The organism is Streptomyces sp. NPDC059852 (genome assembly GCF_042731455.1).
Classification (GTDB): Bacteria; Actinomycetota; Actinomycetes; order Streptomycetales; family Streptomycetaceae; genus Streptomyces.
In genome coordinates this window covers 1-55,966 of record NZ_JBHWJK010000037.1, presented here as the reverse complement: position 1 = coordinate 55,966, position 55,966 = coordinate 1, and the positions used below count along the sequence as shown (strand labels likewise).

Here is a 55,966-nt window from a genome sequence, read left to right as displayed (position 1 = left end):
ACCGGCCCCCAGCCGAGCGACTGCGCCGCGTCCACCAGCAACGGCACCCCGGCCTCCCGGCACACGGCGGCCACCTCCGCCACCGGCTGCTCGGTGCCCACCTCGTGGTTGGCCGACTGAAGGCACGCCAGCGCGGTGTCGGCACGCAGCGCCTCCCGATAGCCGTCCGCGGTCACCGACCCGCCGCGGTCCACCGCCACCTGACTGACCGAACCCCCCGCCGCTTCGTGCGCGTCAGCCGCATGGAGCACACAGGAGTGTTCGACGGCCGACACGATCAGGTGACGTCCGACCCGCCGCCGACCGCCCAACACCCCGGCGACACCGGTGTGGACCGCCAGCGTCCCGGACGGCGTGAACGACAGCTCGTCGGGCCGGCAGCCCACCGCATCGGCGGCCGCCTCCCGGGCGGCGTCGAGCAGCAACCGCGCCCGCCTGCCCTCCCGGTGGAGCCGTGCGGGGTCGGCCCACCCCTCGTCGAGCGAGGCCTGCAGGGCCTGCCGCGCGACGGGGTGGAGAGGAGCACTGGAAGCAGCGTCGAAGTAACCCACACGGCAACGCTAGACGCCCGGTCGGCGGCATGCCCAAAAGGGGCGCGGGGCCGTGACATCAGCGGCTCCGCCGCGGGGCGCGACAAGCCACGACGGACCTTCAGCCGCCAATCCAGCGAACCCCCCACCCCACTAGGCACCCCTCCCCGCGAACCCCCGGAGGGCGTCGGCTAGGGTTTGGTCCGCATAAACATCCAAACCCCTGCCCGACGCAGGGCGGCGACCGACCAGCGAGAAGGCCAGGCCGCAGCCGAACCGCGCGGGCGAGACTCTCGGGAAGGCGCTACGTGAGTCCCAACGGCTCCGACCGCTCGCCGCGGCGCCCGATGCGGCGGAAGCTGCTGCAGGCAATGACCGCGGGCCTGGTCCTGGCGACAGCCACCGGTTGCTCGTACAACTGGGAAGACTTCCCCCGCCTTGGTATGCCCACCCCGACCACGGAAGAGGCTCCGCGGATCCTCTCCCTGTGGCAGGGTTCCTGGGCGGCTGCGCTCGCCGTCGGCGTGCTGGTGTGGGGTCTGATCATCTGGAGCGCGATCTTCCACCGGCGCAGCCGGACGAAGGTCGAGGTTCCCCCGCAGACCCGGTACAACATGCCCATCGAGGCGCTGTACACCGTGGTCCCGCTCATCATCGTCTCCGTGCTGTTCTACTTCACGGCACGCGACGAGTCGAAGCTCCTCGAGCTCAAGGACAAGCCCGACGTCACGGTGAACGTGGTCGGCTTCCAGTGGAGCTGGTGCTTCAACATGGTCGCCGACGTCGAGGGCTCCACCGGTGACGCGAAGACGTCCAAGGAACTGGCCGCCATCCCGAACCGGTACAAGGACGACTTCCCGGCGAACGCCGGCGGCGTCTACGACTGCGGCACCCCCGGCACCCGGAACCCGCAGACGGGCAACCCGGGTCCGACCCTGTGGCTGCCGAAGGGCAAGACCGTCCGCTTCGTGCTCACCTCGCGTGACGTCATCCACTCCTTCTGGGTGGTGCCGTTCCTCATGAAGCAGGACGTCATCCCGGGCCACACCAACGCCTTCGAGGTGACCCCCAACCGTGAGGGCACCTTCCTGGGCAAGTGCGCCGAGCTGTGCGGCGTCGACCACTCCCGGATGCTGTTCAACGTGAAGGTCGTCTCCCCCGAGCGGTACGAGCAGCACCTCAAGGACCTCGCGAAGAAGGGGCAGACCGGTTACGTTCCCGCCGGCATCGCGCAGACGAGCCACGAGAAGAACCGGGAGACGACAAACCTGTGAGCATCGTCAACGAACCCTTGGGTGCCGCCGAGGCGGGCACCTATGAGAACGAACTGCCGGTCCGTCGCCGACAGCCCGGCAACGTCGTGGTCAAGTGGCTCACCACCACCGACCACAAGACGATCGGCACGCTGTACCTGGTCACGTCGTTCGTGTTCTTCGTGATCGGTGGCGTGATGGCGCTGCTCATGCGCGCCGAGCTGGCCCGGCCCGGTCTGCAGATCATGTCGAACGAGCAGTTCAACCAGGCGTTCACGATGCACGGCACGATCATGCTGCTGATGTTCGCGACGCCGCTGTTCGCGGGCTTCGCGAACTGGATCATGCCGTTGCAGATCGGCGCGCCGGACGTGGCGTTCCCGCGGCTGAACATGTTCGCCTACTGGCTGTACCTGTTCGGCTCGCTCATCGCGGTGGGCGGCTTCCTGACCCCGCAGGGCGCGGCCGACTTCGGCTGGTTCGCCTACAGCCCGCTGTCGGACGCGGTGCGCTCGCCCGGTGTCGGCGCCGACATGTGGATCATGGGTCTGGCCTTCTCCGGCTTCGGCACGATCCTCGGCTCGGTCAACTTCATCACCACGATCATCTGCATGCGCGCGCCGGGCATGACCATGTTCCGCATGCCGATCTTCGTGTGGAACGTGCTGCTGACCGCGGTGCTGGTCCTGCTGGCCTTCCCGGTGCTGGCGGCGGCGCTGTTCGCGCTGGAGGCGGACCGCAAGTTCGGCGCCCACGTGTTCGACTCGGCCAACGGCGGGGCGTTGCTGTGGCAACACCTGTTCTGGTTCTTCGGGCATCCAGAGGTGTACATCATCGCGCTGCCGTTCTTCGGCATCATCAGTGAGGTCATCCCGGTCTTCTCCCGCAAGCCGATGTTCGGCTACATGGGTCTGATCGCGGCGACCATCGCCATCGCGGGCCTGTCCGTCACCGTGTGGGCGCACCACATGTACGTCACCGGCGGTGTACTGCTTCCGTTCTTCTCCTTCATGACGTTCCTCATCGCCGTCCCCACCGGTGTGAAGTTCTTCAACTGGATCGGAACGATGTGGAAGGGCTCGTTGTCCTTCGAGACACCGATGCTCTGGGCGGTCGGCTTCCTGATCACCTTCACCTTCGGTGGTCTGACCGGTGTCATCCTGGCCTCGCCGCCGATGGACTTCCACGTCTCCGACTCGTACTTCGTGGTGGCGCACTTCCACTACGTCGTGTTCGGCACCGTCGTCTTCGCCATGTTCTCCGGCTTCCACTTCTGGTGGCCGAAGATGACCGGCAAGATGCTCGACGAGCGCCTGGGCAAGATCACCTTCTGGACGCTGTTCATCGGCTTCCACGGCACCTTCCTGGTCCAGCACTGGCTGGGTGCCGAGGGCATGCCCCGTCGTTACGCGGACTACCTGGCGGCCGACGGCTTCACCGCCCTGAACACGTTCTCGACGATCAGCTCGTTCGTGCTCGGCCTGTCGCTCCTGCCGTTCTTCTACAACGTCTGGAAGACGGCCAAGTACGGCAAGCCGGTCGGCGTCGACGACCCGTGGGGCTACGGCCGTTCGCTCGAATGGGCGACGTCCTGCCCGCCGCCGCGGCACAACTTCATCACCCTGCCGCGGATCCGTTCCGAATCCCCGGCGTTCGACCTGCATCACCCTGAGATCGCCGCACTCGACCAGCTCGAGAACGCGCCTCACGGTGACAAGGCTCTGGCTGGTGGCAAGGAGGCCGGCAAGTGAAGATCCAGGGCAGGATGTTCATGTGGCTGAGCGTCTTCATCCTCGCCATGGCGATCGTCTATGGCGTGTGGTCGAAGGAGCCGGCCGGTACCACGGCCCTCTTCCTGGCCTTCGGTCTTGCGATCATGATCGGCTTCTACCTGGGCTTCACGGCCCGGCGGGTGGACGCCGGCGCGCAGGACGACAAGGAGGCGGACGTCGCGGACGACGCCGGCGAGGTGGGCTTCTTCAGCCCGCACAGCTGGCAGCCCCTCTCCCTCGCGATCGGTGGCGCTCTCGCGTTCCTGTCGATCGCGGTCGGCTGGTGGCTGATGTACTTCTCGCTGCCGATGATCCTCATCGGCATCTGGGGCTGGGTCTTCGAGTACTACCGCGGTGAGAACCGCACCCAGTGACCTGAGCGCGTAGCACCGGGAGCCCGGACCCTCCGTCAGGAGGGTCCGGGCTCCCGCCGTTCGCGCCGTTCCCCGTCACCCGAACGCATGACTCGGCGCGCCGCTCCCGACGCCGCTTCCTAGCGTGAGTCCATGAGCCAAACACCGCGCACGAGCACTGTCATAGGCTGCGCGCTGCTGCTGATCGCGCTCGGCGCGAGTGCCGCAGGCTGCAGCAGCGACGGCAACCCGCTCTCCGCCGAGCCGTACGACGCGGCGGAGCAGATCGCCTTCAACGGCCCCATAGGCGACGGCCGGAAGGTCGACCCCGACAAGCCCCTGGAGATCACCTCCGAGGACTCCGACGGCCGTATCACCGACGTCGTCGCCCAGGACGCCACAGGACGTCGTGTGGCGGGCGAACTCTCCGCCGACGGCACCCGGTGGCACAGCACGTCCCCGCTGGCCGCCGACGCCCGCTACACGGTCCGCGTGAGCACGGAGGACGAGGACGGCGCCCCCGGCCGCCGGGTCGTCACCTTCGACACCAGCAGGCCGGCCAGCAAGAAGCAGCTGACGGTCACCTTCGGCCCCCGGGCCGGCACGTACGGCGTGGGCCAGCCCGTCACCGCGAAGCTGAGCGCGCCCGTCACGACCAAGGAGCAGCGGGCCACGGTCGAGCGGGCCCTGCGGGTGGAGTCCATACCCGCCGTCGACGGCGCCTGGCACTGGGTCGACGACACCGAACTCCACTACCGGCCCAAGGACTACTGGCCGGCCGGCGCCACCGTCCGGGCGCGCAGCAATCTGGAGGGCATCCGGGTGGGCGACCGGCTGCGGGGCGGCAGGTCCAAGCCCCTCACCCTCGACATCGGCGACCGGGTCATCGCCGTCACGGACGCCGCGGCGCACGTGATGACCGTCCACCGCAACGGCGAGGTCATCCGCGAGATACCGGTCACCACGGGCAAGCCCGGCTACGACACGCGCAACGGCGTCAAGGTCGTCCTCGCCAAGGAGGGCACCGTTCGGATGACCAGCGCGAGCATCGGCTCGTCGGACTTCTACGACCTCATCGTGCATCACTCGGTACGCCTCACCAACAGCGGTGAGTACGTCCACGCCGCCCCCTGGTCGACCGGCTCCCAGGGCTACGCCAACGTCAGCCACGGCTGCACGGGCATGAGCAACGACAACGCCGCCTGGTTCTACGACACCATCAAGGAAGGCGACGTCGTCGAGGTGGTGAACTCGGGCGGCGAGATGATGGCGCCCTTCGGCAACGGCTACGGCGACTGGAACCTCAGCTGGCGCAAGTGGCGCGTCGGCAGCGCCCTCGTGGGCGGTACGCCGGACGGCCCCAGCCCGGCCGAGCGGGCCAGGCTGAGACCGCAGAACGTCTGACCGCGGGCGGCAGGGGCCCCGCGCAAGCCCTCTAGGCGCTCTGGAGGCGCCTGGTGCGCAGCAGGGAGGCCAGGGCCTCGGCGAACTCCACGGGCTCCACGGGGAGCGTCACAGCCGCCTCGGCGCGGCTCCAGGTGGCGAGCCACGCGTCCTGCGGGCGTCCCATGAGGAGCAGCACGGGCGGGGCCTGGAACACTTCGTCCTTGATCTGCTTGCACAGCCCCATGCCGCCCATCGGCACGGCCTCGCCGTCCAGGACGCAGACGTCGATCCCGCCCTTGTCCAGCTCCTTCACGACGGCGGCCGGCGTCGCGCACTCCACGAACTCCACCACCGGCACGTCCGGTGCGGGCCGGCGCCCGGTGGCGAGCCGCACCTGCTCGCGGGTGTTGGAGTCGTCGCTGTAGACCAGCACCGTGGCGGTCTGCTGCATGGGTTCCTCCGTGACGTCGGCGTCGTAAGGACAGGGCCCGTTGGGCCGGATGCTACTCCCTTGAACACCACGTCAACACCGGTATGGACGGGGAAGACACTCCGAACGGCACCCCCCGGAGTGAGGGCGGGATAAGCGACCGACATAATGTCGGTCGTGGCGACAGCAACGACAGTAGAAACCGGGCACGCGCACCCGTCGGTCAACAGGCCGAACCTCACCAGCGTCGGAACCATCATCTGGCTGAGTTCCGAGCTGATGTTCTTCGCGGCCCTCTTCGCGATGTACTTCACCCTGCGATCGGTGACGGGACCCGAGTTCTGGGCAGAGAAGGCCGAGGCCTTGAACTTCCCGTTCTCGGCGACGAACACCACGATCCTGGTGCTCTCCTCACTCACCTGCCAGCTCGGCGTCTTCGCCGCCGAGCGCGGTGACGTGAAGAAGCTCCGGGGCTGGTTCATCGTCACCTTCATCATGGGTGCGATCTTCATCGGCGGTCAGGTGTACGAGTACACCGAGCTGGTCAAGCACGAGGGCCTCTCGCTCTCGTCGGACCCGTACGGCTCGGTGTTCTACCTGACCACCGGCTTCCACGGACTGCACGTGACAGGCGGCCTCATCGCCTTCCTGCTGGTCCTCGGCCGCACCTACGCGGCCCGGAGGTTCACGCACGAACAGGCGACCGCTGCGATCGTCGTGTCCTACTACTGGCACTTCGTCGATGTCGTCTGGATCGGCCTCTTCGCCACGATCTACATGATCAAGTAGCCGGGCCCGATCCCGCGCGCGTTCCACCAACGCACCTACCAGAAGCATCGACGCAGAAGATCCTGACACCGGGGTAATCCGTGAAAAAGCTCTCCGCACGACGACGCCATCCGCTGGCGGCAGTCGTCGTCCTACTCCTCGCGCTGGCGTGCACGGGGGGGCTGTACGCCGTGTTCGCGCCCGCGGACAAGGCGCAGGCCGAGGAATCCGCCCAGTCCCTCACCATCGAGGAGGGCAAGAAGCTCTACACCGTCGGCTGCGCCAGCTGCCACGGAACCGATGGTCAGGGCACCTCCGACGGTCCGAGCCTGGTGGGCGTCGGCGCGGCCGCCGTGGACTTCCAGGTCTCGACGGGCCGCATGCCGGCCGCCACCTCCCAGGGCGCCCAGGTCCCCGCGAAGAAGAACATCTACTCGCAGGCCGAGATCGACCAGCTCGCGGCGTACGTCGCCTCTCTGGGCGCCGGTCCCTCCGTCCCGACGAAGGACCAGTACGACCCCGAGGGCGCGGACATCGCCAAGGGCGGTGAGCTCTTCCGCAACAACTGCGCCCAGTGCCACAACTTCACCGGCAAGGGCGGCGCCCTGACGAAGGGCAAGTACGCCCCGAGCCTGGAGGGCGTCGAGCCCAAGCACATCTACGAGGCCATGCAGACGGGCCCGCAGAACATGCCGTCCTTCCCCGACACCACCATGCCGGAGCAGAACAAGAAGGACATCATCGCGTACCTGCACGCGGTCAACAGCGACGAGACGGAGAACCCCGGCGGTCTGGAGCTGGGCGGCCTCGGGCCGGTCAGTGAGGGCCTCTTCGCCTGGATCTTCGGCCTCGGTGCCCTGATCGCGGTCGCCATCTGGGTCGCAGCTCGGACCGCAAAGGCCAGGAAGTCATGAGTAGCCAAGACATCCCAGAAGAGAAGTCGCCCGCGGAGCAGGGCGCCCACGTCGCGGTGGCGGACGAGAAGCAGCCGTTCGCCGACCCCGGGCTGCCTCCTCACGAGCACCGGATCCAGGACGTCGACGAGCGGGCCGCCAAGCGGTCCGAGCGCACGGTCGCCCTGCTGTTCACGGTGTCCATGCTGGCCACCGTCGGCTTCATCGCCTCGTACGTGGCGATCCCGCACGACAAGTCGATCTTCGTCTTCCCGATCGGTCACCTCAACGCGCTGAACTTCGCGCTGGGTCTGACCCTGGGGCTGGCGCTGTTCAGCATCGGCGCGGGCGCGGTCCACTGGGCCCGCACGCTGATGTCGGACGTCGAGGTCGCCGACGAGCGGCACCCGATCGCCGCGGAGCCCGACGTCAAGGCCAAGGTCATGGCCGACTTCAAGCAGGGCGCCAAGGAGTCGGCCCTCGGCCGGCGCAAGCTGATCCGCAACACGATGTTCGGCGCGCTGGCCCTGTTCCCGCTCTCCGGCGTCGTGCTGCTGCGCGACCTCGGCCCGCTGCCCGGCACCAAGCTGCGCCACACGCTGTGGTCCAAGGGCAAGCTGCTCGTCAACATGAACACGAACGAGCCGCTGCGTCCCGAGGACGTCGCGGTCGGTTCGCTGACCTTCGCCAAGCCCGAGGGCCTGGAGGAGGACGACCACGAGTTCCAGAACGAGATCGCCAAGGCGGCCCTGATGATCATCCGGCTCGAGCCGGACGACATCAAGGACAAGCGGGAACTCGACTGGTCCCACCAGGGCATCGTGGCGTACTCGAAGATCTGCACCCACGTCGGTTGCCCGATCTCCCTGTACGAGCAGCAGACGCACCACGCGCTCTGCCCCTGCCACCAGTCCACCTTCGACCTCTCCGACGGCGCCAAGGTCATCTTCGGCCCGGCCGGTCACCCCCTGCCGCAGCTGCGCATCGGTGTGAACGACGAGGGCTACCTCGAGGCGCTCGGCGACTTCACGGAGCCCGTCGGTCCTGCATTCTGGGAGCGCGGATGAGCACTTCAGAGACCACCGAGTCCCGCTCTCGCGGGAAGGCGCCGGCCGGCGAACGCGTCGCCGACTGGGCCGACGGCCGCCTGGGGATCTACTCCCTGGCCAAGGCCAACATGCGCAAGATCTTCCCCGACCACTGGTCGTTCATGCTGGGTGAGGTCTGCCTCTACAGCTTCATCATCATCATCCTCACGGGTGTGTACCTGACGCTGTTCTTCCACCCGTCGATGAACGAGGTGGAGTACCACGGCAGCTACGTCCCGCTGCAGGGCCAGCTGATGAGTGAGGCGTTCAGCTCCACGCTGCACATCTCCTTCGACGTGCGCGGCGGTCTGCTCATCCGGCAGATCCACCACTGGGCGGCGCTGATCTTCCTCGCCGGCATGTTCGTGCACATGATGCGCGTGTTCTTCACGGGCGCGTTCCGCAAGCCGCGTGAGATCAACTGGCTGTTCGGCTTCCTGCTGTTCGTCCTGGGCATGTTCACCGGTTTCACCGGCTACTCGCTCCCGGACGACCTGCTCTCCGGCACCGGTGTCCGCTTCACCGAGGGCGCGATCCTGTCCATGCCGATCGTCGGCACGTACATCTCGTTCTTCCTCTTCGGCGGCGAGTTCCCGGGTGTCGACTTCGTGGCCCGGTTCTACTCGATCCACATCCTGCTGCTGCCGGGCATCATGCTCGGCCTGGTCGTCGGCCACCTGATCCTGGTCTTCTACCACAAGCACACGCAGTTCGCGGGTCCCGGAAAGACCAACAAGAACGTCGTCGGCATGCCGCTGCTGCCGGTCTACATGGCCAAGGCCGGAGGCTTCTTCTTCCTGGTCTTCGGTGTCATCGCGATCATCGCGGCCATCGCGCAGATCAACCCGGTCTGGGCCATCGGCCCCTACCGACCGGACATGGTCTCCACCGGCGCCCAGCCCGACTGGTACATGGGCTTCGCCGAGGGTCTGGTCCGGTACATGCCGGGCTGGGAGATCAACCTGTGGGGTCACACGCTGGTCCTCGGCGTGTTCATCCCGCTGGTCCTGTTCGGCGTGGTCCTCGCGGCCATCGCGGTCTACCCGTTCATCGAGTCCTGGGTCACCGGCGACAAGCGCGAGCACCACATCCTGGACCGCCCGCGCAACGCCCCGACGCGCACCGCGTTCGGCGTCGCCTGGATCACGGTGTACATGATCGGTCTGGTCGGCGGTGGCAACGACCTGTGGGCCACCCACTTCCACCTGTCGATCAACGCGGTCACCTGGTTCGTCCGGATCAGCTTCTTCGTCGGACCGGTCCTCGCGTTCATCATCACCAAGCGCATCTGCCTCGGCCTCCAGCGCCGGGACAAGGACAAGGTGCTGCACGGCCGCGAGTCGGGCATCATCAAGCGCCTGCCGCACGGTGAGTTCATCGAGATCCACGAGCCGCTCAGCCAGGACGCGATGTACACGCTCACCGCGCACGAGCAGTACAAGCCGGCCGAGATCGGCCCGACGGTCGACGAGAACGGCGTCGAGCGCAAGGTGAAGGCGTCCGAGAAGCTGCGCGCCAAGCTCAGCAAGTCGTACTACGGCCCGGACGGCCAGATCCCCAAGCCGACCGTCGAGGAGTACAAGGAGATCACGAGCGGCCACGGCCACCACTGATCGCTGCATCGCCACACACGCAGAGGGGCCCCGTCCGGTTGCCGGACGGGGCCCCTCTCGGTGTCCCGCGCCTGGATAGGGTGGACCCCGTTGAGACCGATGTCCCGGAGTGCGGGACACCTGACCCTGGAGCGGCTGATGAGCGCTGTGACCCCCGCTGGAGGCGACACCGCGGCGGGCCGTTCCTGGCCCGAGGTATTGAGCGCCCTGCTGGCCGGCCGGGATCTGAGCGCCGCCGACACCGCCTGGGCGATGGACCGCTTCATGAGCGGCGAGGCGTCCGACGCGCAGATCGCCGGGTTCATGGTCGCCCTGCGCGCCAAGGGCGAGACGGTCGAGGAGATCAACGGCCTGGTCGAGGCGATGTACGCGCACGCGCAGCCCCTGGACATCCCGGGGCCGGCCGTCGACATCGTGGGCACGGGAGGCGACCGGGCCAGGACGGTCAACATCTCCACCATGTCCGCCGTCGTGATCGCCGGGGCCGGGGCCAAGGTCGTCAAGCACGGCAACCGCGCCTCGTCCTCCGCGAGCGGCTCCTCCGACGTGCTGGAGAAGCTGGGGATCAACCTGGACCTGTCCCCCGAAGGGGTGGCCCGGGTGGTCGACGAGGCCGGGATCACCTTCTGCTTCGCGGCCAGGTTCCACCCCTCGATGCGGTTCGTCGGCGGGGTCCGCCGGGACCTCGGCATCCCGACGTCGTTCAACCTGCTCGGCCCGCTCACCAACCCGGCGCGGGTCGGCGCCTCGGCCGTCGGCTGCTTCGACACACGGATGGCGGGGCTGATCGCCGGTGTCCTCGCCGAGCGGGGCTCCTCCGCGCTCGTGTTCCGCGGCGACGACGGCCTCGACGAGCTGACGACGACGGCGACCTCCCGGGTGTGGGTGGTGCGCGACGGCGCGGTCCGTGAGGAGGGCTTCGACCCGCGGGACGTCGGCATCGAGCTGGTGCCGGTGGAGGCCCTGCGCGGCGCCGACGCCTCCTACAACGCGGAGGTGGCCCGGCGACTGCTGGAGGGGGAGGCCGGGCCGGTGCGGGACGCCGTCCTGCTCAATTCGGCCGCCGCGCTGGTCGCCCTGGAGCCCACGGACGCTCCGCTGACCGAGCAGATCCGGCTCGGCATGGCGAAGGCCGCCGAGTCCATCGACTCCGGCGCGGCCAAGCGGACGCTGGAGCGCTGGGTGGCCGCCAGCAACGCCTGACGCACGAGACGCCGTCCCGCGATCCGGACATGGGTTGCGGGACGGCGATCATCTCGCGTACGTTCCCGTACCAGGTCATGAGTGACAGTCATGAGGCCCCGGCCGACTGTCCGGCAACCCTCCGTCCGTGGCGGGGTGCCCCGGGTGAAGACCAGGCCGCAGGCAGCGAGGTCTGCGGCAAGCGCGGATCCCTCACGATTCCAGGGATCCTGGTCGTCGAGGAGTCTCCCGTGAGCAAGCGAATGCGATAGGGCCGCCGAGCCCCGCCTCCGCACACCCTTCTTCACTTTCACTTCTTCTCTCACGGGAGTTCCGTCATGTCCGTCTCCAGTGCTGCCTCCGTCCAGGACGTCTGTTCCCCGCTGCCCGTTCTGGGCGGCGATGTCACCGTCCCGCTCGTCACCGGCGGCGAGGTCACCTACGCCGCCCTCGACTACGCCGCCAGCGCCCCCGCCCTCCAGCGCGTCTGGGACGACGTGGCCGCCTACGCGCCGTACTACGGCAGCGTCCACCGGGGCGCCGGGTACCTCTCGCAGCTCTCCACCGATCTGTTCGAGAACGCCCGCCGGACCGTCGCCGAGTTCCTCGGCTGCCGCGACGACGACCAGGTCGTCTTCACGCGCTCCACCACCGACTCGCTCAACCTGCTCGCCGCCGCGCTCCCGGCCGGCTGCCGGGTCTTCGTCTTCGAGACCGAGCACCACGCCTCCCTGCTGCCGTGGCGCGACGCCCAGGTCACCTACCTCGACGCGCCCCGCACCCCCGGCGAGGCCGTACGGACCCTGGAGCGGGCCCTGGCCGACCGCGACCCCTACGGTCCCGCCCTCGTCTGTGTCACCGGCGCCTCCAACGTCACCGGCGAGCTGTGGCCCGTACAGGAGCTGGCGGCGGCCGCGCACGCGCACGGCGCCCGGATCGTGCTCGACGCCGCGCAGCTCGCCCCGCACCACCCGGTGAGCGTCCGCGACCTGGACGTCGACTGGGTCGCCTTCTCCGGGCACAAGCTGTACGCCCCGTTCGGCTCCGGCGTGCTCGCGGGCCGCTCCGACTGGCTGCGGGAGGCGGAGCCGTACCTCGCGGGCGGCGGCGCCAGCCGCTCGGTGACCCGGCGCGAGGACGGGGGCGTGGACGTCGAGTGGCACGACGGCGCCGCCCGGCACGAGGCAGGCTCCCCGAACGTCATCGGCGCCTACGCCGTCGCCTCCGCCTGCAAGGCGCTCACCGAGGCCGGCTTCGACAGCCTGGTCGCCCGGGAGCGGTACCTGATCGAGAAGGTGCGGGCAGGCCTCGCCGAGGTGCCCGAGGTGCGCGTGCTGTCGCTGTTCGGCGACGACGCCCCGCGCGTCGGCGTGATCTCCTTCGTCGTGGAGGGCTGGAACAGCTCCCACTTCGCCGCCGCCCTGTCCGCCGAGTACGGCATCGGCGTCCGCGACGGCCTGTTCTGCGCCCACCCGCTGGTGCGGACCCTGCTGGGCGGCGACCCGCAGAGCCAGGGGGAGTGCGGCGCCCCGGAGGCGGCGCCGGGCGAGAAGTCCCTCAACGCGATCCGGGTCAGCTTCGGCGCCGGAACGCCGGACGAGCACGTCGAGCGGTTCGTCACGGCCGTGCGGGAGCTGGTGACGGACGGCGCCCGGTGGAAGTACCGGACCGAGAACGGCCGTTGTGTGCCGGACACCTCGGCCTGAGCGGTCTGCGCCCGGCGGCGCGCCGACGCCGCCGGGGACGCTTCCCGGACTCAGCTGTCGAGGCCGATGGCGAACGCGGCCTCCAGGTCGTGCTGGGAGTAGGTGCGGAAGGCGACGTGCGTGTCGGTGCCCTCGACCCCGGGGATCTTGCTGATCCGGCCCGGGATGACCTCCGCCAGGTCCTCGTGCCGCTTCACCCGCACCATGGCGATCAGGTCGTAGGTGCCGGTGACCGAGAAGACCTCGCTGACGCTGTCCAGCGACGCGATCCGCTCGGCGATCTCGGGGATCCGGTCCACGCTGGTCTTGATGAGGACGATCGCGGTGATCACGGCTTGTTCTCTCCCTCGGGGGCCGGAGCTCGGGTGCTCCTCACTCTAGTGCGCCGCCCGAAGCGCGCCCACGCGTAGCCGAAGCCCAGGCCGAAGCCCACCAGGTGCGCCAGATACGCCACCCCCGGCCCCGCTTCCGCCCGGCTCGCCGCGACCCACTGGACGGCCACCCAGAAGGGCAGCACGACCCAGGCGGGGAAGCGCAGCGGCAGGAGGAGCAGGAACGGCAGCAGGCTTGTCACCCGTGCCGTGGGGAACAGGAAGAGGAACGCGCCGAGGACCGCCGAGATCGCCCCGGACGCGCCGACCAGGGGCTGGGTGGAGTCCTCGTTCGCGGCGGCGTAGCCCAGCAGGGCCAGATAGCCGCAGCCCAGGCAGAACAGCGTGAACTGCACCCGGCCCATCCGCTCCTCGGTCATCGCGCCGAACACGTAGAGGAAGAGCATGTTGCCGAGCAGGTGCACCCAGCTGCCGTGCACGAACAGGGCCGTGAGCGGGGTCAGCGCCGCCCGGGGCGCACCCGTGAAGAGGTCCGCGGGCACCACGCCCCAGCGGTGGAAGTAGGACCGCTGCGCGGCGAGCAGCTCCTCACCGGAGCCGAACGCCGGGTTGAGTCCGGCCGCCGGGCCCGCCAGGAACAGCGCGGCGCACAGGACGATCAGGGTGTGGGTGACCGGTGCCGACGGTCTGCGGCCCGCGGTGCCGGACCGGGCCGGGGAGCGCGCCGGGCGCCAGGTGCGGATCATGAATACAGAGCATGACGTAACGGGACGCACTCCCGCAGACCGCCTCGCCGCCGTGGACGGACGGGCGGCGAGTACCCGCCAGGCCGTAGGGTTACGAGCCACACGTCCCGGCGGCCCGGGGCGTCGCGGACAATAGAAGGCCTAGAAGGAAAGAGCGCGGTCACGATGACGGTTCCCCTGCCCACCGAGACGACGCGGTGGCGCTGCACGCTCTGCGGCAACCTCACCCGCTTCGACGTGACGCGTTCGTCCAGGGTCGTGGAGTACGTCCACCTCGATCTGGCCGGCGAGCCCAAGGTCGAGGAGCGCGAGGTGCTCAGTGAGACGATCGAGTCGGTGCGCTGCCGCTGGTGCAACGCCGTGGACAAGGTGGAGCTCGTGGACAGGCCGGGCGCCGATTCCTGACGGGGACGGCACCGTACACGTATTGGGGTGACGGATGGTGGAGACACAAGGCGGGGGGCCGGACGACGGCGCCGCCGAGGTGCTCGACCGTCCGCTGCCCGACGGCGTGCGCCGCAGGGTCGTGCAGATCGTGTCCGACGGGTTCGGCGGGCTGACCGTGGGCGAACTGCCCGCGCAGCTGCGGCAGTACGCCAGATTCGCGCCGAACCGCCGGGCGAAGTTCGCCGGGAACGCGATGGCGGCCGCGCTGGAGACCGATCCGCTGTTCCGTCAGCGCATCGGGGAGAAGCTCAGAGAGGCCCAGCCGGAACTCACCGGCGCCCTCGACTCCGGTTCGGCACCCGCGGCCGCGGACCCGCTCGACGTGGCGGCCGCGGCCTATGTGCTGCGGCCCGTGGGCTGGGTCAAGCTGGTCACCGCGGCCGGCGAGGAGGCCCAGCGGGCCGACGCCGAGCGGGCCGGCGAGGAGAGCCGCGCCGAGCTGGAGCGGCTGCGCGAGGAGCTGGCGCAGGCCCGCGAGCACACCCGGCACGAGACCGAGCGGCTGCGCGCGGAGCTGGACGCGGCGAAGAAGGAGGCCGAGTCCCTGCACCGCAAGCTGCGCTCGGCCCTCAGCGACGTCAAGCGCGGCGAGGCGGCCCTGCGCAAGGCCCAGGCCGAGACCGAGGGCGTACGGGCCGAGGGGAGCACCCGGGTGTCGGCGGCCGAGAGCGAGACCCGGCGCCTCAAGGCGCGGCTCGCGGAGGCCGAGGCGGCCCTGGAGGCCACGCGCCGCGCCGCCCGCGAGGGGCGCAGCGTGGAGGACATGCGCGTACGGCTGCTCCTGGACACCCTGCTGGACGCCACGCAGGGGCTGCGCCGCGAACTGGCGCTGCCGCCGGTGTCGGTGCGTCCGGCCGAGACCGTGGACGCCGTCGAGCCGGGCCGGATGACCCCCAAGGACATCGCCGCGCGGGCGCTGTCCGAGCACGATCCGGCCATCCTCGACCAGCTTCTCGCCCTGCCCCAGGCTCACTTGGTGGTCGACGGCTACAACGTCACGAAGACCGGCTATCCGCAGATGCCGCTGGAGAAGCAGCGGCTGCGGCTCCTCGGCCAGCTCTCGCAGCTCGCCGCGCAGACCGGCGCCGAGGTGACGTGTGTCTTCGACGGGGCCGAGCTGGCCGCGCCGGTGCTGCTGGCGCCGCCGCGCGGTGTGCGGGTGCTCTTCTCCAAGCCGGGGGTCACCGCCGACGAGCTGATCCGTCAGCTCGTGCGCGCCGAGCCGCCCGGCCGGCCGGTCATCGTCGCCTCGACGGACCGCGAGGTGGCGGACGGGGTCGCGCGCGCCGGCGCACGCCCGGTGGCATCTGCGGTACTTCTCAAGCGCCTGTCCTGAAGCGCCAACGTACAGGCGCAATGCCCGAATTGACGGGTCGGTCGCGCCACCCAGCGTCAATCCGACGTGACGACCTGTGAGTTGTGTGTAAAGAATGACGGCTGGGGTGAGATTTTTCCGGTGAGGATTTGATCTGATCACAAGAGGGTCACTAGGGTCTGGCCTCGAACCTCCGAGCGGGTGATCACTCAGAAGAAGGAGTTCACCTCCGTGGCGTCCCACCGTCGACCCAAGCAGCCGAGCCGTGCACGTGTGACCGTGCTCACCACCGCGGCAGCCGCCGCCGTGGCCATCAGTTCCCAGGCGGCCAACGCGGCACCCAGCGAGAAGCCGAGCAAGGACGAGGTCAAGGCGAAGGTCGACGCCCTCTACGAGCAGGCCGAGCAGGCCACCGAGAAGTACAACGGGGCCAAGGAGAAGCAGGAGAAGCTCCAGAAGGAGATCTCCACGATCCAGGACAACGTCGCCCGGGGCCAGGAGGACCTGAACGAGCTCCGCGACGCCATGGGTCTCGCCGCCGCCGCGCAGTACCGCACCGGCAGCATCGACTCCTCCGTCCAGCTGTTCCTGTCGGCCGACCCGGACGACTACCTGGACAAGGCGTCCACGATGGACCAGCTGAGCGCTCAGCAGGTCGAGTCGCTGAAGAAGATCCAGGACAAGCAGCGCGAGCTCGCGCAGCAGCGCGCCGAGGCCGCGGACAAGCTCAAGGACCTCTCCGCCACCCGCACCGAGCTGGGCAAGAAGAAGAAGGAAGTCCAGGGCAAGCTGGGCGAGGCGCAGAAGCTGCTCAACAGCCTCACCGCCGCCGAGAAGGCCGCCCTCGCCGCCGAGGACGCCCGCGCCAGCCGCTCCGCCTCGGACCGCGTGGACCTCGGCAACACCGCCCCCGGCTCGGGCCGCGCCATGGCCGCCTTCCAGGCCGCCCAGAGCAAGATCGGCTCGCCCTACGTCTACGGCGCCTCCGGCCCGTCCTCCTTCGACTGCTCGGGCCTGACCTCCTGGGCCTTCGCCCAGGCCGGTGTCGGCATCCCGCGCACCTCGCAGGCGCAGGCCAACTACGGCACCAGGATCTACAGCCAGTCCCAGCTCAAGGTCGGCGACCTGGTCATCTTCTACGGCGACCTGCACCACGTCGGCTTCTACGCCGGCAACGGCCAGGTCCTGCACGCCCCGCGCTCCGGCACGGTCGTGCGCTACGAGTCGATCAACAACATGCCGTTCCAGTTCGGCGTCCGGATCTGACCCGGAGCACCCCGCAAGATCAACACCGGGTGCCGCCCGATCGGGCGAATTACGGTACCGCCGCCTGACCCCGCGCCCCGCCGATGACCTGCGTCAGAGGCGGGGCGTCACGGTGTGTGCCCACGACGGCCGTTGGCCGCCGCCCTGCGCACGGAGCTACTGTCTGCCGCGTTTCCCCCGACGCCGGGGGAGCAGTCGTTGTCCGCCAGCGGAAGGAGCGCGGCTTCCCGTGGGGTCCCATCGTCGCCTTGCATCACCCGGGTTCGACCGGGGCACCGGCACAGCGCTGTGCGTCCTGTCCGCGGCGGCCGCCGCCCTCGGCGCCGTACCGGCGGTCGCCGCGCCGCACGACGACACCCGGGCCGAGGTGGACCGCCTCTACACGGAGGCCGAGAAGGCCACCGAGGCGTACAACCGGGCCGAGGAACGCGCCGAGAAGCTGCGCACCGAGGTCAGGACCGCCCAGGACCGCATCGCCCGCCAGCAGCAGGACATCAACTCCAAGCGGGACGCGCTCGGTTCGCTGGCCGGCGCCCAGTACCGCTCGGGCGGCATCGACCCGTCCCTCGCCCTGCTGCTCTCCGACGACCCGGCCGACTACCTCGACCGCGCCGCCACGCTCGCCCGGATCAGCGCCCACCACGCGGGCGAGCTCAAGGACCTCCAGGACGCCATGCGCGAACTCGCCCAGGAGCGCTCCGAAGCGGCCGGGAAACTCGCCGAGCTCGACAAGAGCCGCCGGTCGGTCGTCGCGCACAAGCGCACCGTCGAGCAGAAGCTCACCCAGGCCCGCCGGCTCCTCAACTCCCTGACGGCAGCCGACCGCGCCGCCTACGACCGGGTCTCCCGCTCCGGCCGGACCGAACTGCCCGGCCTCGGCGACGCCCTGCCCGCCTCGGGCCGCGCCGCCGCGGCCGTCGCCGCCGCCCAGTCCGCGCTCGGCAGGCCGTACGTGTGGGGCGCCAACGGGCCGTCCGGCTTCGACTGTTCGGGCCTGATCCAGTGGTCGTACGCCCAGGCCGGCGTCGCCCTGCCGCGCACCTCGCAGGGCCAGCGGTACGCCGGCCGGCAGGTCCCGCTCTCCGAGGCCCGGCCCGGCGACATCGTCACCTACCGCTCCGACGCCAGCCACGTCGGGATGTACATGGGCAACGGCCAGGTGATCCACGCGCCCTACCCGGGAGCGCCCGTGCGCTACGACCCGGTCGGCATGATCCCCGGGGCGACCGTCACCAGGGTCTGACCTCCGCGCCCGCCCCGCCGTACGATCGGGAAATGGCTGGTCGCAGGCGGGTGCCGGGAACACGGGTCGTCGTCGCCCTCTGCCTGCTGCTCGCCGGGCTCGTCGGCTGCGGCGGGCGGCCCGGCGCCGACGGCACCCGCGCCGAGGTGCAGCATCTCCTGGACCGGCGGGCCGCCGCGCTGCTCCACCACGACCGGACGGCGTATCTGCGCACCGGCGCGAGCGACTGGTCCGCGCATCTGCGCGAGGTGCCGCTCGCCGACTGGTCCTACCGCGTCACCGGGCTGCGCCGGGACGGCGACGAGGCGGTGGCCGAGGCCGAGCTGCGCTACCGCGTCGAGGGCTACGACCGGGCGCCTGTCACCGCCGGCCGCACCCTCGCCCTCGGCCGGGACGCCGACGGCGACTGGTACGTGAAGACGGACCGGCCCGCCGAGGGCTCCGCCGCGCAGCTGTGGGACCAGGGCCGGGTCGAGGCCGTCCGCGGCGACCACAGTCTCGTCCTGGGCGTCGGCAGGTCCGAGGAGGACCTGCGCGCGTTCGCGCGGCTCGCGGACCACGCGGTGCCCGCCGTGTCACGGGCCTGGGGCGGCGACTGGTCCCGGCACGTCGTCGTCCTCGTCCCGAAGTCCCTGACCGGCATGGCCGCGCTGCTCGGCTCGCCCGAGTCCTCGTACCGCGGGATCGCCGCGGTCACCACCGGTGAGACCGGCGGCCCGGCGAAGGCCCCCGCGGACCGGATCATCGTCAACCCGGACGCGTACGGCGTCCTCGGCGACCTCGGCCGGCAGGTCGTCCTCACCCACGAGACGACCCATGTGGCCACCCGCGCCCACACCACCCGCGCCACCCCGCTCTGGCTCTCCGAGGGCTACGCCGACTGGATCGGCTACCTGGGCGGCGCCCGCACCCCGGCCCAGGCGGCGCCCGAGCTGGCCCGCGCGGTCCGCGAAGGGCGGGTGCCCGCCGCGCTCCCCGCCGACGCGGACTTCGGCTTCACCGGCGAGGCCGGGCGGCTCGCCCAGGCGTACGAGAGCGGCTGGATGGCCTGCCGGATGATCGCCGGGCGCTGGGGCGAGGACCGGCTCGCCGCGTTCTACCGGGCCGTCGGCGCGCACGACGGCCGCGCGGGCGCGGTGGCGGACGCCCTTCAGGACGTCCTCGGCACCTCGACGGAGCAATTCACCGAGGAGTGGCGGGAGTATCTGCGCGCCGAGTTCGGCTGAGCCCGGCGCTTCAGGAGGGCAGGGACGTCTCGCGGGCGCGTTCCGTGCGCCGCGGCACGGGCAGCGAGGCGGGCCGCCCGGTCGTGGAGCGCCACAGCGCGCGGGCCGCCAGCACGGTGGCGGCGACCAGCAGACCGTTGCGGACGAACAGCAGGGTGACCCCGAGGGCGTCGCTCGCGACGACGTGCGCGAACCACAGCGGGAACTCCAGGACCGTCGCCAGGCACGCGGCGAGCACCAGGGAGACGGGCAGGCGCATCGGGCTGCCGCGGAAGCACAGGCAGACGGCGGCGAGGCCGACCAGCCACACCAGGTACTGCGGGCTGATCACCCGGCTGGTCGTGGTGAACATCAGCACCGCCACGAACGCGGCGTCGGCGAGCGTGTGCGGGGCGAACCGGCGCGCCCGCAGCCGCCACAGCAGCAGCCAGCCGAACGCGAGCGCGCTCAGGGCAAGGGCGGCCGTGCTGACGGCGTCGACGTACGGGCCGAGGAACTCCACCGAGCCGTAGTTCAGCAGCACCTGGCCGTCCCAGCCGTGCTGCCGGGCGACGTGCAGGACCAGCCCGCCCAGCGACTCGACCTCCGTGCCCCGGTCGCGCTGGAACGTCAGGAACGCGAACGCTCCGGGCATGGCGACGGCGAACGCCGTCGCGAGGACGCCCGCCGTCAGCGCCGCCCACAGCCACGCCCCGCGCCTGCGGGCCGCCACGAGCAGCAGCACCGGCCACACCTTGAGCATCGCCCCGAACGCCGTGAGCGCGCCCATCAGCGCGGGCCGCCGCGCGCCGGCCAGCAGCGCCGCCACGGCGACCGCCGTCACCATCACGTCGTAGCGCGCGTACACGGTCGGCCCGAGCAGCGGCACGCCCACCACCCAGACCCAGGCCCCGCGGACGAGGCGGCCCGGGCGCAGCCCGGCGTACAGCAGGAGCAGCAGGACCACCAGGTCCGCGCAGAAGGCGAGGACGAAGAACGCCGAGGTGTAGTCCAGCCAGAAGACCACCGCCGGCGCCAGGACCGCGAGGGCGGCGGCGGGCGGGTACTGCCAGGTGACGTCGTCCAGCGGGAAGGTGCCGGTGCGCAGCACCTCGTACCAGCCGTGGTAGATCACCGACACGTCACTGGTGACGTCCGGGCCGGGGAAGACGTACACCTTGAACACGAACAGCAGCAGGGCCGTCCTGGTCAGGCCCCAGACGCCCACCAGCCACGCCAGGGACCGCCGCGTGCCCGTCGTCTCCACCAGAACCCCGTCCCGTTCGATATCCGGCTCGAATGGACATGATGTCCTGTCCGGCGGGGCACGGGCCACATACGCGGCCGGGCCGGACCGCGTATGGCGGCTTCGATAGGGTCGGCGGCGATGCACAAGACCCTGATCGTCACCAACGACTTCCCGCCCCGCCCCGGCGGCATCCAGGCGTTCCTGCACAACATGGCGCTGCGGCTCGACCCCGAGCGCCTCGTCGTCTACGCCTCCACCTGGAAGCGCGGGCGGGAGGGCGCCGAGGCGACCGGCGCCTTCGACGCCGAGCAGCCCTTCACGGTCGTACGGGACCGGACGACGATGCTGCTGCCGACGCCCGGGGCGACCCGGCGGGCGGCCGGTCTGCTGCGGGAGCACGGCTGTACGTCGGTGTGGTTCGGGGCGGCGGCGCCGCTCGGCCTGATGGCGCCGGCGCTGCGCAGGGCGGGCGCCGAGCGGCTGGTGGCGACGACCCACGGGCACGAGGCGGGCTGGGCGCAGCTGCCCGCCGCCCGCCGGGTGCTCGGCCGGATCGGGGAGAGCACCGACACGATCACCTACCTCGGCGAGTACACCCGGTCGCGGATCGCCCGGGCCCTGACACCCGAGGCGGCCGCGCGGATGGTGCAGCTGCCACCCGGCGTCGACGAGAAGACCTTCCACCCCGGATCGGGCGGCGACGAGGTCCGCGCCCGGCTCGGGCTCACGGACCGGCCCGTCGTGGTGTGCGTGTCCCGGCTGGTGCGCCGCAAGGGCCAGGACACCCTCATCCGGGCGCTGCCCCGCATCCTGGCCGCCGAGCCGGACACCGTGCTGCTCGTCGTCGGCGGCGGCCCCTACGAGCGGGATCTGCGCCGGCTGGCCCGGGAGACCGGTGTCGCGGGTTCGGTGCGCTTCACCGGGGCCGTGCCCTGGTCCGAGCTGCCCGCGCACTACGGCGCCGGTGACGTCTTCGCCATGCCGTGCCGCACCCGCCGGGGCGGTCTCGACGTGGAGGGGCTCGGCATCGTCTACCTGGAGGCGTCGGCGACCGGGCTGCCGGTCGTGGCCGGCGACTCCGGCGGAGCGCCGGACGCCGTGCTGGACGGGGAGACCGGCTGGGTGGTGCGCGGCGGCTCCCCGCAGGACGCGGCCGACCGCATCGTCACGCTGCTGGGGGACGCCGCGCTACGGGCCCGGATGGGGGAGCGCGGCCGGGCGTGGGTCGAGGAGAAGTGGCGCTGGGACCTGCTGGCCGAGCGGCTCGAAGCCCTGCTCTGAGCCACCCGGCGGGACCCCGGACACACGAGGGCGCGGGCCCCCGAGGGGGACACCGCGCCCAGGACCGCCGTACGGGAGGCGTCCGCTCCCTGTGGTGGATCGCCTACTTCTGGTAGATCGCCTCGATCTCGTCGGCGAAGTCCTTCGCCACCACGTTCCGCTTGAGCTTCAGCGACGGCGTCAGATGGCCCGACTCCTCGGTGAACTGGGCGGGCAGGATACGGAACTTGCGCACCGACTCCGCCTTCGACACCGCGGCGTTGCCGTCGTCGATCGCCGACTGGATCGCGGCGAGCAGCTCCGCGTCCTCGCGCAGCGACACCGCCGTGGAACCGGCCGGCTTGCCGTGGTCGGCGCACCAGCGCTCCAGGAACTCCTCGTCGATGGTGACGAGCGCGCCCACGAACGGCCGTCCGTCACCGACGACCATGCACTCCGCGACGAGCGCGTGCGCCCGGATGCGGTCCTCGATCACGGCCGGGGCGACGTTCTTGCCGCCCGCGGTGACGATGATCTCCTTCTTGCGGCCGGTGATCCGGAGGTAGCCGTCCTCGTCGAGGGTGCCGATGTCACCGGTGTGGAACCAGCCGTCGGCCAGCGCCTCCTCGGTGGCACCCGGGTTGTTCCAGTACTCCTTGAACAGGTGCTCGCCGTGCAGCAGCACCTCGCCGTCGTCCGCGATGCGCACCACGGAGCCCGGTAGCGGCTGGCCGACCGTGCCGATCTTCTGCCGGTCCCACGGGTTGAACGCGGTCGCCGCGCAGGACTCGGTCAGGCCGTAGCCCTCCAGGACGGTGAAGCCGATGCCGCGGAAGAAGTGCCCGAGCCGCTCGCCCAGCGGGGCGCCGCCGGAGATCGCGTACTCGCCGCGGCCGCCGAGGACCGCGCGCAGCTTGCTGAAGACCAGCTTGTCGAAGACCTTGTGCTTGATCTTCAGGCCGACGGACGGCCCGGACGGCGTGTCCAGCGCCCGGCTGTACGCGATCGCCGTGTCCGCCGCCTTGTCGAAGATCCTGCCCTTGCCGTCGGCCTGCGCCTTGGCCCGGGCCGAGTTGTAGACCTTCTCGAAGACCCTCGGGACGCCCAGGATCAGCGTCGGGCGGAACGCGGCCAGCTCGTCCGTGAGGTTCTTGATGTCCGGGACGTTGCCCAGCTTGATCGGCGCCATCATCGGGGCGATCTGCACCAGACGCCCGAAGACGTGGGCCAGCGGCAGGAAGAGCAGGACCGAACACTCGCCGGTGCGGAACAGGGGCCGCAGGCGCTCCACGATGTTGCCGCACTCGGCGAAGAAGCTGCGGTGGGTCAGCACACAGCCCTTGGGGCGGCCCGTGGTGCCCGAGGTGTACACGATGGTCGCCGGGTCGTCGGCCTTCGCCAGCGAGCTGCGCTCCTCGACGGTGGCGTCGGCGACGTCCTGCCCGAGCCGGCCCAGCTCCTCGACGCCGCCGGCGTCGATCTGCCAGACGTGCTTGAGGGCGGGCAGCCGGTCGCGCACCGACTCGACGGCCGCGGTGTGGGCGTCCAGCTCCGTGACGACCGCGGTGGCGCCCGAGTCGCCGAGGATCCACTGCACCTGCTCCGGCGAGCTGGTCTCGTACACCGGCACGGTGACCGCGCCCGCGGACCAGATCGCGAAGTCCAGCAGCGTCCACTCGTAGCGGGTGCGGGACATCAGGCCGACCCGGTCGCCGGGCTGGACGCCGGCGGCGATCAGGCCCTTGGCGGCCGCGCGCACCTCGGCGAGGAACGCGGTCGCCGAGACGTCCTGCCAGGCACCGCCGACCTTGCGGGCGATGACGGCCACGTCCGGGTGCTGCGCGGCGTTTCTGCGGACGATGTCGGTGAGATTGCCGTCCGCAGGGACCTCGTACAAAGCCGGAAGGCTGAACTCGCGCAAGACTGCTGCTCCTCATAGGGCGCCGGCGCCACGACGTTGTGTGATGCGACCGATCGGTCCAAGGCTCGGGCAAGTGCTCGGGGGTTCACATGTTGAAATCCTGAGCACGACTGGACCGACCGGACGTTACCCGTCGGTATGGCCTCTCCGACAGGGGGGTCCGGCGAGATGTTCGCTGCGTCACACGGATTGGTGTTTCTGCGCGCACAGTAGTCGAGCGTTCGGACGACTGGCCAGTAACCATCGGTTCGCCCGCCACTGTTCACGTCTGCCCCACGACGCCTACCCTTGATCGCCATGGCACCGAAACCGACGGGAAACAACGGCACGCGCGGCACCCGCGGCACCCGCGTCCACGTGGTGAGCGACGTGCACGGCAACGCCCGCGACCTGGCCCGCGCCGGCGACGGCGCCGACGCCCTGATCTGCCTCGGCGACCTGGTGCTGTTCCTGGACTACGCCGACCACTCGCGCGGCATCTTCCCCGACCTGTTCGGAGTGGAGAACGCCGACCGCATCGTGGAGCTGCGCACCGCCCGGCGCTTCGACGAGGCCCGCGAACTCGGGACGCGGCTGTGGGCCGGCATCGGCTCCGACCGGGCCGCCGTGATCGAGGACGCGGTCCGCAAGCAGTACCGCGAGATGTTCTCGGTCCTGCCGACACCGACGTACGCCACCTACGGCAATGTCGACATCCCGCCCCTGTGGCCGGAGTACGCCGGACCCGGCGTCACCGTCCTGGACGGGCAGCGCGCCGAGATCGGCGGCTGGACCTTCGGCTTCGTCGGCGGCGGCCTGCGCACCCCGATGCGCACGCCCTACGAGATCAGCGACGAGGAGTACGCCGCGAAGATCGAGGCCGTCGGCGAGGTGGACGTGCTGTGCACCCACATCCCGCCGGAGGTGCCGGAACTCGTCTACGACACCGTCGCCCGGCGCTTCGAGCGCGGCAGCCGGGCGCTGCTGGACGCGATCCGCCGCACCCGGCCCCGCTACTCGCTGTTCGGGCACGTCCACCAGCCCCTCGTACGGCGCATGCGCGTCGGCCGCACCGAGTGCGTGAACGTCGGCCACTTCGCCCGGTCCGGGAAGCCCTGGGCCCTGCAGTGGTGAGCGGATTCCGGCCCCCCGGGCGCTTTCCGCACGACCGCCCAGGTGGGGGTGGCTCCGCCCGGCCCGGCGCACGGTAGCCTTCACGCTGCGCCCGCGGGCGCACCACGACTTCTTGACGGCCGCTTCTGGAGGAGCCACGGCGATGGCGGAACACACCAGCTCGAGCATCACGATCGAGGCGGCACCGGCCGATGTCATGGGGGTCATCTCCGACTTCGCCCGCTATCCGGACTGGACCGGTGAGGTGAAGGAGGCGGAGGTCCTCGCGACCGACGGCCAGGGCCGCGCCGAGCAGGTCCGCCTCGTCATGGACGCCGGCGCGATCAAGGACGACCAGGTGCTCGCGTACACCTGGACCGGCGAGCACGAGGTGTCCTGGACGCTCGTGAAGTCCCAGATGCTCCGCTCCCTGGACGGCTCCTACCTCCTCAAGCCGGCCGGCGCCGGCGCCACCGAGGTCACCTACGTCCTCACCGTGGACGTCAAGATCCCGATGCTCGGGATGATCAAGCGCAAGGCCGAGAAGGTCATCATCGACCGGGCCCTCGCCGGTCTGAAGAAGCGCGTGGAGTCCGCCAAGTAGCTCCACCCCTGCCCCGGGCACCACGCCCGGCCGGGACCGCGCCGTCCGTTACGGTTCACCCCTATGCGCACCATCCTGATCACCGGCCCGGGCGGCAGCGGCCGTACGACCGTCGCGGCGGCCACCGCGCTCGCCGCGGCCGCCGACGGCGCCCGCACGCTCGTGCTGAGTGCCGACCGCACCGACACCCTCGGCGCGGCACTCGGCGTGCGCACCGGGGCGGCCCCCGTCGAGGCCGCGCCCCGGCTCACCGCCTGGCGCCCCGACGCCGCCACCGGCTTCCGCGACGACCTCGCCGCCTTCCAGGAGCGGGCGGCCGGCGCCCTCGACCTGCTCGGCGCCTCCCGGCTCGACCCGGAGGAGGTCACCCCGCTGCCCGGCGCGGAGGAGCTCGCGCTGCTGCGGGCCCTGCGTGACGCGGCCCTCGCCGAGGCCCACGACCTCCTCGTCGTCGACCTGCCCGCCACCCCGCACGCCCTCGCCCTGCTCTCCCTGCCCGAGGAGCTGCGCCGCTATCTGCGCCGGCTGCTCCCGCCGGAACGCCAGGCCGCCCGCGCCCTGCGCCCCGTCCTCGGCCGGCTGGCCGGCGTGCCGATGCCCGCGGACCGGCTGTACGAGACCGCCGCCCGCTGGGACGTCGAGCTGGCCGCCGTGGAGGCCGTCGTCGCCGACCGCGACACCGTCGTACGGCTCGTCGCCGAACCCGGCCAGGGCGGCGCCGACGCCGTGCGCGCCGCGGAGCTCGGCCTCGCCCTGCGCGGGCTGCGCCCCGACGCGGTGGTCGCCAACCGGGTGCTGCCCGAGGCGGAGGCCGGGCCCGGCAGCTGGCTCGCCGGGCCCGTCGCCCAGCAGCGCAAGGTGACCGACGAGTGGCGGGCCACCCACGACGTCCACGACGTCCCCCACCTCGGGCACGACCCGCGCGGCGCCGACGACCTCACCGCGCTCGCGGTGCCCGTCGTCAACGGGACGTCCTCCACGGTCGAGTGGCCCGTCACCGACCGGCTCGCCGACGACGGGGTGCTCGTCTGGCACATCCCGCTGCCCGGCGCCCACCGCGACGAGCTCGACCTGATCCGGCGCGGCGACGAACTGGTCCTCGCGGCGGGGCAGTTCCGGCGCATCGTGCCGCTGCCCTCCGTGCTGCGGCGGTGTGCCGTGGACGGGGCCGGGCTGCGCGACGCAGAGCTGCGGATCCGGTTCGCCCCGGACCCCGACCTGTGGCCCCGCGCCAAGTGAAGCGGGTACCGCCGTTCGGGTAACGTCGTAGGGACGAGCCGTAGTCAGGAGTCCGTCATGAGCGAAGAGCTCCCCCCGTCCGACGCCGACGGGCACGAGCCCGTGGACGAGGTACGGACGGCCGACGCCGACGCCTGGGCGACGGCCTGCGCCGAGGACCTCGCCGAGGAGAAGGCCCGCCGCCGGGCAGAGAGCGGACAGCCGCCCGGCTCGGCCGCCGAGGAGCTGCGCAAGTTCGTCGACGCCGTGGCCGACCGGCTCTCCACCCTGCAGTCCCCGCTGCTCGGCGCGGTCGCCGGACCCGCCGCGCAGCAGGTGGTCAAGCAGGTCGTGGAGCAGGCCAAGGCCGCGGTCGAACCGGTCATCGAGCGCAATCCGGACGTCTTCGACCACCTCGCCGCCGCCGGCGGCGAACTGCTCGCCGCCTACCGTTCGGCCGTCCAGAACCAGGAACGCCGCTGGACCGCCGGGGACGGCGGCGGCGCGGCCCCGCGGGACGGCCGCGACCGGGGCGACGACGCCGGCCCCGGCGAGCGGATCGACCTCGACTGACCCCGGCCGCCCGGGGCCTCCGTCCGCCGAACGGACGACGCGGACTGGAGGGCAAGGGCCTCGGGTACGGTTGGCCGTAGCGGGGCTCGACCGAAACTGAGGGATTCATGGGACTCACCATCGGCGTCGACATCGGCGGCACGAAGATCGCGGCCGGCGTGGTCGACGAGGAAGGCAACATCCTCTCGACCCACAAGGTGCCGACCCCGGGTACGCCCGAGGGCATCGTGGACGCCATCGCCTCCGCGGTGGAGGGCGCGCGCGCCGGGCACGAGATCGTCGGCGTGGGCATCGGTGCGGCCGGATACGTCAACCGCCAGCGTTCGGAGGTGTACTTCGCGCCGAACATCGACTGGCGCAACGAGCCGCTGAAGGAGAAGGTCGAGGCCCGCGTCGGCCTCCCCGTCGTCGTGGAGAACGACGCCAACGCGGCCGCCTGGGGCGAGTACAAGTTCGGCGCGGGCAAGGGCCACCGCAACGTCATCTGCATCACGCTGGGCACCGGCCTCGGCGGCGGCATCATCATCGGCAACAAGCTGCGCCGCGGGCACTTCGGCGTGGCCGCCGAGTTCGGCCACATCCGCATGGTGCCGGACGGCCTGCTGTGCGGCTGCGGCAGCCAGGGCTGCTGGGAGCAGTACGCCTCCGGCCGCGCCCTCGTGCGCTACGCCAAGCAGCGCGCCAACGCCACCCCGGAGAACGCGGAGCTCCTGCTCGGCCTGGGCGACGGCAGCCCCGACGGCATCGAGGGCAAGCACATCTCCATGGCCGCCCGGCAGGGCGACCCGGTCGCCGTCGACTCCTACCGCGAGCTGGCCCGCTGGGCCGGCGCCGGCCTCGCCGACCTGGCCTCCCTGTTCGACCCGTCCGCGTTCATCGTCGGCGGCGGCCTCTCCGACGAGGGCGAACTGGTCCTCGACCCCATCCGCAAGTCGTACAAGCGCTGGCTGGTGGGCGGCAACTGGCGCCCGGTCGCCGACGTCATCGCCGCGCAGCTCGGCAACAAGGCCGGACTGGTGGGCGCCGCCGACCTGGCCCGCGAGCCCGACCCGATCATGTGACGCGGTACGCCCCGTAGGGCACCGCACGCGCCACCGCTCCGGGGCGCGGGGACCTGCGCGACCGGCCACGGACAGGCCGTCGCCATGACCCCGCGCCCCGAGCCGTCGGGCGTACATTGATCGGCATGGCGCTGCTCCCCGAGTCCCGCACCGACCCCGATGGTTCGGCCACCCTCCGCGTCCTGAGCTACAACGTCCGCTCCCTGCGCGACGACACCGCGGCCCTCGCCCGCGTGATCCGCGCCTGCGCCCCCGACCTGGTCCTCGTCCAGGAGGCGCCGCGGTTCTTCCGCTGGCGCAAGAAGCTCGCCCGGCTGGCCCGCGCCGCCGACCTCGTCATCCTCACCGGCGGGGCGACCGCCGCCGGACCGGCGATCCTGTGCGGACTGCGGGCCACCGTGGAACGCACCGAGGACGTGCTGCTGCCGCTGGTCCCCGGACATCACCGGCGCGGCTTCGCCACCGCCGTGGTCCGCTTCGGCGGCGCCCGCCTCGGCGTCCTCAGCTGCCATCTCTCCCTGCACTCCGACGAGCGCCTCGAACAGGCCGGCATGCTGCTGGACCGGCTGTCCGCGCTCGGTGTGGAGCACGCCGTCGCCGGGGGCGATCTGAACGACCGGCCCACCGGGCGCACCTTCCGACGGCTCGCCGGCGGCCTCCAGGACTGCTGGGCCACCGCGCCCTGGGGCGGCGAACACACCTCGACACCCCTCGACCCGCACCAGCGCATCGACGCGATCTTCGCCACCGAGGGCGTGGAGGTGCTCGGCTGCGGGGTGCCGCTGGACCAGCCCGGGGTGACGGCGGAGGACCTGCGGGCGGCCACGGACCATCTGCCGGTCCTCGCCGCCCTCAGGGTGCCCGCCGGGCGACAGGGCTGAACCGGGGCGGCGGGCGGGGGTCAGACGACGGCGCCCCGCCCGGGGTCGTCGTCGTCCTCGTCGTCCGTCTTCATCCGCATCACCAGCGTGGCGAAGCCGCCGAGGAAGCCGCCGATGCTGAGCGTGGCCAGCCACCACGTCATGTCCCAGCCGAACAGGACGATGAGGAGCAGCAGGACCGGCCCGCCGACCACGGCCAGCCAGGCGAACTTCGCGGTCGCGTCCGCCTCGGGCAGCGGCGGCGGTTCCGGCGGGACGAAGTGGCCCTCGTCGTCCGCGTCGAAGTCGTCCTCCGACGGCTCGGGCACGCTGTAGTCGCGGGGGCCGACGCCGGGCGCGAAGGAGACGGAGGCGCCCAGCGGGCGCACCGGGGTCTCGCCCGCCCCCTTGTCGTCCTTCACGGCGGTGTCGCCGGGCTCGGCGCGCTCGGCCTTCGGCTCGGCGTCCGCGGCGCCGGCCGGGGAGTCGTTGGTGCCCGATTCGAGCAGCGCGAGGTCCTCGACCGACTTGAACGGCTTGGTCCCGGGCGGGTCCGTCGGCTCCTCGCCGTACCCGGCGACGATCGCGGCCCAGGCGGCGTCCTCGTCGAACGGGACATGCTGCTCGTCGGGCTCGCGCTCCTCGTGTCTGTCGCGGTCGGAGCCGGAGTCGTGCTCAGCCACGTGCGGTCGTCCCTTCCTTGCCGGCACCGGTCGCGAGCCGGCCGATGAATGCGAGGCTCTCCTCGTGGATCCGGTCCGCGTCATGGTCCAACGTCGCGACGTGACGGCTCTGTTCCAGCACGATCTCCGTCACGTCGGTGGACGACACGCGGCTCAGGACGCGGGCCGCGTCCGCGGCGGGCACGACACGGTCCTGCCCGCTGCGCAGAAGCAGCAGAGGCTGCGTGACCTGCGGCAGCTCGCCGTCGACCAGGCGCAGGAAGGCCCGCAGCGAGTGCGCCGCGTGCAGCGGCACCCGGTCGTAGCCGACCTCGACGGCGCCCTCCCTCGCGATGTCGCCGGCGATCCCGGGCGCCGTGCGCACCAGATGGCGGGTGACCGGCAGGGTGCGCGCGGCCAGGCCGTGCACCCGGTTCGCCGGGTTCACCGCCACCACTGCGGCCACGTGCCGGCCGTGCCGGGCGGCCAGCCGCAGCGCCAGGGCTCCGCCCAGGGAGAGACCGCCGGTGAAGACCTGGGAGCAGCGGTCGCGCAGGGCGCGCAGCTCGCGGTCCACCTCGGCGTACCAGTCCTGCCAGCCGGTGATCCGCAGGTCCTCCCAGCGCGTGCCGTGCCCCGGCAGCAGCGGCACCGAGACGGTGTACCCGCGCGCGGCGAGATGCTCCGCCCAGGGGCGCAGCGACTGCGGGGAGCCGGTGAATCCGTGGCACAGGAGGACCCCGACCTCTGTGCCCTCGTGGCGGTACGGCTCGGCTCCAGGAAGGACCGGCACCTTACGGTCTCCCGTTCGTGAGAGGGACGGCATGGACGTGCACGACGACATCGGCTCATGCGGCAGCCGCGTGTCGGTACAGCCCGGTGAGGTTCACCGTACGCGACCGCACTGACACCGACCAGGGCCGTCGGGTCGTTCGGACGCGCTCCGGGTTAAGGTCTCCTCCACACACACAGGAGGCACAGGGTTGTTGTACGGCGCGATGAAGGTGGCCATCGGGGGACCGTTGAAGGTCGCCTTCCGGCCCTGGGTGGAGGGCCTGGAGAACGTTCCCGCCGAGGGGCCCGCGATCCTGGCGAGCAACCACCTGTCGTTCTCCGACTCGTTCTTCCTGCCCGTGGTCCTCGACCGCAAGGTGACCTTCATCGCGAAGGCCGAGTACTTCACCACCCCGGGGGTCAAGGGCCGGCTGACGGCGGCGTTCTTCAAGGGCGTCGGCCAGCTGCCGGTGGACCGTTCGGGCGCGCGCGGCGCGGGTGAGGCGGCCATCAGGAGCGGCATAGAAGTGCTGGAGCGGGGCGAGCTGTTCGGGATCTACCCGGAGGGCACCCGCTCGCCCGACGGACGGCTCTACCGGGGCAAGCCGGGCGGCCTCGCGCGCGTGGCGCTCGCCACCGGGGCGCCGGTCATCCCCGTCGCCATGATCGACACCGAGAAGATCCAGCCGCCCGGGCAGGTCATGCCCAAGCTCATGCGGCCGGGCATCCGGATCGGCAGGCCGATGGACTTCAGCCGGTACCAGGGCATGGAGCACGACCGGTTCGTCCTGCGGGCGCTGACCGACGAGGTCATGTACGAGATCATGAAGCTCTCCGGCCAGGAGTACGTCGACATGTACGCGACCGCCGCCAAGCGGCAGATCGCGGAGGCCGCCAAGGCCGAGAAGGAACAGGCGAAGAAGACGAAGTAACCGGACGAGGAGCGTCCCGGGTTCCGGTGGGGGCGGCCGGTCCGGCACACAGGGGGTGGGGGCGTGGCCAGGCGTGAGCGGGTCATGAGGATGTCGGTCGAGCAGCCGCTGTGGCGTGCGCTCGCCGGGTACCGCGTACTGACCATGGTCTACGCGATCGGGCTGTTCGTCAGCGCGCACGACCAGGTGGCCCGGCCCTGGGTGGCCCTCGGCTACTTCGCCGTCCTGGTCGTCTGGACCCTGGCCACCCTGCCGAGGGTCGCCAACGCGGCGAGCTGCACGCGGCCCTTCCTGGCGGTGGACCTGTCCGTCGCCGTCGCCGGCATCCTGCTGACCCGGGTCGCGGAGTCGCCCGAGCGGATCGACGCCAGTGCGCCCACCCTGCCGTCGATCTGGACGGCGGGCGCCGTGCTGGCCTTCGCCATCAAGGGCGGCTGGCGCTGGGCCGCGTTCGCCTCCACGCTGGTCGCCGTCGCCAACCTGGCCGAGCGCGCCGGGGTGCCCACCCGCGACACCATCCACATGGTGCTGCTCGTCTGGATCGCGTCCATCGCCATCGGCTACGTCGTCGAGGTCGCCCGCGCCTCGGAGCGCACCCTCGCCCGTGCTTTGGAGATCGAGGCGGCCACCCGTGAACGGGAGCGGCTGGCCCGGGACATCCACGACAGCGTGCTGCAGGTGCTGGCGATGGTGCAGCGGCGCGGCGCCGTCATCGGCGGCGAGGCGGCCGAGCTCGGCCGGATGGCGGGCGAGCAGGAGGTGGCCCTGCGCACCCTGGTCTCCGGTGGCCTGGTGCCGGTGTCCCGGGTGTCGGAGGACGCCGCCGAGGGCGCCGTCGTCCGGGCCGTGGAGGAGCCGGACGACGCGGGCGACGGCGGCCCGGTGGACCTGCGGTCGCTGCTCGCCCCGTACGCCGGCGCGCGGGTCGTCCTCGCGGAACCCGGGGCGCCCGTACCGCTGCCCCCGGCCGCCGCGCGGGAGCTGACGGCGGCCGTCGGGGCCGCCCTGGACAACGTGCGCGCGCACGCCGGGGCGCAGGCCCGCGCGTGGATCCTCGTCGAGGACGAGCCCGGCGAGGTGGTCGTCACCGTCCGGGACGACGGCCCCGGCATCCCCGAGGGCCGGCTCGCCGAGGCCGAGGGCGAGGGCCGGCTCGGCGTCGCCCAGTCGATCCGGGGACGGCTGCGCGACCTCGGCGGCACCGCCGAGGTCATCTCGGTGCCGGGGCAGGGCACCGAAGTGGAACTGAAGGTACCGAAGGCCGGCAGTGCCTCACGGGGGAAGGCGGAACAGCGATGACGGACGGCATGAGCGGCCGGCGGGAGCCCATCCGGGTGATGGTGGTCGACGACCACCCGATGTGGCGTGACGCGGTCGCCCGCGATCTGGACGCGTCCGGCTTCGAGGTCGTCGCCACCGCGGGCGACGGCGAGCAGGCGGTGCGCCGCGCCAAGGCCGCCGGCCCCGACGTGCTGGTGCTCGACCTCAACCTGCCCGCCAAGCCCGGTGTCCAGGTCTGCAAGGAACTCGTCGCGCACAACCCCGCGCTGCGCGTCCTCGTGCTGTCCGCGAGCGGCGAGCACGCCGACGTGCTGGAGGCCGTGAAGTCGGGTGCGACCGGCTACCTGCTGAAGTCGGCGTCGACCGAGGAACTGCTGGACGCGGTCCGCCGCACGGCCGTCGGCGACCCGGTGTTCACGCCGGGCCTGGCCGGGCTGGTCCTCGGCGAGTACCGCAGGCTGGCCGCCGAGCCGGCGCCGCCCGCGCAGGAGGCCGGCCGGCCGGGCGCCCCGCAGCTCACCGAGCGGGAGACCGAGGTGCTGCGGCTGGTCGCGAAGGGCCTGAGCTACAAGCAGATCGCCGAACGCCTCGTCATCTCCCACCGCACGGTCCAGAACCACGTGCAGAACACCCTGGGCAAGCTCCAGCTGCACAACCGGGTGGAGCTGGTGCGGTACGCGATAGAGCGGGGCCTCGACGACGAGTGAACCGCGCGTCGCCTGCTTGACGAGCCGTCAACTCAAAACCCCTTCCGTTCACCGGAATTGCCGGTCCGACCCATCGCTGTGTGACGTGGCTCACCATTAGCGTGGCCTCACCAGGCAACCGCGGCGAAGGGACATTTCCATGCGGGTCGGAGTACTGACCGGAGGCGGCGACTGCCCCGGTCTCAACGCCGTCATCCGGGCCGTCGTCCGCAAGGGCGTACAGGAGTACGGCTACGACTTCGTGGGCTTCCGGGACGGCTGGCGAGGTCCGCTCGAGAACGACACCGTCCGTCTCGACATCCCCGCCGTGCGCGGCATCCTGCCCCGCGGCGGCACCATCCTCGGCTCCTCGCGCACCAACCCCCTCAAGGAACAGGACGGCATCCGGCGCATCAAGGACAACCTCGCCAAGCAGGAGGTCCAGGCGCTCATCGCCATCGGCGGCGAGGACACCCTCGGGGTCGCCGCCCGGCTGTCCGACGAGTACGGCGTGCCCTGCGTCGGCGTGCCGAAGACCATCGACAACGACCTGTCCGCCACCGACTACACCTTCGGCTTCGACACCGCCGTCGGCATCGCGACGGAGGCCATCGACCGGCTGCACACCACCGCCGAGTCCCATATGCGCGTGCTGGTCTGCGAGGTGATGGGCCGTCACGCCGGCTGGATCGCCCTGCACTCCGGGCTGGCCGGCGGCGCCAACGTCATCCTCATCCCCGAGCAGCGCTTCGACGTCGACAAGGTCTGCGCCTGGATCACCTCCCGGTTCAAGGCCTCGTACGCCCCGATCGTGGTGGTCGCCGAGGGCGCCATGCCCAAGGACGGCGACATGGTGCTCAAGGACGAGTCCCTCGACTCCTTCGGGCACGTGCGGCTCTCCGGGGTCGGCGAGTGGCTGGCCAAGGAGATCGAGAGGCGGACCGGCAAGGAGGCCCGCACCACCGTCCTCGGGCACATCCAGCGCGGCGGCACCCCGAGCGCCTTCGACCGCTGGCTCGCCACCCGCTTCGGACTGCACGCGATCGAGGCGGTCCGCGACGGCGACTTCGGCAAGATGGTCGCGCTGCGCGGCACGGACATCGTGCGCGTCCCGATCTCCGAGGCGACGGCGAAGCTGAAGACGGTCGACGCCCGGCTGTACGACGAGGCCGGCGTCTTCTTCGGCTGACCGCCACCGCGCCCGCCCGCCCGGCGGCGAGGGGTTGTGGGCCGTATATTGCGGCCCACAGCCCTACGGAGCGGGAGCAGCCTTGGAGATCGTCGCCTTCGGCGTGCAGGCCGACGAGAAGCCCTTGATCGAGCAGGCGTTCAGGGACCACCACGCGGTCCGCTGCCTGGACGTCTTCCTCAACGAGGACACCGCCCCCATCGCGGCGGGCCACGAGATCGTCTGCACGAGCGTCAACTGCGACCTGGGCGCCTCCGTGCTGCGGGCCCTCGCGGCCGGCGGCACCCGGATGGTCGCCCAGCGCTCCACCGGCTTCAACAACATCCACCTCGACGTCGCCGGTGACCTCGGCATGACCGTCGCCCGGGTCTCGTACTACTCGCCCTACTCGGTGGCCGAGTTCGCGTGGACCCTCGCCATGGCGGTCAACCGCCGTATCGTGCGCGCCTCCACGCGCACGCGTGACTTCGACTTCCGCCTCGACGGACTGATGGGCCGCGATCTGCACGGCCGCACCGCCGGCGTCCTCGGCACCGGGAAGATCGGCGAGGCCTTCGCCCGCATCGCCCACGGCTTCGGCATGAAGCTGCTCGGCTGGGACGTCGCCGAGAACCCCGCCTGTATGCAGCTCGGCATGCGCTACGTCCCCAAGGAGCGGCTCCTCGCCGAGTCCGACCTGGTCAGCCTGCACGTCCCCCTGATGCCCGAGACCAGCCGGCTGATCGACGCGGACGCGCTGAAGACGATGAAGGACGACGCCATCCTCGTGAACTCCAGCCGGGGCGGGCTCATCGACACCGCGGCCCTCGTCGCCGAGCTGCGCGAGGGCCGCTTCACCGGGGTCGGCCTCGACGTCTACGAGGCCGAGGCCGGTCTGTTCTTCCTGGACAAGTCGCTCCAGGCCATCGAGGACGACACCCTGGCCCGCCTGGTCACCTTCCCGAACGTCCTCGTCACCTCCCACCAGGCGTACTACACCCGGGACGCCGTCGGCCAGATCGTCGACACCACCGTGCGCAACGTCCTCGACTACACGGCGGGCCGCCGCTCGGAGAACGTGCTGGTCCCGCGCAGCTGACCCACCAGCTCCCGGACGACCGCGGCGCCGTTCAGCGTCAGCACCGACTCGGGGTGGAACTGCACTCCCGCGAAGCCGGGACCGCGCAGGGCGTGCACCTCCCCGTTCTCCGCCCGGCTGACCTCGACGCCGTGCGCGGCCAGCTCCTGGAGCGCCTCGTCGTCGCAGCGCGCCACGAAGCTGTTGTAGAAGCCGACCGTCTCCGGCCGCCCGAACAGGTCGATCGTGGTCTGCGCGCCCTGGTACGGCACGTCCTTGCGCACGATGTCCAGGCCCAGCTCGGCGGCGATCAGCTCATGGCCGAGGCAGACGCCGAGCACACCGTGCCGGTGGTGCCGTACGACCTCGGCGGTCAGGTCCCGCAGGAAGCGCATCTTCGGGTCGGACAGGTCGCGGGGGTCACCGGGGCCGGGGCCGAGCACCACCGGCCCCTCGTGCGCGAGCACCGCCTCCCGCAGTCCCGGCTCGTCGTAGCGCCGGACGCTCACCCCGAGGCCACCGGCGCGCAGCACGTGCGCCAGCATCGCGGTGAAGGTGTCCTCGCCGTCGACCACCAGGGCGTCACCGGTGAGCGCGTCGCCCCGCTCCTGCATCCGCAGCCAGAACGGCGCCAGCGACGCCCGGCGCCCGTCCAGCGCGGCCCGCACGCGCGGGTCGTCGGCGAGCCGCACGCCCGTGTGTCCGGCACGCGGACGGGACGGCCGCACCCCCAGGGCCGCCAGCACCCCGGCCGCCTTCGCGTGGGTCTCGGCGACCTCGCCCGCCGGGTCCGAGCCGCGCACCAGCGTGGCGCCGACCGGCACCCGCAGCCGCCCGCCCGCGTCGATGTCGGCGGTGCGGATCAGGATGGGGGAGTCGAGAGTCTGCGCCCCGCCGGAGTCCCGGCCGAGCAGGGCCAGCGCGCCCGCGTAGTAGCCGCGCCCCCCGGTCTCGTACCGCTCGATGACCCGGCAGGCGTTCTGCACCGGGGAGCCGGTCACGGTCGCCGCGAACATGGTCTCCCGCAGCACCTCCCGCGCGTCCAGCGAGGACTTGCCGCGCAGCTCGTACTCGGTGTGCGCGAGGTGCGCCATCTCCTTCAGCCGCGGCCCGACGACGACCCCGCCCATGTCGCCGACGGTGCACATCATCTTCAGCTCCTCGTCGACCACCATCGACAGCTCCTCGATCTCCTTGCCGTCGGCGAGGAAGTCCAGCAGGTGCTCGGCGGTCGGGCCCTGTGCGGGGTAGCGGTACGTCCCGCTGATCGGGTTCATCACGACCGTGCCGCCCGACATCCGCACATGCACCTCGGGGCTGGCCCCGACCAGCGTGCGGTCGCCGGTGTGGACGACGAACGTCCAGTACGCGCCCCGCTCGCCCTCCAGCAGCCGCCGGAACAGCGCGAGCGCGTCGGCGCGGGAGAACCCGTCGACACGGCCCTCGTACGTCCGGCGGATCACGAAGTTGGCGCCCTCGCCCCGCCCGATCTCCTCGTCCAGGACCCGTCCGACGATCTCCGCGTACTCCTCGTCATCGACGTCGAAGCCGCCGCCGTCCACCCGCACCTCGTGCGCCGGGAGCTGCGCAAGGGCGTCGGCCAGGGGCACGGTGTGCGACTCCTCGGGCGTCAGCACCAGGAGGGGGGTGCCGTCGTCGCGGACGTCGAAGCCGCGCTCGCGGATCTGCCGGAAGGGCACGAGCGCCAGGCCCTCGTCGGGGAGGTCGGCCAGCCGGTCGCGCGCCGCGACGGGGCCGAGAAGGACCTCCACGGTGTTCTCGTCGTGGCCCGGCGCGCGACGGCGCAGCAGGGCGAACGGGCGGGGATCGTCGAGCAGGTCGAGCAGGTGCATGGGTCCGTGTCCTTCTCACTGGGAGGAACGGACCCCGGGAAACACCGAAGGCCGCCCCTCGGGCGGCCTTCGCGACGTCTGGATACGCGCAGTCAGCGGGCCGCCGGATGAGCGGTCCACCACCAGTTCTGGATCGAGTGCGCGAACATGCCTGGCACCCTACCGCATGTCCGACTGGTGTACCCCGTGTCTCAATTGCTGGGCATGGGGCGGGACGCCCGACACGACCCCGTAATGTTGAGTGCGTGACCGTGAACGCTAAGACCAGCGCGAGCGCTGGCAACACCTGGCGAAACCTGCCCGCGGCGCAGCAGCCCGAGTACCCCGACCCCGAGGCTCTGCGCGCAGTGATCGCGGACCTCGAGTCGTATCCGCCGCTCGTCTTCGCGGGCGAGTGCGACCAGCTGCGCGCCCGTCTGGCGGCCGTCGCCAAGGGAGAGGCGTTCCTCCTCCAGGGTGGCGACTGCGCCGAGGCGTTCGACGCGGTGTCCGCCGATCACATCCGCAACAAGCTCAAGACCCTCCTCCAGATGGGCGCCGTGCTGACGTACGCCGCCTCGGTGCCGGTCGTGAAGGTCGGCCGTATCGCCGGCCAGTACTCCAAGCCGCGCTCCAAGCCGACCGAGACCCGCGACGGCGTCACCCTGCCGACCTACCGCGGCGACTCCGTCAACGGCTTCGACTTCACCGAGGAGGCCCGCGTCCCGGACCCCGAGCGCCTGAAGCGGATGTACAACGCGTCCGCCTCCACGCTCAACCTGGTGCGCGCCTTCACCACCGGCGGCTACGCCGACCTGCGCCAGGTGCACGCCTGGAACCAGGACTTCGTGAAGTCGTCCCCGTCCGGTCAGCGCTACGAGCAGCTGGCCCGCGAGATCGACCAGGCGCTCAACTTCATGCACGCCTGCGGGGCCGACCCGGAGGAGTTCAAGACCGTCGAGTTCTACGCCTCGCACGAGGCGCTGCTGCTCGACTACGAGTCCGCGCTGACCCGGGTCGACTCGCGCACCGGCCGGCTGTACGACGTCTCCGGGCACATGGTGTGGATCGGTGAGCGCACCCGGCAGCTGGACGGCGCGCACATCGAGTTCGCCTCGAAGATCCGCAACCCCGTCGGCATCAAGCTCGGCCCGTCGACGACGGCCGAGGAGGCCCTGCAGTACATCGACCGCCTCGACCCGGAGCGCGAGCCGGGCCGGCTGACCTTCATCGTCCGCATGGGCGCCGACAAGATCCGGGACAAGCTCCCCGAGCTGGTCGAGAAGGTCACCGCCTCCGGTGCCACCGTCGCCTGGATCACCGACCCGATGCACGGCAACACCTACGAGGCGGCCTCCGGGCACAAGACCCGCCGCTTCGACGACGTGCTGGACGAGGTCAAGGGCTTCTTCGAGGTCCACAAGTCGCTGGGCACCCACCCGGGCGGCATCCACGTGGAGCTCACCGGTGACGACGTCACCGAGTGCGTGGGCGGCGGCGACGAGATCTTCGTCGACGATCTGCACCAGCGCTACGAGACGGCCTGCGACCCGCGGCTCAACCGCAGTCAGTCGCTCGACCTCGCGTTCCTCGTCGCGGAGATGTACCGCGACCAGTGATCTTCCCGATCATGGGACTGTGGGGCGCGGATCACACGATCCGCGCCCCACACCACTTTTGCGCTCCTGCCACGAAAGGTAAGGTTAGGTTTGCCTCACCGATCAGGGGATGGCACTTCGACCCCGTCGGGAGGTGAACCGCGTGTACGTCTGCAGTTGCTTCGGCATCACCGAGCAGCAGGTCAAGAAGCACGCGGAGAACGGCGCCTGCACCCCCCGCCAGGTCGCCTCCGCCTGCAAGGCCGGTACCGACTGCGGATCGTGCGTGCGCCGTATCCAGGCGCTGCTGGGCCGGGGTGCCTGCCCCCGCCGTGAGCTCGCCGACCGCGGTGAGCCGGTCGTCTCCGACCTCGAGGACGCCGCCTAGTCCGGCAGGCCGGCGGGTCGGCGGGTCCTAGCTCGGCTGCTCGATCTGCTGGGCGATGTAGAGCGCCTCCCCGAGCTTGTCGATGAGCTCCAGCTGGGTGTCCAGGTAGTCGATGTGGTGCTCCTCGTCCGCCAGGATCTCCTCGAAGATGTTCGCGGACGTGACGTCGCCCTTGGAGCGCATCACGTCGATACCGCGCTTGAGGCGGTCGATCGCCTCCACCTCCACCTGACGGTCGGCCTGGAACATCTCGGTGACCGTCTGGCCCACCCGCACATGGAAGAGCCGCTGATAGTTGGGCAGGCCGTCCAGCATGAGGATGCGCTCGGTGAGCTTGTCCGCGTGCTTCATCTCGTCGATGGACTCTTCCCGCGTGTACTTCGCGAGCTTCGTCCAGCCGTTGTTGTCCTGGATGCGGTAGTGCAGCCAGTACTGGTTGATCGCGGTGAGCTCACCGGTGAGCTGCTCGTTGAGGAATTCGAGGACCTCGGGGTCGCCCTGCATCGCTACGGCTCCTTCCACGCGGGGGACTGGCAGGATGCGGCGCATGATTCCACCGGACGCGAAGATCGTCCAGTAAGTCTGCACTTAGTGAGTAAGTGCAGACTTAGTCTGTTTTGTGCGGTTCGGTGGGGGGTGTGGTCAGGTGCACCGTCCCGGGTCTGTCAGGATGGAGGCATGGGTCAGCCGGTGGAGCGCGAAGGTGAGGCAGCAGCACACTCCGAACTCCCGCCGGGCCAGCGCGTCCAGCGCGGGTGGCCCGTCACGCACTACGGCCCGGTGCCCAGGTTCCGCCCCGAGCGCTGGGACTTCCGGGTCTTCGGCGCCACCGCCGACGGCGAGAAGCACAGCTGGACCCATGAGGAGTTCACGGCCCTGCCGTACACCAGCCTCGTCGCCGACCTGCACTGCGTGACGAAGTTCAGCATGCTGGGCGCCGAGTGGGGCGGCATCCCGGCGCGCACGATCCTTGAGATCGCGCCGCCCGCGCCCGCCGTCACCCATGTCATGGTGTGGGCCGAGTACGGCTTCAGCTCCAACCTGCGGCTGGCCGACTTCGCCTCCGAGCGCGCCATCTTCGCCACCCACCGGGACGGCGAGCTGCTGACCGCCGAGCACGGCTTCCCGCTGCGTCTGGTCGTCCCCCATCTGTACGCCTGGAAAGGACCCAAGTGGGTCCGCGGCGTGGAGTACATGACCGCCGACCGGCGCGGCTTCTGGGAGGAGCGCGGGTACCACAACATCGGCGACCCGTGGCGCGAGCAGCGCTACTCCTACCAGGAGGAGCCCGGGGACGGGCCCGGGCTCTGACTCCTGGCGCGGACGGGCTTGGGTGCCGGGGCGTCAGTGGTACCGGTGCACCACCGCGTGGCCGCGGCCACGGCCGATCATCCACTTGTTCACCGGAGTGGTGAGGACGAAGGCGACGGCGAGCGCGATCGCCAGCACCCACCAGAACAGCGGGTCGCCGAGCCCGGCGTCCATCGCGCCCGGCCACAGCACGACCACACCGTTGTCGACCAGCTCCATCACCGCGATGGACAGGGTGTCCGCGGCCAGCGCCACCTTCACGGCGGCGCCCAGCCCGAGCCCGGCCTTCACGACGCCGCGCAGGGTGAGCGTGTAGCCGAAGAGGAAGGCGAGCGCGATCGCCAGGATCAGGGTCGCCGCGGTGCCCCAGCCGAGCGCGGTGCCGATCACCATGCCGAGCACCTCGCCGATGGCGCAGCCGGTGAGGCAGTGCAGGGTGGCGCGGACGGCGGTCTCCCAGCCGCCGCCGGCGGCCATGCCCGCATGGTGGTGGTGAACGTGTGACGCGTGCGCTTCGTGTTCCATGACGCCCCCTGGCGCGCGGTTCCGTCTGTCACTCCACCGGAACCATATACCCCCTGGGGGTATTCCCGCTCCGGGTCAGCCGTCGCGGAGTTTCTTCAGCCGCTCCACGTCCGCCGCGTGCCCCTCCTTGCCGCCGGGCGTCTCGATGACGAGTGGAACGCCCGCGGTCGCCGGGTGGGTCATCAGCGCGCGGAACGGGTCCTCGCCGATGTGCCCCGCGCCGATGTTCTCGTGCCGGTCCTTGTGCGCGCCGACGACGTCCTTGGAGTCGTTGGCGTGGATCAGCTTCAGCCGGCCCTCACCGACCGTGTCCACCAGCAGGTCCAGGGTCTGGTGCATCCCGGCCGGGCCGGTGAGGTCGTGGCCGGCCGCGTAGATGTGGCAGGTGTCCAGGCAGACGCCCAGCATCGGATGGGCGTCCAGGGCCTCGAAGTACGGCCCGAAGTCCCAGGTCCGCGAGCACAGCGAGGAGCCCTGCCCGGCGGTGGACTCCAGCAGCAGGAACGGGTCGTCGTCATGGGTCAGCTCGTCCAGCAGCGGCAGCAGGTGCTCGCGGACCTGCTTCAGGGCCACGGAGCGGTCCCGGCCGCCGGTCGCGCTGCCCGTGTGCACCACCACGCCGAGCGCCCCGATCTCCCGGCCCCGCCGCAGCGAGTGCCGCAGCGACTCCACGGACCGCTCGACGGTCGCCTCCGTGTGCGAGCCGAAGTTGATCAGGTAGGGGGCGTGTACGTACGCCGGTATCGCCTCGGCGGCGCAGGCCGCGCGGAACTCCTCGTCCTGGCGCGGGTTGCCGGGCGGGGTCGCCCAGCCGCGGGGGTTGGCGACGAAGACCTGGACCGTCTCGGCCCTCAGGTCACGGGCGTAGGAGAGACCGACGGAGGCGAGGCCGCCGGCCACCGGGACATGGCCGCCGACGGGGTTGCGGGAGGGGCCGGGGAGGGGGGTGCCGGACTGCTGACTTCTCACCCGTCCAGGGTGTCATGCGGCGGGAACGGCCCGGTCACCCGGCCGTCCCGCCGCCCGGTCGTCGGCCTCAGCGGATCGTGATGGTGATCGTCGACCCCTTCGGAGCCCTGTCGCCGCCCTTCACGGACTGCTTCTTGACCGTGTCCCCGAACAGGCCGAGCAGCCCGCGGTCCTCGTCGACCTCGAAGCCGGCGGACTGCAGCTGGTCCTTGGCGTCGTCGACGCTGTCACCGACCACGTCCGGGACCTCGATCATCTCCGGGCCCTTGGAGAGGGTCAGCGTGACGGTGTCGCCCTCGGCCGCCTGCAGGCCCTCGCGCGGCGACTGCCGGGCGACCTGGCCGGCGTCGAACTCGGAGTTGACCCGGGCGGGGGCGATCTTCACCTTCAGACCGGCCTCCTGCAGCTCGGCCCGCGCGTCCTCCACGCTCTCCCCGGTGACGTCCGGGATGTCGACCGGGCTGCCCTTGCTGACGGTGAGCGCGACCGCGGAACCCGAGCGGACGGTGGAACCGTCGCCGGGGGACGAGGAGATCACGGAGCCGCGCGCGACCTCGTCGTCGAACTCGCGCGTCACCATGCCCGGCTCCAGACCGCGCTCCTTCAGCGCGGCCCGCGCCTCGGCGAGCGGGCGGTCCCGCAGGTCCGGCACCTTCACCGTCTTCGGGCCGAGGGAGACGACCAGGTCCACGGAGTCGTTCTGCCGGATGCGGGCGCCCGGCTTCGGGTCCGTGCCGACGACCGTGCCGCGGTCGAAGGTGTCGCTGTACGCGCGCCGCACCGAGCCGACGTCGAGCCCGTCCTGCTCCAGACGCTCCCGGGCCTGCGCCTCGGTCTTCGACAGCAGCGGCGGCACCTCGGTGAACTGGCCGGAGTTGATGTACCAGATGCCCGCACCCAGGCCGAGGGCCAGCAGCACGGCGGCCACCACGACGAGCGGGCCGCGCGGCCGGCGCGAGCCCCGCGCGCGGGGCGGCCCGGTGGGCGGGGGCGGCGGCATCTCCAGACGGCTGGTGCGGTGCACGGGCTCGTCCCCGTCGACCGGCGGCGGCGCGGCCACGGTCAGCCCGCGCGGGATCACGCTCGTGCGGTCGTCGGCGTTGTCGTGCCCGTCGGACAGGGCCTGCGGGGGCATCGCGTCCAACTGCCCGTCGGTGAGCGCCGCGCGCGCCACGCGGGCCTGCGCGAGCAGGGCCACGGCGTCGTGGGGACGGACGTCCGGAGTGCGGGCCGTGGCGGAGGCGACCAGCTCGTCGAGCTCGTAGGCCAGACCGGGCACCACCGCGGAGGGCGGCGGGACGTCGTCGTGCAGATGCTTGTAGAGCACCACGGCGGGGGAGTCCCCGTCATGCGGCTTCTCGCCGGTCAGCATCTCGTACAGGACGACACCGCACGCGTACACGTCGACACGGGCGTCGGCGGCGCCCGGCTGCTCCATCTGCTCGGGCGCGAGATACGAGACGGTGCCGAGGACGGCCCCGGTGGTGCTGGTCACGGTGTCCACCGAGCGCACCAGGCCGAAGTCGGCGACCTTGACCCGGCCGTCGTCCCCTATCAGGACGTTCTCCGGCTTCATGTCCCGGTGCACGAACCCCGCGCGGTGGGCGGCGCCGAGCGCGGCGAGCACCGGCTCCAGGATGTCGAGCGCGGCCCGCGGCTGGAGCGCCCCGCGCTCGCGCAGCACGTCCCGCAGGGTGCAGCCCGCGATGTACTCCATCGCGAGATAGACGTACGACCCGTCGGTGCCCTGGTCGAAGACCTGCACCACGTTCGGATGGGCCAGCCGGGCGACGGACTTCGCCTCCCGGATGAACCGCTCGACGAACGCCCCGTCCACCGCCAGCGCCGGATGCATCACCTTGAGCGCGAGCACGCGGTCGAGGCGGGTGTCCAGGGCCCGGTAGACCGTGGCCATCCCGCCGACCGCGATCCGCGCGTCCACGCGATAGCGGCCGTCGAGCACCTGCCCGACCAGAGGGTCCTGAAGGGTCGTATCCACGCAGGTGAGTGTACGAGCCGACACCGACACCCCGTCCGGTCCGGCCGGGATCGGGGCGGGACTGCGACCGTCCTGTGACGGACGGCTCAGCCTCCGGATGCCTTGATCGAACATACGTTCAGAAGGCCGGCCGTTCCGGATCCAGCCGTGCCAGGCCGTCCACCGGGGAGGACGCCTCGGCGAAGTGTCTCCGGGGGATCCGGCCCGCCCGGCGGGCCAGCCGGCCCGCCTCCACCGCGTGCCGCATCGCGTCGGCCATCAGCACCGGCTCCTGGGCCCGCGTCACGGCCGAGGCGAGCATCACACCGGCGCAGCCCAGCTCCATCGCGAACGCCGCGTCCGAGGCCGTCCCGGCCCCCGCGTCCAGGATCACCGGCACGCGCGCGTGCTCCACGATCAGCTGGAAGTTGTGCGGATTGCGGATGCCCAGTCCGGAGCCGATGGGCGAGCCCAGCGGCATGATCGCCGCGCACCCGGCGTCCTCCAGCCTCCGCGCCAGCACCGGATCGTCGTTGGTGTACGGCAGCACCGTGAACCCGTCGTCCACCAGCGTCTCCGCCGCGTCCAGCAGCTCGACCGGGTCCGGCAGCAGCGTCCGCTCGTCGGCGATGACCTCCAGCTTGACCAGGTCCGTGCCGAGCGCCTCGCGCGCGAGGCGGGCCGTCAGCACCGCCTCGCCCGCGGTGAAGCACCCCGCGGTGTTCGGCAGCACCCGGATGCCGAGCCGGTCCAGGACGGAGAGGACCGAGCCGTGCACCGAGGGGTCCACCCGCCGCATCGCGACGGTCGTCAGCTCCGTCCCGGACGCCACCAGGGCCCGCTCCAGCACGTCCAGGCTGGGCGCCCCGCCCGTGCCCATGATCAGCCGGGAGGTGAGGGACAGGTCCCCGAGGACGAGGGGGTCGTCGGCCATGGGTCAGCCTCCTTGCACGGCGGTCAGGACCTCGACGCGGTCGCCCTCGCGCAGCGGCGTCGACGGCCACTGCGCGCGCGGGACGACGGTCTCGTTGAGGGCGGCGGCCACCCCTGAGGGCGCCGCAGTGAGCAGCCGGACGGCGGCGTCGAGCGCCGTGCCGGGGGCGACGCGGCGCCGCTCCCCGTTGAGCGAGATGTTCATGCCGGTTGCTCCTGGGGGACGGTGGCGAACCGCAGCGGTGTGAAGTCACGGGCCACGTCCGGCAGTTCACCGGTGGTCAGGACGTGCGCGAGGACGTCCCCGGTGACCGGCGCGAGCAGCACACCGTTGCGGTGGTGACCGGTGGCGAGCAGCAGCCCGTCGAGGGCGGTCGGGCCGAGCAGCGGCGCGTTGTCGGGGGAGGCGGGGCGCAGACCCGCCCGGGTCTCCGTCAGCGGCAGCTCGGTGATGCCGGGCACCAGCTCGTGGGCGTCCCGCAGCAGCTCGTACACGCCGCCCGCGGTCACCGTGGTGTCCCAGCCCAGTTCCTCGCTCGTCGCCCCGACGACCAGCTCCCCGCTCTCGCGTGGCACCAGGTACACCTGGCTGCCCCGCACCATCGCGCGCACGGTACGGCTCAGGAACGGCGCGAGGCCCCGCGGCACGGTCAGCCGCAGCACCTGCCCCTTCACGGGCCGCACGGGCGGCCGTACGTCGTCGGGGACGCCCGCGAGCCGGCCGCTCAGGCTGCCCGCGGCGAGGACCACCCGGTCCGCGCGCAGCGCCGTGCCGTCCGTGGTGGTGACCCCCGTCGCCCGGTCCGCCGTGACGTCCAGACGCTCGGCCCAGGCCCGGTGGAAGGTCACACCGGCGCGCTCGCACGCCTCCAGCAGCGCCCCGGCCAGCCGCCGGGGGTCGATCTGGTGGTCGCCGTCCACCCGCAGCCCGCCGCGCACGCCGGGCGCGAGCATCGGCTCCAGGCGCCGGCACTCCCGGCCGGTCAGCCATGTGGAGTCCAGCCCCGAACGGGTCTGCAGGGCGTGCAGTTCGCGCAGGTGGGCACGGTCGTCCGCGTCGAGGGCGACGGCGAGCGTGCCGCAGCGGCGGTAGCCGAGGGTGTGCCCGGTGGAGTCGCCGAGCTCGGCCGCGAAGTCCGGGTAGCGGTGGGCCGATTCGAGGGTGAGCCCCAGCAGGGTCTGTTCCCCGTAGTGGAGTTCGGTGACGGCGGCCAGCATCCCGGCCGCCACCTGGGCGGCCCCGCCGCCCGGCTCCGGGTCCACCACGGCCGTGGCGAACCCGCGTTGCGCGGCCCGCCACGCCGTGACCAGGCCGATGATCCCGCCCCCGACGACGAGGACGTCTGACGTACGTGAGGACATGGGCGTCCAGCCCCTCCCTTCGCCGGCATGACCCGGATCAGGTTCGTACGGTCGGAGGCCGCCAGCCTCCCTCTCAGCCCGGTGCGTCCGGGCTCCCGCGAGTGCTCTACGGTGGCCACCCTAGCCCGCAGCCCCAGGTATCGGTAAGGGAGCCTCCCGCATGGCCCGCTCGCTCGACGGTCTCGTCCTCGCCCCCGTCGCCGACCAGGCGCCGGGGCAGGTCGGCACGCGCACCCGCTTCACGTACCACGAGCGGGACGGCGTGGTCTGGGCCGAGTACGACGGCGGCGACGTGGTGCGCGGGCACCTCGTCGGCACCCGCGACGGCGACCGGCTGGACTTCCGGTACGTGCAGCTCAAGCGGGACGGCACGACCTCCTCGGGCCACTGCGTGTCCACGGTGGGCGAACTCCCCGACGGGCGCGTGCGCCTGACCGAGACGTGGGAGTGGGAGTCGCAGGCGGGCAGCGGCACCAGTGTGGTCGAGCAGGTGCCCGCGTCCTGACGACGGTACGGCGGAGAAGGATCCGGACGTACAACCGTTGGAGATCGGTGAGGGTCTAGCGGGAGAAGGGCCGTTCCCCCGGAAGGCGCCGTCCGTCTCCCGCGTCCCAGCAGAGGATGTCTCCATGCCGATACCCCCGCACAACCGCCGCGCCTCCCGTGCCGCCGCCGCCCTCGGCGCCGCCGGCCTGATCGTGCTGGCCGCGGCTCCCGCCGCCTTCGCTGAGGAGGCCGGACCCGACCTGGTCCTCGGAGGCGTCGAGCCGGTCCACGGGCTGCGACCGGGGAGCACGTTCGACGTCCCGGTCACCGTGACGAACAAGGGCACCGTGACCGCCGAGAAGGCGTGGGTCTCCTACTCCGTCACCCGGGGGCTCGACCTCGTGGACGTCCCTTCCAACTGCCGTGTGCAGCACGTCAGGTCCTACGACGAGATGCCCGAGTACTGGACCGCGACGTGCGCGTACGACCAGCCGGTGGAGCCGGGCGTCGTCCTCACGCCCGAGAAGCCTCTCCGGGTCGAGGCACTGGACCGCGCGTACAACGACAGGCTGCGGCTGCGCGTCGGGTACGGGACCGCCCCGTCGGACGACGAGAACGGAGAGCCGTCGGTGCAGGGGACCGCCCCGGCGGTGGGACTGGTCGAGGGACCGGCCGGGGGCGAGGGTTCCGCGAAGTACGTCTACGTGCCGGTCAGCACCGTCAACACGGCCGACTACCAGGTGACGGGTGCCGCGTTGAGCGGGAGGGTCGGCGACACGGTGACGATGAAGGTGGGGTTCGCCAACGCCGGGCCCGCCTGGCTCCTGGAGGAGGGCGGGGTGCCGGGCGTCCACATCCTGATCAAGCTTCCCGCCGGAACGTCGGTCGTCAAGCGCGACTACTACTGCCACGACAAGGGCGGGACGTACAACTGCCCGGCGCACCTCGGTCTGAACATGGCTGAGGACGCCCGGATGGAGTACACCTTCAAGCTGAAGATCGACAAGCGGATCGCCGGCGCCAAGGGCTCGATCGCGCTGAGCCCCGAACCCCGCTCGTTCGACCCCGACCAGGCCAACGACAAGGCCGACATCACGCTGGACGTGACGGGCGGGGGGTCGACGGGCTCGACGGGCGGCTCGACAGGCGGGTCGGCAGGCGGCTCTACGGGCGGCTCGGCCGGCGGATCGTCGTCGACCGGTGGCGCCGGGGCGACGGACGGCGGCGAACTGGCGGACACCGGCTCCTCGACGCTGCCGATCACGGGCGTGGCGGCCGCGGCGGTGGTCGCGGGGGCGGGCACGCTCCTCGTCGCGCGACGCGGCCGGGGCCGGAACTCGAGCTGACGACGAGTGTCTATGGTGATCGGGTGAGCGAGCCAACCACCCAGTCGCAGCGGTCCGTGGTCGTCGCCGGCGCCGGCATGGCCGGTGTGCAGACGGCGGTCGCCCTGCGGGAGAAGGGCTTCGCCGGGACGATCACCCTGATCGGCGCCGAGCCCCACCAGCCGTACGACCGCCCGCCCCTGTCCAAGGCCGTGCTGCTCGGCACGGCCGAGGGCTCCGCCTTCGACGTCGACTTCGAGGCGCTCGGCGTCGAACTCCGCCTCGGCCGCGAGGTGCTGGGCGTGCGCACCGCCGACCGCGTCCTGGACACCGAGACCGGGCCCGTGCCGTACGACGTGCTGGTCCTCGCCACGGGTGCCGAACCACTGCGGCTGCCCGGCACCGAGGGCGTCCCCGGCGTGCACCTGCTGCGCACCCTGGACGACGCCGCACGGCTGCGCCCGGTGCTCGCCCGGCAGCACGACGTCGTGGTCGTCGGCGCGGGCTGGATCGGCGCCGAGTTCACCACCGCCGCCCGGGAGGCCGGCTGCGCGGTGACCGTCGTGGAAGCCGCCGAACGGCCGCTCGCGGGCGCCCTGCCCGCCGAGGTCGCGGCGCCGATGGCCGCCTGGTACGCGGACAGCGGGGCCGTGCTGCGCACCGGCACGCGCGTGGAGCGCGTCGAGTCCGGTGCCGTCGTCCTGGACGACGGCACGCGCGTGCCCGCCGGCGCCGTCGTCGTCGGCATCGGGGCCCGGCCCGCCACCACCTGGCTCACCGGCTCGGACATCGCGCTCGGCGCGCACGGCGAGGTGCTGGCCGACGACCGGCTGCGCACCTCGGTGCCGGACGTGTACGCGGTCGGCGACTGCGCCTCCTTCCCCTCCGGGCGCTACGGCGAGCGGCTACTGGTCCACCACTGGGACAACGCCCTCCAGGGGCCGCGCACGGTCGCCGCCGACATCCTCGGCGAGACCACCGCGCGCTACGACCCCGTGCCCTACTTCTGGTCCGAGCAGTTCGGCCGGTTCGTGCAGTACGCCGGGCACCACCCGGGCGCCGACACGCTGCTGTGGCGCGGCGACCCGGCGGGCCCGGCCTGGTCGGTGTGCTGGCTGCGGGAGGGACGGCTGGCCGCCCTGCTGGCGGTGGGCCGGCCCCGGGACCTCGCCCAGGGACGGCGGCTGATCGAGGCGGGCACGCCGATGGACGCCTCGCTGCTGGCGGACCCCGCGCGGCCCCTGAAGGCGGCGACGGCGTGACGCTCCGGGAGGCGGCCGCGCCCGGCCGGACCGGCCTGACTTCCGACTGTCGGTGCCAGATGGCAGGCTTGTTCCCGTGACCGAGATTGACGCAAAGATCGATGCTCTCGTCCCCGCCTGGCTCACCCTTCCCGACATCGCCGAGATGCTCGGCGTCGAGGTGACCCGCGTCCGGCAGCTGGTCAAGGAGGGCCAGCTCATCGCCGTACGCCGGGGTGAGAACCGCGCGCTGCACGTCCCCGCCGCCTTCATCGACGGGGACAAGGTCGTCAAGGGCCTGACCGGGACCCTGACGCTCCTGCGGGACGACGGCTTCACCGACGAAGAGATGCTGGAGTGGCTCTTCACTCCGGACCCCTCCCTGCCCGGCACGCCCGCGCAGGCCCTCAGCGAGAACCGCGGCACGGAGGTGAAGCGCCGCGCCCAGGCGCTCGCCGTCTGACCCGTCCGCACCCGGCCTGTCCGGCCGGTCCCGGGCCGCGGACGACACGCGGCCCGGGACAGCGGCGGCAGGACTACGCCCGGGGCGCGGCATCCGCATCGCGCGCCCCGCGGTGCACCCGTGCCCTCCGCCGGACCCGGGCGGCTGCTCCCAGGTACCGTGCCAGGCGTCCGGCACCCGCCCGGCACCCGGCACCACCGACCCCAGGGGGCTTTGCATGTCCGACACCGCCCGCGCGCGACTCGCCGACGCCCGGCTGTATCTGTGCATCGACGCCCGCAGGCGCCAGGGCGACCTCGCGGAGTTCCTGGACGCCGTGCTCGCCGGTGGTGTCGACATCGTGCAGCTGCGCGACAAGGGCATGGAGGCCGCCGAGGAGCTGGAGCACCTGCGCGTCCTCGCCGACGCGTGCGCCCGGCACGGCAAGCTCCTCGCGGTCAACGACCGGGCGGACGTGGCCCATGCCGCCGGCGCCGACGTCCTGCACCTCGGGCAGGGTGACCTGCCCGTCCCGGCCGCCCGGGCGATCCTCGGCCCCGACGTCCTGATCGGCCGCTCCACGCACAGCGAGGAGGAGGCCGGCGCGGCGGCCGTCCAGGAGGGCGTCGACTACTTCTGCACCGGCCCCTGCTGGCCCACCCCGACCAAGCCCGGCCGGCCCGCCCCGGGTCTCGGCCTGGTCCGCCACACCGCCGCCCTCGGCACCGAGCGCCCCTGGTTCGCCATCGGCGGCATCGACCTCGGCAATCTCGACCAGGTGCTGGAGGCCGGAGCCCGCCGGGTCGTCGTCGTCCGGGCCCTCACGGAGGCGGACGACCCCGGTGCCGCCGCCGCCGAGTTCGCGAAGCGGCTGCGGCAGGACTGAACCGGCCGTCTCATCCTCCGTGCCGAGCCGTCTCGGATGGTGGGCGTTCGGTGATCTTGAAGGAGGGTGCGGGGCGCTTTTCGGCCCCGATCTGTCCAAGGGGTGGACACGGGGCCGACAAATCGGGCAAATGTCCGGCGTCCGGTTGGGGGACCGGGTACCCCTGGTTAACCTGCGAGTATGGCCCTCGGCACCGCATCCATCAGGTCGGACCACGCTCGTACCGTGCGCGAGATGCTCGCGACCGGCAAGACGACGTATTCCTTCGAGTTCTACGCCCCCAAGACCCCGAAGGGCGAGCGGAACCTGTGGAACGCGCTGCGCAGGGTCGAGGCCGTCCGGCCCGACTTCGTCTCGGTGACGTACGGCGCCGGGGGCTCCACGCGCGCCGGCACCGTCAAGGCGACCGAGGCCATCGCCTCCGACACCACGCTCACCCCGATCGCCCACCTCACCGCCGTCGACCACTCGGTGGCCGACCTGCGGAACATCATCGGGCAGTACGCCGACGCCGGGATCCGCAACATGCTGGCCCTGCGCGGCGACCCGCCCGGTGACCCGCTGGGCGACTGGGTGCCGCACCCGCGCGGCCTCACCTACGCCGCCGAACTCGTCGAACTGATCAAGGCGTCGGGGGACTTCTGCGTCGGTGTCGCCGCCTTCCCGGCGATGCACCCGCGCTCCGCCGACCCGGAGACCGACGTCCGGCACTTTGTGGACAAGTGCCGTGCGGGCGCGGACTACGCGATCACGCAGATGTTCTTCGATCCGGAGGACTATCTGCGGCTGCGCGACCGGGTCGCCGCCGCCGGCTGCGACACCCCGATCATCCCGGAGATCATGCCCATCGCCTCCGTCCGGACGCTCGAACGGATCCCCTCCCTCACCAACGCGGCGTTCCCGGACGCCCTGAGAGAGCGGATCCTCACAGCGAAGGACGATCCCGCGGCGGTACGCTCCCTCGGTATCGAGTTCGCCACCGAGTTCTGCGCACGGCTTCTGGCCGAGGGAGTGCCCGGACTGCACTTCATCACGCTCAACAACTCCACGGCGACACTGGAAATCCACGAGAACCTGGGCCTGCACCACCCACCGCAGGCCTAGACCGGTCGTCCTGATATACGTCACACTGCGTAGGCGGCCACTGGGAGAGGGGCGTACATGGGCTTGACGGTCCTCTACATCGCGTTCGGCGTCGTCGCGCTGTGGCTGCTGGGCGAGGTGCTGCTGCAGTACAAGGCGCGGCTGCGCTGGCGGCTGGTCGCCTTCGTCGGCTTCCTCGGCGTCGTCCTCGGCGTGCTCACACGATCCGTGGTCATCATCGGAGTGGGCGCCTCGGCCTTCGCCATCGGGCAGACCTACGTCACGCTGTCGTTCCGCCGCGGCTTCTCCGCCGGCTGGGCGGTCTCCGCGCCGGCTCTCGGCCCGCTGGGCTCCAAGCGCCGCCGCGACGAGCCCGACGAGCGGCAGGAGCCGACCCTCGAGGTCTCCGACCTGGAGGCCGGCGACGGCTACGCGGACGACGGCGCCGACTACGGCCGCGACCGCGCCGGTTACGGCACCGACGACTACGACCGCGACGACGTCTTCACGCCCGCGCGCGGCCGGGACACGGCCGCCGAGTCGACCGCCGTCTACGAGCCGCAGCCCCTGCCCGAGGACACCGGCTCCTACGGCGTCTACAGCGACGCCGCCTACGCGGCCGCCCAGCAGCAGGGCTACGCCGACGCGGGCCAGTCCCAGGAGCAGTACGCCACCGCCGACCAGAGCTACGGGTACGACGGCTACAGCGGGTACGACCAGCAGCAGTACGGCTACGACGCGAACGGCCAGCAGCAGTACGCCGCCTACTCCGACCCGTACATCGGCACGCAGACCTACGGCGGCGCCTCCTACGACGCCTACGGGCAGCAGCAGTACGGCCAGCAGTCCTACGGACAGGACCCGTACGCCACCGGCACCTACCCCGAGGGCACCCCGCCCGGCGGAGTCTGGGTCCCGCAGCAGCGCACCGACGAGTACGGCGCCGAGCTCCCGCCCGAGCATCAGCAGTACCCCTACCAGGGCAACGGGCAGCAGCAGGGCCCCGGTTACGACGAGCAGTACCGTTTCTGACGGGTCCGCCCGCCGGGGCTCACTGCGAGCCCCGGAACTCCGGTCCCTCCACGATCAGCCCGGCCACCAGCGCGCCGGACATGCCCGCGTGCGGGAGCCCGCCGCCGGGGTGCGACCAGCCGCCGACCGTGAACAACCCTGCCAGCGCCGTGCTGTTGGACGCGTGCAGCATCCGCCCGTCCGCCGCGGCCAGCGCCGGGGCCGGGACGGCGCCACCCTCCGCGCCCGTCGCCTCCGCGACGTCGGCCGGGGTCAGGACCTCGCGCCACAGCAGGCGCTCCCGCAGATCCGGTACCGCCCGCTCGGCGACCGTCACCAGGTCGTCCGCCCGCCGGGCCGTCTCCTCGGCGGAAGCGCCGCCGGCCGGTACCGTCGCCACGAGCGTGACCGCCTCATGACCGGCGTCCGGGACCAGCGCCGGGTCGTCGGGCCGCAGCACCGTGACCGTCGGGCGCGCCGCCATGCCCGCGGCGGGCCCGAACAGGGCGTCCAGCTCCGCGTCCCGGTCCTCGGCGTGCACCACCGTGCGATGCGCCGTGCCGTCCGGCCGGCCGCCCCGCAGGGCCAGCAGCACCGTCAGCCGGCTCGGGGCGCCGCGCCGCGGCGGGACCTCGCCCTCGCCGCGCACCGCCGTGCCCCGCACGAGCCGGTCCAGCGCGCCGGGCGCGACACCACTCACCACGACGTCGGCCTCCACCGCCGTCCCGTCGGCCAGCTCCAGCCCCGACACCCGGCCGTCCCGCTCCACGACCGCCGCGACCTCCGCACCGAAGTGGAACGCGACCCGGCGGGCCACGCACCGCTCGTACACGGCCCGCGCCAACTCCCGCATGCCACCGCGCACATACCAGGTGCCGAAGGCGTGCTCCATGTACGGCAGCACCGCCGCGTTCGCCGGGGCCTCGCGGGGATCGAGGCCGTACGCGAGCGCGTGGCTCTCCAGGAGGGCGGTCAGCCGGGGGTCGCGCAGCTCCCAGGCGCCGACCTCGGCGAGGGTCCCGGCGCGGCGGGTGCGCAGCAGCCGCTTGTGGGGCACCGACGGGTAGGGCTCACGCCCGGCCAGGACCTGCCAGTCGGGCCACAGGGGCTCCTCCAGCAGCGGTCTGCGCGTGCGGTCCCAGGTCTCGCGGGCACGGACCAGGAAGTCGCCCCAGCGGCGCCCGGCCCCGGCGCCCAGAGCCTCGTCCAACGCCGAGACGACGCCCGCGCGTGAGGCGTTCGGCAGCGCGGCCCCGGAGCCGTCCGCGAAGAGGTGCCGCGCGGAGGGATCGACCTGGACGAGGTCGACGCACTCCTCCAGGGGCTCCTTGCCGGTCTTCACGAACAGGTCGCGGTACACGGCGGGCAGTGGGAGCAGGCCGGGGCCCGTGTCGAAGGCGAAGCCGTCGCGCTCGAGGCGGCGCACCGCTCCGCCGTACGTCTCCGTCCGCTCGTACACCGTCACCCGGTGGCCCGCGACGGCCAGCCGGGCCGCCGCCGCCAGGGCGCCCATCCCGGCGCCGATCACCGCAATCCGTGCCATGGAGGGGACCTTATCGGCCGCCGCCGACAACCGGACCGCCGGGCTCCGTCGCAGCTCAGCCGGGGCGCTGGGGCACCGCGGGGCGGGCGAGCCGCTTCTCGGCACGCCGCTCGGCCCGGCGCCGCAGGAAGCGGCGGATGCGCGAGACCAGGAAGGACAGCAGCAGCACCCCGGCCAGCAGCAGGGCGCCCGCGATGACGGCGGCCGCGACGGGGTGGAAGATCGCGAAGGTGATGAGCGCGGCCACCCCGAGGTCCTCGGCGAGGCTCACCACGATGTTGCTGAAGGGCTCCGGGGAGCTGTTGACCGCCATCCGCGTCCCGGCCTTGACCAGATGGCTGACCAGGGCCGTGGAACCGCCGAGCGCGCCTGCCGCGAGCTCCGGCACCGATCCGCTCTCTCCGGCGAGCAGCGCGGCGACGACCGCGCCGGACACCGGGCGGATCACGGTGTGGGCCGTGTCCCAGGCCGAGTCCACGTACGGGATCTTGTCGGCGACGGCCTCGCACAGGAAGAGCACACCGGCCGCGATCAGGACGTCCGGCCGCTGCAGGGCGTCGGGGACGTCGTCGCTCAGTCCGGTCGCGCCGAATATGCCGAGGAGCAGCACCACCGCGTACGCGTTGACGCCGCTGGCCCAGCCGCTCGTGAACACCAGGGGGAGTATGGACACGCAGGGGATCGTAGCCAGTCGGCGACGGCAGGTCATGGGGCCGGACGCACAGCTCTGAGTACCCGTACCTAGGCGGCGAGATGAGTACGCGCGCGGATGGGGCGCGACCTGCCCGGACGGGAGAGTGGAGGCACGGAGAAGGGGATCGGCTCCGGCACCGGCGACACGGGGCGCCGGAACGGAGCTGCCCCGGATCCGCTCCTTCCGCCGGCCCGGCGTCGGCGGGAGCGAGACCGGGGGACCCGGGGGACGGACCGAACGGGGGTCCAGGGGGGAACGGGGGGAGTACGGGGGTGCACGAGGAGGCGGGGGGGGCGGGGGGGGGGCCCGGGGGGCGCGGCCGGCCCCGCCCGCCCCCGCCGGCGGTGGGGGGTGGGGGCGGGGATTAAAAAAAAAAACCCCACCAACACCCACAAAAACAAAGATAAGGAGA

General features: G+C 72.0%; 56 protein-coding genes and 2 riboswitches (1 of these 58 cut by a window edge). Of the genes, 37 read left to right on the top strand and 19 right to left on the bottom strand.

Annotated elements, in window-relative coordinates:
- Positions 1-551: the 5' end (the start) of a cysteine desulfurase/sulfurtransferase TusA family protein gene (locus tag ACFV46_RS31620; protein ID WP_385500761.1), read on the bottom strand. 835 nt of this gene lie to the left of the window's left edge; only the first 551 of its 1,386 coding nucleotides appear in the window; its start codon is at positions 549-551; the stop codon falls past the left edge of the window.
- Between the two features lie 287 nt (positions 552-838).
- Here ACFV46_RS31620 and coxB point away from each other — a divergent pair, with 287 nt between their 5' ends.
- The 4 genes from coxB to ACFV46_RS31600 all read left to right on the top strand — a co-directional run bounded on the left by coxB (position 839) and on the right by ACFV46_RS31600 (position 5,312).
- Positions 839-1,804: a cytochrome c oxidase subunit II gene (coxB, locus tag ACFV46_RS31615; RefSeq protein WP_361934657.1), complete on the top strand. Its 966-nt coding sequence runs from the start codon at positions 839-841 to the stop codon at positions 1,802-1,804.
- A complete protein-coding gene (gene ctaD, locus ACFV46_RS31610) occupies positions 1,801-3,534 on the top strand; it encodes a cytochrome c oxidase subunit I (RefSeq protein ID WP_385500760.1) in 1,734 nt (577 codons plus the stop codon). The genes coxB and ctaD overlap by 4 nt, the downstream gene beginning before the upstream one ends.
- On the top strand, positions 3,531-3,929 hold the full coding sequence (locus ACFV46_RS31605) for a cytochrome c oxidase subunit 4 (protein WP_361935138.1): 399 nt from the start codon (positions 3,531-3,533) through the stop codon (positions 3,927-3,929). The genes ctaD and ACFV46_RS31605 overlap by 4 nt, the downstream gene beginning before the upstream one ends.
- Before the next feature lie 132 nt (positions 3,930-4,061).
- Positions 4,062-5,312 (top strand): Ig-like domain-containing protein, encoded by a 1,251-nt coding sequence (locus tag ACFV46_RS31600; RefSeq protein WP_361935135.1) that lies wholly within the window; start codon positions 4,062-4,064, stop codon positions 5,310-5,312.
- Positions 5,313-5,343: 31 nt separating this feature from the next.
- Here the strand turns inward: ACFV46_RS31600 and ACFV46_RS31595 are convergent, their stop codons facing one another.
- A complete protein-coding gene (locus ACFV46_RS31595; protein WP_361935132.1) occupies positions 5,344-5,745 on the bottom strand; it encodes a hypothetical protein in 402 nt (133 codons plus the stop codon).
- Positions 5,746-5,892: 147 nt separating this feature from the next.
- On the opposite strand from ACFV46_RS31595, the gene ACFV46_RS31590 reads away from it, so the two are divergent.
- From ACFV46_RS31590 to ACFV46_RS31565, 6 genes are all read left to right on the top strand, one after another.
- Entirely contained in the window at positions 5,893-6,513 is a 621-nt protein-coding gene (locus tag ACFV46_RS31590; RefSeq protein ID WP_055624516.1) for a heme-copper oxidase subunit III, read from the top strand.
- A gap of 80 nt (positions 6,514-6,593) precedes the next feature.
- A complete protein-coding gene (locus tag ACFV46_RS31585; RefSeq protein ID WP_361935129.1) occupies positions 6,594-7,406 on the top strand; it encodes a c-type cytochrome in 813 nt (270 codons plus the stop codon).
- Positions 7,403-8,452: a Rieske 2Fe-2S domain-containing protein gene (locus ACFV46_RS31580; protein ID WP_361935126.1), complete on the top strand. Its 1,050-nt coding sequence runs from the start codon at positions 7,403-7,405 to the stop codon at positions 8,450-8,452. Before ACFV46_RS31585 ends, ACFV46_RS31580 begins: the two co-directional genes overlap by 4 nt.
- Entirely contained in the window at positions 8,449-10,086 is a 1,638-nt protein-coding gene (locus ACFV46_RS31575) for a cytochrome bc complex cytochrome b subunit (protein ID WP_361935123.1), read from the top strand. Before ACFV46_RS31580 ends, ACFV46_RS31575 begins: the two co-directional genes overlap by 4 nt.
- Positions 10,087-10,224: 138 nt before the next feature.
- Positions 10,225-11,289: an anthranilate phosphoribosyltransferase gene (trpD, locus tag ACFV46_RS31570; protein ID WP_376729506.1), complete on the top strand. Its 1,065-nt coding sequence runs from the start codon at positions 10,225-10,227 to the stop codon at positions 11,287-11,289.
- A gap of 73 nt (positions 11,290-11,362) precedes the next feature.
- Positions 11,363-11,479, top strand: a riboswitch (SAM riboswitch).
- Positions 11,480-11,606: 127 nt separating this feature from the next.
- Positions 11,607-12,974, top strand: a complete 1,368-nt coding sequence (locus ACFV46_RS31565; protein WP_385500758.1) for an aminotransferase class V-fold PLP-dependent enzyme — start codon at positions 11,607-11,609, stop codon at positions 12,972-12,974.
- A gap of 50 nt (positions 12,975-13,024) precedes the next feature.
- On the opposite strand, the gene ACFV46_RS31560 is transcribed toward ACFV46_RS31565, so the two are convergent.
- Both ACFV46_RS31560 and ACFV46_RS31555 read right to left on the bottom strand, forming a co-directional pair.
- Positions 13,025-13,306, bottom strand: a complete 282-nt coding sequence (locus ACFV46_RS31560; protein ID WP_062674842.1) for an Lrp/AsnC family transcriptional regulator — start codon at positions 13,304-13,306, stop codon at positions 13,025-13,027.
- Positions 13,303-14,052: a rhomboid family intramembrane serine protease gene (locus ACFV46_RS31555; protein ID WP_385500757.1), complete on the bottom strand. Its 750-nt coding sequence runs from the start codon at positions 14,050-14,052 to the stop codon at positions 13,303-13,305. Before ACFV46_RS31555 ends, ACFV46_RS31560 begins: the two co-directional genes overlap by 4 nt.
- Before the next feature lie 165 nt (positions 14,053-14,217).
- Between ACFV46_RS31555 and ACFV46_RS31550 the strand changes: the two genes are divergently transcribed.
- The 5 genes from ACFV46_RS31550 (at position 14,218) to ACFV46_RS31530 (ending at position 19,549) form a co-directional block, all read left to right on the top strand.
- Entirely contained in the window at positions 14,218-14,457 is a 240-nt protein-coding gene (locus tag ACFV46_RS31550; RefSeq protein ID WP_361935114.1) for a hypothetical protein, read from the top strand.
- Between the two features lie 34 nt (positions 14,458-14,491).
- A complete protein-coding gene (locus ACFV46_RS31545; protein WP_385500756.1) occupies positions 14,492-15,835 on the top strand; it encodes an NYN domain-containing protein in 1,344 nt (447 codons plus the stop codon).
- 210 nt (positions 15,836-16,045) lie between these two features.
- The gene (locus tag ACFV46_RS31540) at positions 16,046-17,080 is read left to right on the top strand and encodes an NlpC/P60 family protein (RefSeq protein WP_385500764.1); all 1,035 of its coding nucleotides are present in this window, start codon (positions 16,046-16,048) and stop codon (positions 17,078-17,080) included.
- 229 nt (positions 17,081-17,309) lie between these two features.
- Entirely contained in the window at positions 17,310-18,323 is a 1,014-nt protein-coding gene (locus tag ACFV46_RS31535) for an NlpC/P60 family protein (protein ID WP_361935109.1), read from the top strand.
- 32 nt (positions 18,324-18,355) lie between these two features.
- Complete coding sequence (locus ACFV46_RS31530) at positions 18,356-19,549, top strand: hypothetical protein (protein WP_385500755.1); 1,194 nt, start codon at positions 18,356-18,358, stop codon at positions 19,547-19,549.
- A gap of 10 nt (positions 19,550-19,559) precedes the next feature.
- On the opposite strand, the gene ACFV46_RS31525 is transcribed toward ACFV46_RS31530, so the two are convergent.
- Positions 19,560-20,795, bottom strand: a complete 1,236-nt coding sequence (locus tag ACFV46_RS31525; RefSeq protein ID WP_385500753.1) for a glycosyltransferase 87 family protein — start codon at positions 20,793-20,795, stop codon at positions 19,560-19,562.
- Positions 20,796-20,915: 120 nt separating this feature from the next.
- Here ACFV46_RS31525 and ACFV46_RS31520 point away from each other — a divergent pair, with 120 nt between their 5' ends.
- Positions 20,916-22,058, top strand: coding sequence for a glycosyltransferase family 4 protein (locus tag ACFV46_RS31520; RefSeq protein ID WP_385500752.1), 1,143 nt, complete (start codon positions 20,916-20,918; stop codon positions 22,056-22,058).
- 103 nt (positions 22,059-22,161) lie between these two features.
- Here ACFV46_RS31520 and ACFV46_RS31515 read toward each other — a convergent pair whose 3' ends face one another.
- Positions 22,162-23,958, bottom strand: a complete 1,797-nt coding sequence (locus ACFV46_RS31515; RefSeq protein ID WP_361935101.1) for an AMP-binding protein — start codon at positions 23,956-23,958, stop codon at positions 22,162-22,164.
- A 297-nt stretch (positions 23,959-24,255) separates the two neighbouring features.
- Between ACFV46_RS31515 and ACFV46_RS31510 the strand changes: the two genes are divergently transcribed.
- The 6 genes from ACFV46_RS31510 (at position 24,256) to ACFV46_RS31485 (ending at position 29,387) form a co-directional block, all read left to right on the top strand.
- On the top strand, positions 24,256-25,071 hold the full coding sequence (locus tag ACFV46_RS31510) for a metallophosphoesterase (protein WP_361935099.1): 816 nt from the start codon (positions 24,256-24,258) through the stop codon (positions 25,069-25,071).
- Positions 25,072-25,213: 142 nt separating this feature from the next.
- On the top strand, positions 25,214-25,654 hold the full coding sequence (locus ACFV46_RS31505) for an SRPBCC family protein (RefSeq protein ID WP_086867212.1): 441 nt from the start codon (positions 25,214-25,216) through the stop codon (positions 25,652-25,654).
- A 63-nt stretch (positions 25,655-25,717) separates the two neighbouring features.
- A complete protein-coding gene (locus ACFV46_RS31500) occupies positions 25,718-26,893 on the top strand; it encodes an ArsA-related P-loop ATPase (protein WP_361935097.1) in 1,176 nt (391 codons plus the stop codon).
- Between the two features lie 57 nt (positions 26,894-26,950).
- Positions 26,951-27,445 (top strand): DUF5304 domain-containing protein, encoded by a 495-nt coding sequence (locus ACFV46_RS31495; protein WP_361935095.1) that lies wholly within the window; start codon positions 26,951-26,953, stop codon positions 27,443-27,445.
- Between the two features lie 107 nt (positions 27,446-27,552).
- On the top strand, positions 27,553-28,506 hold the full coding sequence (locus ACFV46_RS31490) for an ROK family glucokinase (RefSeq protein ID WP_361935093.1): 954 nt from the start codon (positions 27,553-27,555) through the stop codon (positions 28,504-28,506).
- Between the two features lie 125 nt (positions 28,507-28,631).
- A complete protein-coding gene (locus ACFV46_RS31485) occupies positions 28,632-29,387 on the top strand; it encodes an endonuclease/exonuclease/phosphatase family protein (protein WP_361935090.1) in 756 nt (251 codons plus the stop codon).
- Between the two features lie 20 nt (positions 29,388-29,407).
- Here ACFV46_RS31485 and ACFV46_RS31480 read toward each other — a convergent pair whose 3' ends face one another.
- Both ACFV46_RS31480 and ACFV46_RS31475 read right to left on the bottom strand, forming a co-directional pair.
- Positions 29,408-30,049: a hypothetical protein gene (locus tag ACFV46_RS31480; RefSeq protein WP_361935088.1), complete on the bottom strand. Its 642-nt coding sequence runs from the start codon at positions 30,047-30,049 to the stop codon at positions 29,408-29,410.
- The gene (locus ACFV46_RS31475; protein WP_385500751.1) at positions 30,042-30,821 is read right to left on the bottom strand and encodes an alpha/beta hydrolase; all 780 of its coding nucleotides are present in this window, start codon (positions 30,819-30,821) and stop codon (positions 30,042-30,044) included. Before ACFV46_RS31475 ends, ACFV46_RS31480 begins: the two co-directional genes overlap by 8 nt.
- 205 nt (positions 30,822-31,026) lie before the next feature.
- Between ACFV46_RS31475 and ACFV46_RS31470 the strand changes: the two genes are divergently transcribed.
- The 5 genes from ACFV46_RS31470 to ACFV46_RS31450 all read left to right on the top strand — a co-directional run bounded on the left by ACFV46_RS31470 (position 31,027) and on the right by ACFV46_RS31450 (position 35,968).
- A complete protein-coding gene (locus ACFV46_RS31470) occupies positions 31,027-31,734 on the top strand; it encodes a lysophospholipid acyltransferase family protein (protein ID WP_361935147.1) in 708 nt (235 codons plus the stop codon).
- A 63-nt stretch (positions 31,735-31,797) separates the two neighbouring features.
- Complete coding sequence (macS, locus tag ACFV46_RS31465) at positions 31,798-33,033, top strand: MacS family sensor histidine kinase (protein WP_385500749.1); 1,236 nt, start codon at positions 31,798-31,800, stop codon at positions 33,031-33,033.
- Positions 33,030-33,722, top strand: a complete 693-nt coding sequence (locus tag ACFV46_RS31460; protein ID WP_376729519.1) for a response regulator — start codon at positions 33,030-33,032, stop codon at positions 33,720-33,722. The genes macS and ACFV46_RS31460 overlap by 4 nt, the downstream gene beginning before the upstream one ends.
- 139 nt (positions 33,723-33,861) lie before the next feature.
- A complete protein-coding gene (locus ACFV46_RS31455; RefSeq protein WP_361935077.1) occupies positions 33,862-34,890 on the top strand; it encodes a 6-phosphofructokinase in 1,029 nt (342 codons plus the stop codon).
- An 82-nt stretch (positions 34,891-34,972) separates the two neighbouring features.
- Entirely contained in the window at positions 34,973-35,968 is a 996-nt protein-coding gene (locus ACFV46_RS31450; RefSeq protein ID WP_361935074.1) for a 2-hydroxyacid dehydrogenase, read from the top strand.
- Here the strand turns inward: ACFV46_RS31450 and ACFV46_RS31445 are convergent.
- Positions 35,920-37,800, bottom strand: coding sequence for an anthranilate synthase family protein (locus ACFV46_RS31445; protein WP_385500747.1), 1,881 nt, complete (start codon positions 37,798-37,800; stop codon positions 35,920-35,922). The genes ACFV46_RS31450 and ACFV46_RS31445 overlap by 49 nt on opposite strands.
- Positions 37,801-37,892: 92 nt before the next feature.
- Positions 37,893-37,949, bottom strand: a complete 57-nt coding sequence (locus ACFV46_RS31440) for a trp operon leader peptide (protein ID WP_079033853.1) — start codon at positions 37,947-37,949, stop codon at positions 37,893-37,895.
- 96 nt (positions 37,950-38,045) lie between these two features.
- Between ACFV46_RS31440 and ACFV46_RS31435 the strand changes: the two genes are divergently transcribed.
- Positions 38,046-39,398 (top strand): class II 3-deoxy-7-phosphoheptulonate synthase, encoded by a 1,353-nt coding sequence (locus ACFV46_RS31435; protein ID WP_361935069.1) that lies wholly within the window; start codon positions 38,046-38,048, stop codon positions 39,396-39,398.
- A gap of 142 nt (positions 39,399-39,540) precedes the next feature.
- Complete coding sequence (locus tag ACFV46_RS31430) at positions 39,541-39,765, top strand: bacterioferritin-associated ferredoxin (protein WP_256959307.1); 225 nt, start codon at positions 39,541-39,543, stop codon at positions 39,763-39,765.
- Between the two features lie 27 nt (positions 39,766-39,792).
- Here ACFV46_RS31430 and bfr read toward each other — a convergent pair whose 3' ends face one another.
- A complete protein-coding gene (bfr, locus tag ACFV46_RS31425) occupies positions 39,793-40,269 on the bottom strand; it encodes a bacterioferritin (RefSeq protein ID WP_151783618.1) in 477 nt (158 codons plus the stop codon).
- 174 nt (positions 40,270-40,443) lie between these two features.
- On the opposite strand from bfr, the gene ACFV46_RS31420 reads away from it, so the two are divergent.
- Positions 40,444-41,076 (top strand): sulfite oxidase-like oxidoreductase, encoded by a 633-nt coding sequence (locus ACFV46_RS31420; protein WP_376729523.1) that lies wholly within the window; start codon positions 40,444-40,446, stop codon positions 41,074-41,076.
- 33 nt (positions 41,077-41,109) lie between these two features.
- Here the strand turns inward: ACFV46_RS31420 and ACFV46_RS31415 are convergent, their stop codons facing one another.
- The 6 genes from ACFV46_RS31415 to thiO all read right to left on the bottom strand — a co-directional run bounded on the left by ACFV46_RS31415 (position 41,110) and on the right by thiO (position 46,843).
- A complete protein-coding gene (locus ACFV46_RS31415; protein WP_376729524.1) occupies positions 41,110-41,601 on the bottom strand; it encodes a DUF4396 domain-containing protein in 492 nt (163 codons plus the stop codon).
- A 75-nt stretch (positions 41,602-41,676) separates the two neighbouring features.
- The gene (locus tag ACFV46_RS31410) at positions 41,677-42,570 is read right to left on the bottom strand and encodes a deoxyribonuclease IV (protein ID WP_361935060.1); all 894 of its coding nucleotides are present in this window, start codon (positions 42,568-42,570) and stop codon (positions 41,677-41,679) included.
- A gap of 67 nt (positions 42,571-42,637) precedes the next feature.
- A complete protein-coding gene (gene pknB / locus ACFV46_RS31405; protein WP_361935057.1) occupies positions 42,638-44,569 on the bottom strand; it encodes a Stk1 family PASTA domain-containing Ser/Thr kinase in 1,932 nt (643 codons plus the stop codon).
- A gap of 118 nt (positions 44,570-44,687) precedes the next feature.
- Positions 44,688-45,482, bottom strand: a complete 795-nt coding sequence (locus ACFV46_RS31400) for a thiazole synthase (RefSeq protein WP_361935054.1) — start codon at positions 45,480-45,482, stop codon at positions 44,688-44,690.
- Between the two features lie 3 nt (positions 45,483-45,485).
- The gene (gene thiS / locus ACFV46_RS31395; RefSeq protein WP_062674901.1) at positions 45,486-45,686 is read right to left on the bottom strand and encodes a sulfur carrier protein ThiS; all 201 of its coding nucleotides are present in this window, start codon (positions 45,684-45,686) and stop codon (positions 45,486-45,488) included.
- A complete protein-coding gene (gene thiO, locus ACFV46_RS31390) occupies positions 45,683-46,843 on the bottom strand; it encodes a glycine oxidase ThiO (protein ID WP_385500745.1) in 1,161 nt (386 codons plus the stop codon). Before thiO ends, thiS begins: the two co-directional genes overlap by 4 nt.
- A riboswitch (TPP riboswitch) is annotated at positions 46,841-46,952 on the bottom strand. Its footprint overlaps the gene before it by 3 nt.
- A 51-nt stretch (positions 46,953-47,003) precedes the next feature.
- Between thiO and ACFV46_RS31385 the strand changes: the two genes are divergently transcribed.
- The 7 genes from ACFV46_RS31385 (at position 47,004) to ACFV46_RS31355 (ending at position 53,338) form a co-directional block, all read left to right on the top strand.
- Positions 47,004-47,348, top strand: a complete 345-nt coding sequence (locus tag ACFV46_RS31385) for a hypothetical protein (protein WP_361935047.1) — start codon at positions 47,004-47,006, stop codon at positions 47,346-47,348.
- Between the two features lie 124 nt (positions 47,349-47,472).
- Positions 47,473-48,675 (top strand): hypothetical protein, encoded by a 1,203-nt coding sequence (locus ACFV46_RS31380; protein ID WP_385500744.1) that lies wholly within the window; start codon positions 47,473-47,475, stop codon positions 48,673-48,675.
- A 56-nt stretch (positions 48,676-48,731) separates the two neighbouring features.
- Entirely contained in the window at positions 48,732-49,916 is a 1,185-nt protein-coding gene (locus ACFV46_RS31375; protein WP_361935144.1) for an FAD-dependent oxidoreductase, read from the top strand.
- Positions 49,917-49,992: 76 nt separating this feature from the next.
- Positions 49,993-50,358: an Rv2175c family DNA-binding protein gene (locus ACFV46_RS31370; RefSeq protein WP_073936587.1), complete on the top strand. Its 366-nt coding sequence runs from the start codon at positions 49,993-49,995 to the stop codon at positions 50,356-50,358.
- Between the two features lie 217 nt (positions 50,359-50,575).
- Complete coding sequence (gene thiE, locus ACFV46_RS31365) at positions 50,576-51,223, top strand: thiamine phosphate synthase (RefSeq protein ID WP_385500743.1); 648 nt, start codon at positions 50,576-50,578, stop codon at positions 51,221-51,223.
- A 180-nt stretch (positions 51,224-51,403) separates the two neighbouring features.
- Positions 51,404-52,327: a methylenetetrahydrofolate reductase [NAD(P)H] gene (metF, locus tag ACFV46_RS31360; protein WP_376729529.1), complete on the top strand. Its 924-nt coding sequence runs from the start codon at positions 51,404-51,406 to the stop codon at positions 52,325-52,327.
- A 57-nt stretch (positions 52,328-52,384) separates the two neighbouring features.
- Complete coding sequence (locus ACFV46_RS31355) at positions 52,385-53,338, top strand: hypothetical protein (RefSeq protein ID WP_376729530.1); 954 nt, start codon at positions 52,385-52,387, stop codon at positions 53,336-53,338.
- Positions 53,339-53,357: 19 nt separating this feature from the next.
- Here ACFV46_RS31355 and ACFV46_RS31350 read toward each other — a convergent pair whose 3' ends face one another.
- The gene (locus ACFV46_RS31350) at positions 53,358-54,860 is read right to left on the bottom strand and encodes a phytoene desaturase family protein (RefSeq protein WP_385500741.1); all 1,503 of its coding nucleotides are present in this window, start codon (positions 54,858-54,860) and stop codon (positions 53,358-53,360) included.
- A 55-nt stretch (positions 54,861-54,915) separates the two neighbouring features.
- Complete coding sequence (locus tag ACFV46_RS31345) at positions 54,916-55,533, bottom strand: DUF4126 domain-containing protein (protein WP_376729532.1); 618 nt, start codon at positions 55,531-55,533, stop codon at positions 54,916-54,918.
- Positions 55,534-55,966 lie beyond the last annotated feature (433 nt).

Excerpts from the sequence above, each read along its gene's own strand:
- ACFV46_RS31495 (WP_361935095.1), top strand. The coding sequence starts at position 26,951 with ATGAGCGAAGAGCTCCCCCCGTCCGACGCCGACGGGCACGAGCCCGTG.
- bfr (WP_151783618.1), bottom strand. The coding sequence starts at position 40,269 with ATGCAGGGCGACCCCGAGGTCCTCGAATTCCTCAACGAGCAGCTCACC.
- ACFV46_RS31505 (WP_086867212.1), top strand. The coding sequence starts at position 25,214 with ATGGCGGAACACACCAGCTCGAGCATCACGATCGAGGCGGCACCGGCC.
- ACFV46_RS31565 (WP_385500758.1), top strand. The coding sequence starts at position 11,607 with ATGTCCGTCTCCAGTGCTGCCTCCGTCCAGGACGTCTGTTCCCCGCTG.
- ACFV46_RS31600 (WP_361935135.1), top strand. The coding sequence starts at position 4,062 with ATGAGCCAAACACCGCGCACGAGCACTGTCATAGGCTGCGCGCTGCTG.
- ACFV46_RS31485 (WP_361935090.1), top strand. The coding sequence starts at position 28,632 with ATGGCGCTGCTCCCCGAGTCCCGCACCGACCCCGATGGTTCGGCCACC.
- ACFV46_RS31385 (WP_361935047.1), top strand. The coding sequence starts at position 47,004 with ATGGCCCGCTCGCTCGACGGTCTCGTCCTCGCCCCCGTCGCCGACCAG.
- ACFV46_RS31530 (WP_385500755.1), top strand. The coding sequence starts at position 18,356 with ATGGCTGGTCGCAGGCGGGTGCCGGGAACACGGGTCGTCGTCGCCCTC.
- ACFV46_RS31470 (WP_361935147.1), top strand. The coding sequence starts at position 31,027 with ATGAAGGTGGCCATCGGGGGACCGTTGAAGGTCGCCTTCCGGCCCTGG.
- thiE (WP_385500743.1), top strand. The coding sequence starts at position 50,576 with ATGTCCGACACCGCCCGCGCGCGACTCGCCGACGCCCGGCTGTATCTG.
- thiS (WP_062674901.1), bottom strand. The coding sequence starts at position 45,686 with ATGAACATCTCGCTCAACGGGGAGCGGCGCCGCGTCGCCCCCGGCACG.
- ACFV46_RS31595 (WP_361935132.1), bottom strand. The coding sequence starts at position 5,745 with ATGCAGCAGACCGCCACGGTGCTGGTCTACAGCGACGACTCCAACACC.
- ACFV46_RS31380 (WP_385500744.1), top strand. The coding sequence starts at position 47,473 with ATGCCGATACCCCCGCACAACCGCCGCGCCTCCCGTGCCGCCGCCGCC.
- ACFV46_RS31575 (WP_361935123.1), top strand. The coding sequence starts at position 8,449 with ATGAGCACTTCAGAGACCACCGAGTCCCGCTCTCGCGGGAAGGCGCCG.
- trpD (WP_376729506.1), top strand. The coding sequence starts at position 10,225 with ATGAGCGCTGTGACCCCCGCTGGAGGCGACACCGCGGCGGGCCGTTCC.
- thiO (WP_385500745.1), bottom strand. The coding sequence starts at position 46,843 with ATGTCCTCACGTACGTCAGACGTCCTCGTCGTCGGGGGCGGGATCATC.
- metF (WP_376729529.1), top strand. The coding sequence starts at position 51,404 with ATGGCCCTCGGCACCGCATCCATCAGGTCGGACCACGCTCGTACCGTG.
- ACFV46_RS31355 (WP_376729530.1), top strand. The coding sequence starts at position 52,385 with ATGGGCTTGACGGTCCTCTACATCGCGTTCGGCGTCGTCGCGCTGTGG.
- ACFV46_RS31580 (WP_361935126.1), top strand. The coding sequence starts at position 7,403 with ATGAGTAGCCAAGACATCCCAGAAGAGAAGTCGCCCGCGGAGCAGGGC.
- ACFV46_RS31500 (WP_361935097.1), top strand. The coding sequence starts at position 25,718 with ATGCGCACCATCCTGATCACCGGCCCGGGCGGCAGCGGCCGTACGACC.
- ACFV46_RS31590 (WP_055624516.1), top strand. The coding sequence starts at position 5,893 with ATGTCGGTCGTGGCGACAGCAACGACAGTAGAAACCGGGCACGCGCAC.
- ACFV46_RS31455 (WP_361935077.1), top strand. The coding sequence starts at position 33,862 with ATGCGGGTCGGAGTACTGACCGGAGGCGGCGACTGCCCCGGTCTCAAC.
- ACFV46_RS31510 (WP_361935099.1), top strand. The coding sequence starts at position 24,256 with ATGGCACCGAAACCGACGGGAAACAACGGCACGCGCGGCACCCGCGGC.
- ACFV46_RS31445 (WP_385500747.1), bottom strand. The coding sequence starts at position 37,800 with ATGCACCTGCTCGACCTGCTCGACGATCCCCGCCCGTTCGCCCTGCTG.
- ACFV46_RS31520 (WP_385500752.1), top strand. The coding sequence starts at position 20,916 with ATGCACAAGACCCTGATCGTCACCAACGACTTCCCGCCCCGCCCCGGC.
- ACFV46_RS31420 (WP_376729523.1), top strand. The coding sequence starts at position 40,444 with ATGGGTCAGCCGGTGGAGCGCGAAGGTGAGGCAGCAGCACACTCCGAA.
- ACFV46_RS31415 (WP_376729524.1), bottom strand. The coding sequence starts at position 41,601 with ATGGAACACGAAGCGCACGCGTCACACGTTCACCACCACCATGCGGGC.
- ACFV46_RS31400 (WP_361935054.1), bottom strand. The coding sequence starts at position 45,482 with ATGGCCGACGACCCCCTCGTCCTCGGGGACCTGTCCCTCACCTCCCGG.
- ACFV46_RS31555 (WP_385500757.1), bottom strand. The coding sequence starts at position 14,052 with ATGATCCGCACCTGGCGCCCGGCGCGCTCCCCGGCCCGGTCCGGCACC.
- ACFV46_RS31490 (WP_361935093.1), top strand. The coding sequence starts at position 27,553 with ATGGGACTCACCATCGGCGTCGACATCGGCGGCACGAAGATCGCGGCC.
- ACFV46_RS31460 (WP_376729519.1), top strand. The coding sequence starts at position 33,030 with ATGACGGACGGCATGAGCGGCCGGCGGGAGCCCATCCGGGTGATGGTG.
- ACFV46_RS31545 (WP_385500756.1), top strand. The coding sequence starts at position 14,492 with ATGGTGGAGACACAAGGCGGGGGGCCGGACGACGGCGCCGCCGAGGTG.
- ACFV46_RS31550 (WP_361935114.1), top strand. The coding sequence starts at position 14,218 with ATGACGGTTCCCCTGCCCACCGAGACGACGCGGTGGCGCTGCACGCTC.
- ACFV46_RS31350 (WP_385500741.1), bottom strand. The coding sequence starts at position 54,860 with ATGGCACGGATTGCGGTGATCGGCGCCGGGATGGGCGCCCTGGCGGCG.